This is a genomic window from Pseudomonas sp. AM4(2022), assembly GCF_036346515.1.
GTDB lineage: Bacteria > Pseudomonadota > Gammaproteobacteria > Pseudomonadales > Pseudomonadaceae > Aquipseudomonas > Aquipseudomonas paracarnis.
Map to the genome: position 1 here is coordinate 335,480 of NZ_JAOTNW010000003.1, position 57,264 is coordinate 392,743.

A 57,264-nucleotide genomic window follows, 5' to 3' on the forward strand; every position below is an offset into this window, starting at 1 on the left:
GCGATGGCTTGAGAAGGGTGAGCGCCAATTAAGGTCGCACGAGACGGTTATTTACCTCAGGCGCAAGGCCCAGCGCAAATGCCGTCCAACACCATCATGCCGCAGAACTTACTGAATCAGCTTCCAGTTTTTGTAGAAAACCCGACGCAGGGTAAAGACCAGGCCGGCAAACCCTGCGATCACGGCGTTGAGCACCGAGGGCAGCAGGGTCGGGCGCACAATATCAATGAACAGGCAGTAGCGTTTGGCGTCGTTTTTGTTGAAGGACGCGTGCATTAGCGTGTCATCGAAGATAAACAGCGGGTCGTCGTGCCAGTAGTGCTTGTGCTTGCCTACCTGGATATACACGCCCTCATGGTGCGGTGCTGGCGCCATGTTGTAGAGCACACGGAACATCATGCGCAGGGGGCCAAAGTGAAAGGAGGTCGAGCGGTTCTCGTTGAATACCGAGACGCCGATGGTCTTCACGAATGGCAGTTTCTTGCGCAGTTGCGGGATATCCAGCGTGGTCTCGATGGGGCGACCGTACCACTGGAAAAACAACATGCCGCGTTTCTTCTCGGCCATGCGCTCGTCCAGGTAGCTGATGATGTCATCCTTGCGGGCCATGGCGTCGTCGATCACCTGTTGCAGGTCTTCGCGCCAGGCCGGCGGCAGGTCTTGCATGGTATAGACATGCCGGTTGCGGCTGCTCAGCAGGTCGAGCAGGGTGTTGAACGGTGCCAGCACCCAGGTATTACGACCGTTGCCGATAAAATACTTCTTGATGGTGTCGCGGTCGTACAGGCCGTTACGCAGGAAGTCATAAACGCCGCAGCACACCACCAACAGCAGAAACACCAGGCAACTGCGCGGGAAACAATAGATCAACAGCAGAACGCCGAGCACCCACGCCAGGGACACCAGCTTTTTGCCGACAGCATTTTTGCTCATGAAACGAGGCTCCAAAGCCGAAACATATTGAAACAATATCGTCATCATAGGGGTTTCTGCCGGCGGCAGGCGTTTTTAAATAGGGTGAAATTGTGAAGCCGCTGCACAATTTGTAACCGTTGCCGTGCAGGCTCCGGCGTTTTATGGATTGAATTTTGAGAACAGAAGATTTGCGACTATCGTGACGCTTCGGTTTTTCAGGCGTCATAGACCGGTACGATTGAAGTTGAATGGCCACTATTGGCCTTCGGCACCTTGGAAGAGGCAGAAATTTTTATGATCATCAAACCGCGGGTTCGTGGCTTTATCTGTGTGACCGCTCACCCTGTTGGCTGTGAAGCGAACGTCAAAGAGCAGATCGACTACGTAACCAAAAACGGCGTCATCGAAGGCGGCCCTAAAAAGGTACTGGTCCTCGGTGCCTCCACCGGCTACGGCCTGGCCGCGCGCATCAGTGCTGCGTTTGGCTGCGGCGCCGACACCCTGGGCGTGTTTTTTGAGAAAGAAGGCGAAGAAGGCAAGCTGAGCTCCGCCGGCTGGTACAACAGCGCGGCGTTCGAGAAGTTTGCTGTGGAAAAAGGCCTGTACGCCAAGAGCATCAACGGCGACGCGTTCTCCGACGAGATCAAGCGCCTGACCATCGAGACCATCAAGAAAGACCTGGGCAAGATCGACCTGGTTGTCTACAGCCTGGCCGCCCCACGCCGTACCGACCCGCAAGGCGTGGTGCACACCTCCACCCTCAAGCCAATCGGCAAGGCCGTGACCCTGCGCGGGATCAACACCGACAAGGGCGTGGTGGTCGACACCACGCTTGAGCCTGCGACCCAGGAAGAAATCGACGGTACCGTGAAGGTCATGGGCGGCGAAGACTGGCAGCTGTGGATCGACGCCCTGCGTGACGCCGATGTATTGGCCGAAGGCGCCAAGACCACCGCGTTCACCTACCTGGGTGAGAAGCTGACCCAGGACATCTACTGGAACGGCTCCATCGGCGAAGCCAAGAAAGACCTGGACAAGAAAGTCCTGACCCTGCGCGAAAACCTCGCTGCACTCAAGGGCGACGCCCGCGTGTCGGTGCTCAAGGCCGTGGTTACCCAGGCCAGCTCGGCAATCCCAATCATGCCGCTGTACCTGTCGCTGCTGTTCAAGGTGATGAAAGAGCAGGGCACCCACGAAGGCTGCATCGAGCAGGTCTACGGCCTGTTCAAGGACAGCCTGTACGGCAGCCAGCCGAAACTCGACGCCGATGGCCGCCTGCGTGCCGACCTGGCCGAGCTGGAGCCCAAGGTCCAGGACGCCGTGGCCGCGCTGTGGAACCAGGTGACCGACGACAACGTCAACGAGATCAGCGATTTTGCCGGTTACAAGGCTGAGTTCCTGCGCTTGTTTGGCTTTGAGATTGACGGCGTGGATTACGATGCGGATGTGAACCCGACCGTCAAAATCAACGGCCTGATCCAGGCTTAAAACCCGGTCAATAAGATGGGAGCTGGCTTGCCCTGATGTCAGTCAGTTAACGCAAATCCCCTGTGGGAGCGGGCTTGCCCGCGAAGGCGGCCCAGTCGCGGCATCTGTGACTGCACTACCGCTTTCGCAGGCAAGCCAGCTCCCACATTTGATCTTCGTTGCTTTGAGCATTGCGTTCGCTCAATTTGGCCGTGCCTACTCCCCTCTGTCTTTTCAGACCCTTCTTACGCCTCGGCGCGCGCCTCCCTCTTTCAGATCTGTCAGACTCCAGCAGCTATCAAGCCACGCTAACGGAGGATCTGATGACGATTCGTGCAGTAGTTTTTGATTTCGGCGGTGTCCTGTTCGACTGGAGCCCCCAGCATCTGTACCGCAAGCTGATTGCCGACGACGTCGAGCGCCAGTGGTTCCTCGACACCATCTGCACCCAGGACTGGAACACCGAGCAAGATGCCGGTCGCTCCCTGGCTGAAGCCACCCGCACCCTGATTGCCCAATACCCCGAGCACAAGACCCTGATCCAGGCTTACTACGAGCGCTGGCCCGAAATGCTGCGTGCTGAATTACCCGAGGGCGTGGCGATTCTCGAAGCGTTGCACCAGGTTGATATGCCGCTGTTCGGGCTCACCAACTGGTCGGCTGAAACCTTCCCTTACGCCCGGGCCAACTACCCATTTCTGAAGCGTTTTCGCAATATTCTGGTGTCCGGCGAGGTGAAGTTGATCAAGCCTGATCCGGCGATCTACCACGCCAGCCTCAGTCAGGTGCGCGCGCACCTGCCGGATATCCAGGCCAGTGAAGTGGTGTTTATCGACGACGTCGCCGGCAATATCGAGGCCGCCATCGCGTTGGGCTGGCAGGGCATTCACCACGTATCGGCCGAGCGCACCGCCTCGCGTTTGCATGAGTTGGGCGTGGCGTTTTAGCGCGCCCATTTCTCCATCACAAAGTCGACGAACGCCCGCAGCTTGGGCAGGCGATAGCGGTCTTGGCGATACATCAGGTGCATGGGGCGGCTGGGCAGTTTATAGGTGGTCAGCAAGGCCACCAGCTTGCCGCTCTCCAGGTCCGGTTGCACCAGGGCATCGGCCAACATGCTGATGCCCATGCCGTTGATGGCGGCCTGGCGCAAGCCTTGCGAGCTGTTGATGGTCAATGAGCCAGACACCGGCACCTCCACCTCACCCTCATCGCCTGTCATGCGCCAGAGTTTATCGGTGTCGCGCCAGTTGTCGTTTGCGGGGTAGGCGAACGCCAGGCAGTCATGCTGCTGCAGGTCATCCGGGGTTTGCGGTGTGCCGCGTCGCGCCAGGTAAGCAGGGGAGGCGCAAAGGGTGAGGGTGTAGGCCTGCAGAGGCCGGGCTATCAGGCTGGAGCTTGCCAGTTCGCCGAGACGGATCGCCACGTCAAAACCGCTGTCGACCAGGTCCATGCGCTCATTGTTCATCACCACGTACAGGTCGATAAGTGGGTAGCGCTGGGAAAACTCGCTCAAGGCCGGCACCAGGCGTTCGGTGCCGAAAACGGGAGGCGCGGTGATGCGCAGGCTGCCTTTAGGGGCTTCGCTGTGGACCTGCTCGGCCAGTAGCTCGGAGTCGGCCACCAGCCCCAGCACTTCCAGGCAGCGCTGATAATACTGCCCGCCAAATTCGGTGAGGTTCTGTTTGCGCGTGGTGCGTTTGAGCAAGCTGACGCCAAGCCGTTGTTCCAGCGCCCGCAGATGGTTGCCCACCATGGTGGTCGAGATCCCGCATTCCTGCGCGGCGCCGGTCATGCTGCCGGTCTCGACGACTTTCACGTACACCGACATTGCCTGGAACAGATCCATTATCAAGCCCTGGTTTAAAGTTATTGCAGTAATTGTGCGTTTATCCAGCGAGGGTGGTTAACGATACTTGATCCACCCCAACGATGCACTGGAGTCGCCACTATGACCGCCGCCTGCCTGATGAGCACTTATCAACCTCTGGCCCTGAGCTTCACCCGCGGCCTGGGCACGCGCCTGTGGGACCAACAAGGCCGCGAATACCTGGACGCCGTGGCCGGCGTGGCGGTGACCAATGTTGGCCATTCCCACCCCAGGTTAGTGGCCGCCATCAGCGAGCAGGCCGGCTTGCTGCTGCATACCTCCAACCTCTACAGCATCGACTGGCAACAACAATTGGCCCGGCGCCTGGCCCAACTGTCCGGGCTGGACCGCGCGTTCTTCAACAATTCCGGCGCCGAAGCCAACGAGACGGCGCTGAAGCTGGCGCGTTTGCATGGCTGGAAAAAAGGCATCGAACGGCCGTTGGTGGTCGTGATGGAGAACGCCTTCCACGGCCGCACGCTAGGCACCATGGCCGCCAGCGACGGGCCCTCGGTGCGCCTGGGGTTCCAGCGCCTGCCCGGCGATTTCATCAAGGTTGGGTTTGGCGACATGGCGGCCCTGGAGGCGGTCACCGCACAGTTCGGCACGCGTATCGCGGCGGTGCTGCTTGAACCGGTCCAGGGTGAAAGTGGTGTGTTGGTGGCGCCGTCAGGCTACCTCAAAGCCCTGCGCGAGCACTGCACGCGCCACGGCTGGCTGATGATGCTCGACGAAATCCAGACTGGCATCGGGCGCACCGGCGCCTGGTTTGCCTTCCAGCACGAAGGCATCGTGCCAGACGTGATGACCCTGGCCAAAGGCCTTGGTAATGGCGTGCCCATCGGCGCCTGCCTGGCCCGTGCTGCCGTCGCTGAGCTGTTCACCCCAGGCAGCCATGGCAGCACCTTTGGCGGCAACCCGCTGGCGTGTCGCGTCGGGTGTACGGTGCTGGAGATTATTCAGGAGCAAGGCTTACTCGAAAATGCCACACGCCAGGGCGAACACTTGCTGGCGCGTTTACGCATGGAGTTGGAGGACCATCCGCAGGTGCGGGCGATTCGTGGCAAGGGCTTGATGATCGGCATTGAACTGGCAAGCCCTTACCGCGACCTGGCCCAACGGGCGGCGCAGGAGCATGGGCTATTGATCAACGTCACGCGGGGCAAGATCATTCGCCTGTTGCCGCCGCTGACGCTGGAGCGTAAGGAAGTGGAGATGATCGTGCGAGCCATCACCCGCCTACTGGACTGAAAAGGTGCGGAAGGGGGCGATGCTCGTTCCCACGCTCTGCGTGGTAACGCCTCCTGTGACGCTCTGCGTCACGCCTTAAGAGCGGACGCGGAGCGTCCAGGGCAGCATTCCCACGCGGAGCGTGGGAACGATCAGAGGGAGGGGCCATTCAGCCATTCCTGGTTCATGGTTTCGGTATCCCCCAAGTACTCCAACAACCACGCCATGGCCGGCGACAGCTTGTTCTGCGCCCACGCCACACACGACGGGCTGGCCGGAAATGGCCGGCTCAACTGCAGCGCCACCAAGTCCCCGCGTTCGATCCATGGCAATACCTGATGGGCCGGCGCCATCCCTACACACAGGCCATCGCGCAGGCAATCCAGGGCCGACGCCCAGTTGGGCACCACCAGGCGGCGCTGGTTATCCAGGGTCCAGGTGTCGCGCTTGGGCAGGTGGCGGGAGGTGTCGGTCATGCACAGCGAGGCAAAGGGGCGCAGTTGGTCATCACTGAGCAAACCTTCCACCTCCGCCAGCGGGTGCCGGGCGCTGACCACGCACAGCCAGTTCAACAGGCCCATGTCGCGGAAGCTGAAGTGGCTGGCCACCGGCACTGCGCTGGTGGCGCCGATCACGATGTCGGTGCGTTCATCCGCCAGCGCATCCCACACGCCGTTGTACACCTCGTATTCGAGCAGCAATTCCACTTCGGGAAACTGCCGATAAAAGTCGAGCACCAACTGCCGGCAGCGCTGGGGTTTGACGATGGAGTCCACGGCCACCTTCAACTGGCCGCTCCAGCCATTGGCCACCTGTTGGCATAGGCGCCGGGTGCCGAGCATTTTTTTCATTACGCCGCGGGCTTCGTCGATAAACAAACGGCCGGCGGGGGTCAGTTCTACGTCGCGATGCCTGCGCACAAACAAGGGCACGGCCAACCATTCTTCGAGCTGGCGCACCGTGTAGCTGATGGCCGACGGTACGCGGTGCAGTTCCTGGGCGGCGGCGCTGAAGCTACCGTGACGGGCAACGGCGTCGACCACATCCAGGGAATATTCCGACCACATGCGAGTTGCCTTCAAAATTATTGATGAGAGTTTCCAATTATTATCGCTTCACACAGATATTGTCAGCTTCATAATGGGCGCCAGTCAGCAAATAGTTTGATGGCAGTATCTACAAGGCTTCGATGAAAAATTCTTTTGGTTTTACCTGGTATCTGGCGGGGCTGAGCATGCTCGGTTATCTCGCCATGGACATGTACTTGCCGGCGTTTGGCGCCATGGGCGAGCAGTTGAACATTGGTGCTGGCGCGGTGGGCGCCAGCTTGAGTATTTTCCTTGCCGGCTTTGCGGTCGGGCAGTTGCTGTGGGGGCCGCTCTCGGACCGCCTGGGGCGCAAGCCCATCCTGCTTGCTGGCCTGAGCCTGTTTGTGCTCGGTTGCCTGGGCATGTTCTGGGTCGAGACCGCGCCGCAGCTGCTGGCTCTGCGCTTTATGCAGGCGATTGGCGTGTGTGCCGCGGCCGTAAGCTGGCAGGCTTTGGTGATTGATCGCTACCCGGCCGACAAGGCTCATCGCGTCTTCGCCAGCATCATGCCGTTGATGTCGCTGTCTCCGGCCCTTGCACCGCTGTTGGGCGCCATGGTGTTGAATCACTTTGGCTGGCAGGCGATCTTCGGCGTATTGCTGGTGGTGTCGTTGTTGCTACTGTTGCCGACCTTGTTCCTGCGCAATGTGCCCAAGCGTTCGGAGCACAAGGGCAGCCCGGTGCGCCTGGGGTATGGGCAATTGCTCACCTCGCGGGTGTTTACCGGCAATGTGATGATCTTCGCCGCCTGCTCGGCCAGCTTCTTCGCATGGCTGACCGCCTCGCCGTTCATCCTCGGTGGCATGGGCTACAGCCCCAATGACATCGGCCTCAGCTACGTACTGCCGACCCTGGCGTTTCTCGTCGGCGGCTACAGTTGCCGCAGTGCCTTGCAGCGCCTGCCAGGTAAAACCCTGCTGCCGTGGTTGCTGGTCGCCTATTGCTTGAGCATGGTGGCGTTGTACCTGGTGGCCACCTTGAGTGTGCCGACCCTGATCACCTTGTTGATCCCGTTCTGCCTGATGGCGCTGTGCAACGGCGCCAGCTACCCGATTGTGGTGGCGAATGCGCTGATGCCCTTTGCGCAAAACTCCGGCAAGGCGGCGGCCCTGCAAAACACCCTGCAGTTGGGTCTGTGCTTCCTGGCCAGCCTGTTGGTGTCCTCGATGATCGAGCAACCGCTGTTGATTACGGTAATTGTGATGTTGGCGACGGCGCCGCTGGCGGTGTTGGGGTATTGGCTGGCACGGCCGAAGGGCAACTCTTCCGAACTGGCCAGCGCCTGAGCTGACAATACGAGCAAAATGTAGGAGCGAGCTTGCTCGCGAAAAACGTCAACGATAACGCGGGCTTCCTGAATAAGCGCGGCGTCCGTGAGTTTTTCGCGAGCAAGCTCGCTCCTACAAAAAGCCTGCTTCTTCAGTTAGAACGTCACTTCCATGTTCAGCGTCGGTGTTGAGGTGCGGCTGCCACGGCCACCGTCCACGCCGAACTTGTTATGCCAGTATTCATAACCCACCCCTAGGTACAGGTTCGGCTTCACGCTTTTACCCGGTCGCACCGCCACCATCAGCGCCGTACGCATCAAGGCCTCCGCTGCCGTATCGCGGCCATGGTAATCCTCGCCTTTCTCCCCGACGTAATTGATAAATCCCTGGAATTTCGCCGCATGGTTGCCGACTTCGAACGGGCGCATCCACGTCAGGTTAAGCATGTAGGTGTCGTCGAAGGTGTGGTTCGACTCTTGCGCGCCAGGGATGCCAGTGTGGTTCTTTTCCTTGTAGTACATCAGGCTCAGGTCCAGCACGCCGACGGTGCCCCACTTCAACGTGGGGCCGATCACCAGGGCGCGCTTCTTGGCGGAAGCGAAGTTGTTGTTGCGGTTGGCGTCGAAGCCCAGGGTCAGCGCGTAATCCTTGATCAGCCCCGTGCCCTGCGGCAAGTCGAACACGCGTGAGGCATACAGCTGATGCCGGTACACGGCGTACACCTCGCTGCCACCGTGGTCGGTGCCCTTGCGCGGGTCGCTGCTGTCGGACAGGAACACATCGAGGTTTAGGAAATTGCTGCCGTAACGGTAGCCGCTGGCGTGGGTAAAACTGTAGATGCGCTTGCTGAAGTCGTCGGGGTTGTTCGGGTTGGTGAAGTGTTGCCCGTAGCGAAACCCGACGCTGTTGTTCATCCATTCCACCGCGACAGCCTCCCCGCCGCCGAGAAGGGTCAATGCGACGGTGGCGCCCTGTAGTGCCTTTTTCATTATTTTTGGTCCTTTGGCGTTCTGGCTCGTGACGGCCGGATTGTTTTTGTAACGCCGTTGGAGGGTATCTTGTTCGATTGATTGTATACAACTCTATGGACATACAGTCTTAACATTGCATACAGTGAGCGCACAACAAAAACAGAGAACCCCTCACCATGACTATCCCGAAGGCGTCACCGCAGCGGCCCGAAGATGAAAATCTGGGCGTCGCCGCCAACATGGCTTACGGCCTGCAGCACGTGCTCACCATGTACGGCGGCATCGTCGCCGTGCCGTTGATCGTCGGTCAGGCAGCCGGGTTGTCGCCGGCGGATATCGGCCTGCTGATCGCTGCATCGCTGTTTGCCGGTGGCCTGGCCACGCTGCTGCAAACCCTGGGCCTGCCGTTTTTCGGCTGTCAGTTGCCGCTGGTGCAGGGCGTGTCGTTCGCGGGTGTGGCGACCATGGTGGCGATTGTCGGCAGCGACGGTGCCGGTGGCGTGCCAGCGATCCTCGGGGCGGTGATGGCCGCGTCCTTTATCGGCTTGTTGATCACCCCGGTGTTCTCAAGGATCACCAAGTTTTTTCCGCCGCTGGTGACGGGCATTGTGATTACCACCATCGGCCTGACCCTGATGCCCGTAGCGGCGCGCTGGGCCATGGGTGGCAACAGCCGGGCGGCGGATTTTGGCAGCATGTCCAACATCGGCCTGGCCGCGCTGACTCTGGTGCTGGTGCTGCTACTGAGCAAGATCGGCAGCGCAACCATCTCTCGCTTGTCGATCCTGCTGGCCATGGTGATCGGCACCGTGATTGCGGTGCTGCTCGGCATGGCGGACTTCTCCGGTGTCATGCAGGGGCCGATGTTCGGTTTCCCCACGCCATTTCACTTCGGCATGCCCACCTTCCATGTGGCGGCGATCATTTCCATGTGCATCGTGGTGATGGTGACGTTGGTGGAAACCTCGGCGGATATCCTGGCGGTGGGTGAGATCATCGACACCAAGGTGGACTCCAAGCGCCTGGGCAACGGCCTGCGTGCCGACATGTTGTCGAGCATGTTCGCGCCGATCTTCGGTTCGTTCACCCAGAGCGCATTCGCCCAGAACGTCGGCCTGGTGGCGGTGACCGGGGTCAAGAGTCGGTTCGTGGTGGCCACTGGCGGGGTGTTCCTGGTGGTGCTCGGCCTGCTGCCATTCATGGGCCGGGTGATTGCGGCCGTGCCGACTTCCGTATTGGGCGGCGCCGGGATTGTGTTGTTCGGCACGGTGGCGGCCAGCGGGATTCGCACGCTGTCGAAGGTGGATTACCGCAACAACATGAACCTGATCATCGTCGCCACGTCCATCGGCTTCGGCATGATCCCCATCGCCGCGCCGAGCTTCTACGATCAGTTTCCAAGCTGGTTCGCGACCATCTTCCACTCGGGCATCAGCTCGTCGGCAATCATGGCGATATTGCTGAACCTGGCATTCAACCACTTCACCGCCGGCAACTCGGACCAGCAGTCAGTGTTTGTGGCGGGGACTGAGCGCAGCTTGTGCTTTCGCGACGTGGCCGCGTTGCGCGACGGCGATTACTACCGGGGAGGGAAGCTGTTTGATGCCGAAGGTAAGGAGATTCCGTTGGTGGCCGATGCCCTGAGGAAAATATCCAAGCCTGAGACCAGCGAGGTTTAACGAGCGACCCGTGTACCCTGTGGGAGCTGGCTTGCCTGCGATAGCGATGGTGAATTCACCGGTGCTATCGCAGGCAAGTCAGCTCCCACAGAGATTCAACCCGCTTTGAGTTCTTTGCAGGGCAACGAACACGCCTCATCCAGAAACTTCACCACCGTTCCCATGCACGCCTGGCGTTCTTCCACATGGGGCATGTGGCTGGAGTCTTCAAACAGTGCCCAGCGCACGTCCGCTATCTCATCCAGGAACGGTTTGACCACCAACGGTGTGGCTTCGTCATGTCGACCGGAAATCACCAGGGTTGGCACCTTGATGGCTGACAGGCGGCCGATCACGTTCCAGTCTTTCAAGCTGCCGATCACGTGGAATTCGGTCGGGCCGCTCATGGCGTGGTACACCGTCGGGTCGGCATCCACCTGGGCGAAGGTGCGTGCCACTTCTTCGGGCCACGGGTTGACCCGGCACACATGCTGGTCATAGAAAACCCGTGAGGCCGCCAGGTATTCCGGGTCTTGGTAGGTGCCGGCCTGCTCGTGCTTGAGCAGGGTTTCGTGCACGCCTTCAGGCAACAGCTTGCGCAGGCGGTTGGCTTCGCTGACCCAGGTGCGCATGCAGGTGGGGGAGTTGGCAGGGATAAACGCGCGCAGGCCCTTGGGTTGCAAGATCGCGTGTTCGCTGCCCAGCATGCCGCCCCAGGATTGCCCGAGGATCGCGTAGTTCTCACTGATTTGCAGGTGGTCCAGCAGGTTGTTCAACTCGTCGAGGAACAGGCCGATGGTCCAGAACGACGGGTCTTTTTCCGGCAAATGCGTGGAGCGGCCGTTGCCCAACTGGTCGTAGTGGATCACCGCATGACCGCTGGCGGCGACGTCCTTGAAGGCGTCGACGTAATCGTAGGTGCAGCCAGGGCCGCCATGGATGATCACCAAGGGCGTGCGGCCTGTGGTCAGGTCGCCCGTGACGCGATACCAGGTCTGGTAGGCGCCAAAGGGCGCGTAGCCTTCGCGAACTTTTTCGATGAATTCCATTTCGTACCCTGCTCTGAAAAAAAGGATCAGGGTTACGATAGTCTGAACAAAAAGTTTAGGTAACTAGCAAAACAGATAGGTTTTTCCCAGCGCTCAACCTTCCAGCAAGCGGTAATGGGTGGCGCGAACCACCGCCTGAACACGGTTCTTGGCCCCCAGTTTGTGCATGGCCGAGGCCAGGTGCAGGGTGACCACCGCCAGGGAACGGCTCAATTGGGTGGCGATTTCGGCGGCGGTCAGGCCCTCGGCCGCCCACTTCAGGCATTCACGCTCGCGCTTGGTCAGGCGGATGTGCGGATAAGCCCGCACTTCCTTGCTGAACAGCGGGTACGCCGCTTCCTGGAGGGCATGGGTAATCAGGCTGAAATCGGCCAGCGTATGTTGGGCGTCCTTCAATACCGTGCGCGCCTTGCCGGTGCGCAACCCGGTCAGCGAGGCGAAGCCGCCCCGGGGCAGATGAATCGGCACGCTGACGCCGCAGGTCAGTTGGCGTTCATGCAGGTAGGACGAAACGGGGGCGTGGCACGGGTCGATGATCTTTTGCAGGGCAGTCTCGGTCTTCGCCTCATAGGACCAGACAAATGGTGATACCGAACTCAACGCCAGGTGTTGCACCGGGTCGATCTGGTAAAACCCTTCGCTGCACCATAAGGCGTGCCAGTCGGCCGGTGTGTTGCGCAATTGCAACAGCGAGGGCGTGATCAGTGCGCCGTTGAGGTCGATGGGCACCGGGCTGTAGTCATACACCAGGGCATCGAAGCCCAGTTGTTGGGCAAGGATAAACGCATTGTCCATCTGTTCATCCAGGCTCCTGCCCGGTATGAGGCGATTATTGAAGGCGGTCAGCTTGGCCAGCATCCGTTCTGCTCCCGAATTCATTTGAATCTCGACTTGCTGCAAGTAGAATGCCACGCCCCGGCGAAGGACTGCCAGGCCAAACCTATAAGAAATACTAGGTTATGGACGCACGGCATCCTCGGTAGTGTTGACCTGATAAACGGCCGCTACCCGCCAGGCCGATACAACACAAGGAATGTATGCATGTGGCGTGAAATTGCCCCCGACCAGCAGTACAACGTGCAAGTCGACGGCCATAACCTCGCGGTCTACAGCTTTGGCGAAGGCGATGAGGTGCTGCTGTGTCTCAACGGCGGGCCGGGCCTGCCGTGTGACTATCTGCGCGACGCCCATGGCTGGCTCAAAGCACATAACCTGCGAGTGGTTGCATTCGACCAGCTTGGCACGGGCGCATCAGCCAGACCGACCGATGCCGCACTGTGGGAAATCCGCCGTTATGTCGAAGAAGTCGAGACCGTGCGCCAGGCGCTGGGCCTGGGCCGCGTGCATTTGCTCGGGCACTCCTGGGGCGGTTGGCTGGGGATCGAATATGCCCTGCATTATTCCGGTGCGCTCAAAAGCCTGATCCTGGAAAACACCGTCGGCGACATTCCCCACCTGTCCCAGGAACTGGAGCGCCTGCGCGGCGCCCTAGGCAGCGAAACCGTGGCCATGATGCAACGCCACGAAGCCATGGGCACTCTCGACCACCCGCAGTACCAGGCCGCCATCACCTTGCTCAACTACCGCCACGTGTGCCGGCTCGACGAATGGCCAGAGCCGGTCAAGCGGTCCCTGGGCGACTGGAACATGGGGCCGTACGAAACCATGCAAGGCCCCAACGAGTTCCTCTATATCGGCAACCTCAAGGATTGGAACCGCCTCAAGGAAATGGCCGAGTTCAAGATGCCGATCCTGATCACCACCGGCCAGCACGACGAACTCACCCCCGCCTGCGCAATGCGCATGAAACTAGCAGCACCCCACGCCGAGTTGCATGTGTTCCCCAACAGCAGTCATATGCCGTTTTACGAGGAGCCGCAGGCGTACTTCCCGGTGCTGCTGGACTTTCTCGCTCGCCACCGAGGCTGACGCATGAACCTGGCGCGCTACCGCTTCGTGTTGTCCCGGCCCCTGCAATTGCTGCCGGTGCTGCTGGGCATCAGCCTGATCACCTTCGTGTTGGTGCGCTCGATTCCTGGCGACCCGGCGCGCGCCTTGCTGGGTTCGCGCAGCACGCCGGATGCGCTGTTGAAGATCCGCGCCCAGTTCGGCCTCGACCAACCCTTGTGGCTGCAATACTTTTACTTCCTGAAAAACCTGCTCAAGGGCGACCTCGGCCAATCGCTGCTGTACAAGGTCGACGCCCTGAAACTGATCGTCACCCGCATCGAGCCGACTCTGGTGCTGGTGCTGGGCAGCGTGGTGCTGGCTTTGTTGATAGCGGTGCCATTGGCGACGATTGCGGCACGCCAGCAAGGCCGTTGGGCGGACAAGCTGATCCGCGTGTTCACCACGGTCGGCCTGGGCATGCCGGCGTTCTGGCTGGGGTTGATGCTGATCCTGCTGCTCAGCGTGAAATGGGGCCTGTTCCCGGTGTCCGGTTACGGGCGCACCTGGCTGGACAAGGCGCACCATATGCTCTTGCCATGCCTGACCATCGCCCTGGCGCTGTCGGCGGTGCTGGTGCGCAACCTGCGGGCGAGCATGTTGATGGAGTTGCAGGCAGACCATGTCACCGCAGCCCGCGCACGCGGGCTGCCTGAAGGCGCGGTGTTTCGTCGGCATGTGCTGCCCAATGCCCTGGTGCCCGCGGTCAACCTGCTGGCGGTCAACATCGGTTGGCTGATCAGCGGCACGGTGGTCATCGAAAGCCTGTTCGCGATTCCAGGCATCGGCCAATTGCTGGTGCGCGGCATTTTTACCCGTGACTACATGGTGGTGCAGGGCGTGGCGATGGTGCTGGCCTGTGCCACGGTGGTGGTCAACTTCATGGCCGACCTGGTGACAGTGGCCCTCGACCCACGGGTGAAGATGCAATGAGCAGTCGCCCCCTGATCGCCCCATGGCGCTTGCGCCTGCGCTTTGGTTTTCGCAATGGCCGACTGACTGCCGCATGGGGGTTGTTGATCCTGTTCGCGTGGTTGGCCCTGGCGCTGTTTGCGCCGTGGATCGCGCCCTATGACCCCATCGCGCAGGACACCGGCATGAGTTTGCTGGCCCCCAGCCTTGCCCATCCGTTGGGTACGGACAATTACGGCAGGGATATCCTGTCGAGGGTGATCTGGGGGGCGCGCATCGACCTGCAGCTGGCGGTTGTCGGGGTGATCTTCCCGTTCATCATTGGCACCTTTATCGGTGCGGTCTCGGGTTATATCGGCGGGCGCTTCGACAGTGTCTGCATGCGTGTGATCGACGTGGTGCTGGCATTCCCGTTCCTGGTGCTGATGCTGGCGATCATGGCCATCCTCGGGCCGGGCTTGCAGAGTTTTTATATCGCCATGGCACTGGTGGGTTGGGTGTCGTACGCGCGCCTGATTCGCTCGCAGATCCTGGTGCTCAAGGAAAGCGAGTTCGCCCTGGCCGCCAAGAGCCTGGGCTTTGGCCATGGGCGCATTCTGTTCCGGCATTTGCTGCCCAATGCGCTGTTTGGCTCCATTGTGTTTTCCATGTCTGACGCGGTGCTGGTGCTGCTCAACGGCGCCGCCGTCAGTTACCTGGGCCTGGGGGTGCAACCGCCGACCGCCGAATGGGGGACGATGGTGGCCGAGGGGCAAGCCTTCATCACCACCGCCTGGTGGATCTGCACCTTTCCGGGCCTGGCCATCGTGACTTTGGCCATGGGCTTCAGCCTGTTGGCCGATGGTGTTGCGCAGGTATTGGGGGAGCGCTCATGAGCCTGTTGCAGGTGCGCGACCTCAGTGTGATCGCCAACAACGCCGGGCGTGAGGTCACCTTGGTGGATCGGGTGTCCTTCGACCTGGCCGAAGGTGAAATCCTTGGCTTGGTGGGTGAGAGCGGTTCCGGCAAGACCATGGCCTGTCGTGGCCTGATGCGTCTGTTGCCATCGCCCAATCTGCGCGTGCAGGGCGGCGCGGTGCAGTTGGCCGGCCAGAACCTGTTGGCGCTGGATGATGCCGGTATGCGCGCCGTGCGCGGCGGGCAGTTGGGCATGATCTTCCAGAACCCCAGCAGCCATCTGGACCCGTTGATGCGCATCGGTGAGCAGATCGCCGAGGGCATCCGCCTGCATCAAGGTGCGTCGAAAAAAGACGCGCGCTTGCAGGCGATCGAGGTATTGCGTCAGGTCGGGATTCCCGACCCCCAGGCGCGGGTCGACAACTACCCCCATGAGTTTTCCGGCGGCATGCGCCAGCGCGCAATGATCGCCGTAGCCCTGGGCTGCAACCCGAAGGTGCTGATCGCCGACGAACCGACCACGGCCCTGGATGTGACGGTGCAGGCGCAAATCCTGCGGCTGTTGCTCGACCTGCGCGACCAGCGTGGCCTGTCGATCATCATGATCACCCATGACCTGGGCGTGGTGGCGCAAACCTGCGATGCCATCGCCGTAATGTACGCCGGGCGCCTGTGCGAGCACGGCAGCAAATACGAACTGCTGGCCCAACCGCAACATCCGTATACCGCAGGCCTGATCGACTGCCAGCCGGCCCACAGCAGCGGGCATGCGTTGTTGCGCACCCTTGCTGGCCAGCCGCCGTTGCTCGATGCATTGCCCGACGGCTGCCGCTTCCACCCGCGCTGCCCGCAGGCCGGCGCCTTGTGCACCGAGTTGCTGCCCCAAGGCGCACGCGTGGCCTGTCACTACCCGTTGGGAGCGCGCCCATGAGCTTGTTACAGGTCAAGGATTTGGAAGTGCGCTTTGCCGCGTCCGGCAGCGGCCTGTTTGGCCTCAACCGCCAGTGGGTGAGGGCGGTGAACGGGGTGTCCCTGAACCTCGCCGCCGGTGAAACCCTGGGTTTGGTGGGCGAGTCCGGCAGTGGCAAGAGCACCCTGGGCCGGGCAATTCTGCACCTCAACCCGATCAGCGCCGGGCAGGTGTTGTTCGACGGTGTCGACATGGCCCATGGCAGTGCCATCGACATTGCCCGGCTGCGGCATGAAACTGCGATGATTTTTCAGGACCCCTACGCCGCGCTCAATCCACGGCACAGCATTGGCGAAACCATCGCCGAGGTACTGCGTGTGCAGCGTAAGGTGGTGGCGCAGCAGATTCCTGATCGTGTGAATGAATTGCTCGAACTGGTCGGCTTGCGTCCTGAGCTGGCTTCACGCAAGCCCGGCTCCCTCAGCGGCGGCCAGTGCCAGCGCGTGGGTATCGCCCGGGCGCTGGCGGTGGAGCCGCGCCTGATCATTGCCGATGAATGCGTGGCGGCGCTGGATGTGTCGATCCAGGGCCAGATCATCAACCTGCTGCTGGAACTGCAACAACGCATGAACCTGGCGATCCTGTTTATCGCCCATGACCTGGCCATCGTAAGGCGCCTATGCGACCGCGTGGCCGTGATGTACCTGGGCAAGATCGTCGAGGAAGGGCCGGTGGAAGCGGTGTTCACCGCGCCGCGTCACCCGTATACGGCGGCGCTGATCCAGGCCATCCCGGAGATCGATCCGCACCGGCCATTGCCTGCGCAACCATTGCCCGGCGAACCGCCGAGCCCGCTGAATCTGCCGACAGGCTGTGCCTTTCACCCGCGTTGCAGGTATGCGCAAGCCATGTGTTCCACGGTATTGCCCCCCACCCATTTCCTGCACGAGCATCGGTACAGTTGCGTGCTTGAAGCCCCTTTGCTTTGACCCTCTGCCATTCATTAACAAGGAGTTGTGATATGCACTCGCGCCACTTGAAATTGCTCGCCGCCGCTACCCTCACGGCCTGGTCGCTGACCGCCGGCCTGGCCCAGGCCGCCGGTGTGCTCACCATCGGCTGCCGTGAAGACAGCACCACCTTTGACCCGATCAAAAGCGCGCAAAACCGCGACACCTGGGTGTTTGCCAACGTCTACGACACCCTGGTGCGCGTGGATAACCTGGGCACCAAGATGGAACCGGGCCTGGCCCAAAGCTGGGACATTTCCAAGGATGGCCTGACCTACACCTTCAAGCTGCGCGAGGCGAAGTTCTCTGACGGCTCGCCGATCACTGCCGCCGACGCCGCGTTCAGCCTGCTGCGCATCCGCGACAACAAGGCCTCCTTGTGGAGCGACCCGTTCAGCCTGATCAACACCGCCACGGCCAGCGATGCCAAGACCCTGGTGGTCACCCTGAAAACTCCGGCGGTGGCCTTCCTTTCGCAACTGGCGTCGCCAACGGTGTCGATCCTGTCTGAAAAAGCCATGACCAAGATGGGCGAAGACGCCTACTCGGAAAACCCGGTGACTTCCGGCGCGTTTACCGTGGACGAGTGGCGCAAGGGCGACCGCGTGATCCTGAAGAAAAACCCGAATTTCTGGCAGGCCAGCAGCGTGAGCCTGGACGGCGTGGAATGGGTGTCGGTGACCGATGACAACACGCGCATGCGCATGGTGCAGAACAACGAACTCGACACGGCGATCTTCGTGCCGTTCTCCCGGGTCGAAGAACTGAAAAAGGACCAGAACGTGGTGATCCACGCCGACCCGTCCACCCGTGAAGATCACCTGTTGATCAACCACGAGCACGGCTTGCTGGCCAAGCCGCAAGTGCGCCAGGCCCTGGACATGGCCATCGATAAGCAATCGCTGGTCAAAGCCGTCACATACGGTCAAGGCACCGTGGCTTATTCCTACATTCCAAAGGGCTCGCTGTACCACTACGCCAACAACCTGCAACGCCCGTACGACCCGGCCGAAGCCAAGAAGCTGCTGGCCGCTGCGGGTGCCCAGGATTTGAAGCTCAACTACGTGGTCAACGCCGGCAACGAGGCCGACGAGCAGATCGCGGTGATCATCAAGGACCAGCTAGCCAAGGTCGGCGTGACCGCCAACCTGCAAAAAGTCGACCCGACCCAAAGCTGGCAGATGCTGGTGGACGGTGAGTACGATATTTCGGTGATGTACTGGACCAACGACATCCTCGACCCCGACCAGAAAACCACCTTCGTGCTGGGCCACGACACCAACCAGAACTACATGACCCGCTACAAGAACGACCAGGTCAAGGCGTTGGTGGCGGCCGCGCGGATCGAGGCAGACCCGGCCAAGCGTGAGCAAATGTATGTGGAGTTGCAGAAGCTGGCCAAACAGGATGTGAACTGGATTGACCTGTACTACAGCCCGTACATCAACATCTCACGCAAGAACGTCAGCAACTTCCTGCAGAACCCGTTGGGGCGCTTCACCTTGGAGGAAGTGGTCAAAAACTGAGTTTTTAACTACACCACAAAGCAATGTGGGAGCTGGCTTGCCTGCGATGGCGATGGAACATTCACCACCGCTATCGCAGGCAAGCCAGCTCCCACCTTTGTTTTGCGGTGTGTCAGGGCTTATTGCGCATCGAAGGCCTGGCCATTGATGCCCGCACTGTCCGGCCCCATCAGGTACAGGTACACCGGCATGATCTCTTCCGGCGCCGGCCTTTCCATCGGGTTTTCCCCTGGGTACGCCTGGGCGCGCATGCTGGTGCGGGTGCCCCCCGGGTTGATGCTGTTGGCGCGCACTGCGGCCACATCTTCCAATTCATCGGCCAGGGTTTGCATCAGCCCCTCGGTGGCGAACTTGGACACGCCATAGGCACCCCAATAAGCACGGCCCTTGCGCCCGACGCTGCTGGAGGTGAACACCACCGACGCATCCTGGGACAGCTTGAGCAACGGCAGTAAAGTGCTGGTCAGCATGAACATCGCGTTGACGTTGACGTGCATCACCCGCATGAAGTTCTCGCCGGACAACTGCTCGATGGGCGTGCGCGGGCCGATGATCGAGGCGTTGTGCAACAGGCCGTCGAGGTGGCCGAATGCCTTTTCGATCATTGCTGCCAGCTCATCGTATTGGTGGGGCAGGGCGGTCTCCAGGTTGAACGGGATCACCACCGGCTGCGGGTGGCCCGCGGCTTCGATCTCGTCATACACCTGGGCCAGGTTGGCTTCGGTCTTGCCCAGCAAGAGCACGGTGGCACCATGGGCGGCATAGGTCTTCGCCGCTGCCGCGCCAATCCCGCGACCGGCGCCGGTTACCAGGATGATCCGGCCTTTGAGCAGTTCTGGAGGGGCAGAATAATCAAACATAAATAGCCTCGACAAATTTCAAGGTGATACAGCTCTCGAAGTGGAATCCATTTCCTGTGGGAGCTGGCTTGCCTGCGATGGCGGACGACCTGTCGCCAAATGTGCTGGCTGGCAGACCGCTATCGCAGGCAAGCCAGCTCCCACATTGATCTCAGCGTTGTTGAGATCTTCGAACAATCAGCAACTGCACAGCGCGTTATCCAGCACCTTGCGCAATTCCAGCGGGTGATCCACCACCACATCCGCGCCCCAGTGGCGTGGGTTGTCGTCCGGGTGGATATAGCCATAGGTGACCGCCGCCGTGCGCGTACCGGCATCGCGGCCGGACTCGATGTCACGCAGGTCATCGCCCACGAACAGCACGCTGGCCGGGTCCAGGTCGAGCATCTTGCACGCCAGGATCATCGGCTCCGGGTCCGGCTTGCTGTTCTTTACATGGTCCGGGCAGATCAGCACGGCCGAGCGCTCGGCCAGGCCCAGGCGCTGCATGATCGGTTCGGCAAAGCGCACCGGCTTGTTGGTGACCACGCCCCAGATCAGCTTGGCTTTCTCGATGTCTTCCAGCAGCTCGGCCATGCCGTCGAACAGTTTGCTGTGCACCGCGCAATCCTTGAGGTAACGCTCCAGGAACTCCTGACGTAGTTCTTCAAAGCCCGGCGACTCCGGGTCCATCGAGAAGGTTACGGCGACCATCGCCCGCGCACCGCCGGAGATTTCATCACGGATGTGCTGCGGGTTGATCGGCGCCAGGCCACGGTCGGCGCGCATGGCCTGGCAGATGGCGATAAAGTCCGGCGCGGTGTCCAGCAGGGTACCGTCCATGTCGAAGAGAACCGCTCGCAACTTCACAGGCTTACTCCTCGCGCAGGGTCTGGATCATGTAGTTGACGTCAACGTCGTTGGCCAGCTTGTAGTGCTTGGTCAGCGGGTTGTAGGTCAGGCCGATGATGTCCTTGACGGTCAGCCCGGCCTGGCGGCTCCACGCACCCAGCTCGGAAGGGCGGATGAATTTCTTGAAATCATGGGTGCCGCGCGGCAGCAGCTTCATGATGTATTCAGCACCGATGATCGCGAACAGGTAGGCCTTGGGGTTGCGGTTGATGGTGGAGAAGAACACCTGGCCGCCGGGCTTGACCATACGGAAGCACGCACGGATCACCGAGGATGGGTCCGGCACGTGTTCGAGCATTTCCAGGCAGGTGACCACGTCGAACTGCTCAGGCATTTCCTCGGCCAGGGCTTCGGCAGTGATCTGGCGGTATTCCACGCTCACGCCGGATTCGAGCTGGTGCAACTGGGCTACGGCCAGCGGCGCTTCGCCCATGTCGATGCCCATGACGGTGGCGCCGCGCTGGGCCATGGCTTCGCTGAGGATGCCGCCGCCGCAACCGACGTCCAGCACCTTCTTGCCGGCCAGGTTGACGCGCTCGTCAATCCAGTTGACCCGCAGTGGGTTGATGTCGTGCAAGGGTTTGAATTCGCTCTCGCGGTCCCACCAGCGGTGGGCCAGGGCTTCAAACTTGGCGATTTCGGCGTGGTCGACGTTGCTCATGGTGAATCCTCTGAATCTGATAAGTCGGTGTGTCGCGGCTGAACCCAAGGCTTCAGCCGCGTCGTTATTCGCTGTGCCCGCTGATGCGTTGGCCCCAGGCAATGGCCGTGGCGGTCAACTGTTGTTCATCCATGCGGGTCAATTGCCGGTCGTCGAGCAATGGTTTGCCAGCGACCCAAAGGTGTTTCACGCAATCGCGCCCGGTGGCATATATAAGCTGTGAGACCGGATCGTAGATCGGTTGTTGCGCCAGCCCGGAAAGGTCAAAGGCGACGATGTCTGCCGCCTTGCCGACTTCCAGCGAGCCAATCTGGCTGTCCAGGCCCATCGCCCTGGCACCGTTGAGCGTGGCCATGCGCAAGGCGCGGTGGGCATCCAGCGCAGTGGCCGAACCGGCCACTGCCTTGGCCAGCATCGCCGCCGTGCGGGTTTCGCCGAGCAAATCCAGGTCATTGTTGCTGGCGGCGCCGTCGGTGCCGATGGCCACGTTGACGCCAGCCTGCCACAAGCGCTCCACCGGGCAAAAGCCGCTGGCCAGTTTCAGGTTCGATTCCGGGCAGTGAATGACGCTGGTGTTGCTTTCTACCAGTAAAGCCAGGTCGTCTTCGCTGATTTGGGTCATGTGCACGGCCTGGAAGCGTGGGCCCAGCAGGCCAAGGCGAGCCAGGCGCGCCAATGGCCGCTCGCCGGTCTGCTCGACGGCTTGCTGCACTTCAAAGGCGGTTTCGTGAACGTGCATATGGATCGCGGCGTCCAGCTCTTCGGCGATCACCCGGATTTTTTCCAGATTGGCATCGCACACGGTATAGGGCGCGTGGGGGCCGAAAGTGATTTTGATGCGCGGGTGGTGCTTGAGGTCGCCGAACAACTCGATACCCTGGCGAATCGCCTCGTCGGCACTGCTGGCGCCGGGGATCGGGAAGTCGAGGATCGGCAGCGCGATCTGCGCACGCATACCGCTGTTGTGCACGCAGTCACTGGCGACCTTGGGGTAGAAATACATGTCCGAAAAGCAGGTGATGCCGCCCTTGATCTGCTCGGCAATGGCCAGGTTGGTGCCGTCGCGCACGAACGCTTCATCGACCCACTTGGCTTCGGCGGGCCAGATGTGTTTTTCCAGCCAGGTCATCAGTGGCAAATCGTCGGCCAGGCCGCGGAACAGGGTCATGGCTGCATGGCCGTGGGCATTGACCAGGCCGGGGCTGAGCAGCATGCCGGGCAGTTCACGCACTTCTCGCGCCGCCAGCTTCAACGCCGCGTCCCGTGGCCCGATAAAGGCAATGCAGCCATCGCGGATGCCCAGGCCATGCTCCTTGAGCACCACGCCGGCAGGTTCGACGGGTACCAGCCAGGTCGGCAGCAGCAACAAGTCGAGCGGGGCGGCAGTGGAGGTCATCGCAGGCTTCTTCCCAGGCAGCTATAAAAGAAGGGCGAAGTATACCCGAGCGTCTTGGCTGGCGGATCGCTATAATCGGCGGCTTTTGTTCATGAGTGCGGGGTAAGGGATGCGCGACCGACTGTTGGCTGCAGACAAAGTGAAGGCCATCGAATGGCGTGATGGCGCGCTGCACCTGCTCGATCAGCGCGTTTTGCCGTCCCGCAAGCACTGGGTGGCCTGCAGTACCGTTGAGTCGGTGGCTGACGCCATTCGCACCATGGTGGTGCGGGGCGCACCGGCTATCGGCATCTGCGCCGCCTATGGCTTGGTACTGGCCGCCCGCGAGCGTATCGCCGAGGGTGGTGACTGGCAGGCTGCATGGGAAGAAGACTACGCCTTGCTGGCCCATACCCGACCGACCGCATCGAACCTGTTCTGGGCCTTGCAGCGCATGCGCGACCGCCTCGACCGCCTCAAGAAGCACGCCGACCCGTTGGTGGCGCTGGAAGCCGAAGCCGTCGCGATCCATGAGAGCGACCGGGAGGCCAATGTGGTCATGGCTCAGTTGGGCATGGAGCGGATTCGCAAGCACCAGGGCAATGCCCAGGCGATCCTCACCCATGGCAACGCCGGCGCGTTGGCCTCCGGCGGCGTTGGCACAGCCCTCGGGGTGATTCATGCCGCGTATCTGGAGGGGCTGGTCGAGCAGGTCTATGTCAATGAAACCCGCCCCTGGCTGCAAGGCTCGCGCCTGACGGCGTGGGAGTTGGCGGGTCGGGGCATCCCGGTGGCAGTGAATGCCGACTCCGCCGGGGCGCATATCCTCAAGACCAAAGGCGTGACCTGGGTGGTGGTCGGTGCTGACTGTATTGCGGCCAATGGCGATGTGATCAGTAAGATCGGCACTTATCAGTTGGCCGTGTGTGCCATGCACCATGGCGTGCGCTTTATGGTGGTGGCGTCGAGTTCGACCCTCGATTTGATGATGGCTACGGGGGAGGATGTTGCGCTGGAGCAGCGCGATATTGGTGAGTTGCTTGAGGTGGATGGGCAGCGGTTGGATATCGCGGCGTTTAACCCTGTGTTTGATGTGACGCCTGCGGACCTGATTGACGTGATCGTCACCGAAAAAGGCATTGTCGAGCGGCCAGACACCGCCAAACTGGCCAAGTTGATGTGCCGTAAGCGCCTGCATTGAGGGTGTCGGTGTCTGTGGGGGCGCTATCGCAGGCAAGCCAGCTCCCACCTTTAACTGTGTTCACAAATCAAAGGTGGGAGCTGGCTTGCCTGCGATTGGCCCTTGAAGTCAATAAAACGTCTGGATTCCACCCTCAAAAAAAAGCACCACCGCGCCTCTGAGCCCCTCTCGTCCCCTTCAAGCCTGTCATCCGTCAAATTACTAGCCTCCATGCGCATCAGGGGGATAGGTGCGTGGCGGCGATTGTGATAACATCCGGCGGTTTCCAGGGCTGCCCCGAGGGGTGGCCTATAACGTGCAGATCCGTGTCATAACTCGTTGATTTGTCGTAAGTCGTTGTCAGGCACCGTGCCGGCAGCGGCGAGCTTCGTTCGTCCCGAATGGATGTGACGAGGTTTCACCCGAAAAAGGAATCAGGCTTCTCATGGGCGAACTGGCCAAAGAAATCCTCCCGGTCAATATCGAAGACGAGCTGAAACAGTCCTACCTCGACTACGCGATGAGCGTAATTGTCGGTCGGGCACTGCCTGATGCGCGCGATGGCTTGAAGCCCGTGCACCGGCGTGTGCTGTTCGCGATGAGCGAGCTGGGTAACGACTGGAACAAGCCGTACAAGAAATCTGCCCGTGTTGTCGGTGACGTGATCGGTAAGTATCACCCTCACGGCGACACTGCGGTGTACGACACCATCGTTCGGATGGCCCAGCCGTTTTCCCTGCGCTACCTGCTGGTAGACGGCCAGGGCAACTTCGGTTCGGTGGACGGCGACAACGCCGCGGCCATGCGATACACCGAAGTGCGCATGACCAAGCTGGCGCACGAGCTGCTGGCCGACCTGCACAAAGAAACCGTGGACTGGGTGCCGAACTACGACGGCACCGAAATGATCCCGGCTGTCATGCCCACCAGGATCCCCAACCTGCTGGTCAACGGTTCCAGCGGTATCGCCGTGGGCATGGCCACCAACATCCCGCCGCACAACCTCGGTGAAGTCATCGACGGTTGCCTGGCCCTTATCGACAACCCTGAGCTGACCGTCGATGAGCTGATGCAATACATTCCCGGCCCGGACTTCCCGACCGCCGCGATCATCAACGGTCGCGCCGGCATCATCGAAGCCTACCGCACCGGTCGCGGGCGCATTTACATGCGCGCCCGCTCGATCATCGAAGACATCGACAAGGTCGGTGGCCGCCAGCAGATCGTCATCACCGAACTCCCTTACCAGCTGAACAAGGCACGCCTGATCGAGAAGATCGCCGAGCTGGTTAAAGAGAAGAAGCTGGAAGGCATCACCGAGCTGCGCGACGAGTCCGACAAAGACGGTATGCGCGTGGTGATCGAGCTGCGCCGCGGCGAAGTGCCTGAGGTGATCCTCAACAACCTCTACGCCCAGACCCAGCTGCAAAGCGTGTTTGGTATCAACGTGGTTGCCCTGATCGACGGCCGCCCGCGCATCCTGAACCTCAAGGACCTGCTGGAAGCCTTCGTACGTCACCGCCGCGAAGTGGTTACCCGCCGCACCGTGTTCGAACTGCGCAAGGCCCGCGAGCGCGGCCATATCCTGGAAGGCCAGGCGGTTGCGTTGTCGAACATCGACCCGGTGATCGCCCTGATCAAGGCCTCGCCAACCCCGTCGGAAGCCAAGGAAGCGTTGATCAGCACGCCTTGGGAATCCAGCGCCGTGGTGGCCATGGTTGAGCGCGCAGGCGCCGATTCTTGCCGTCCGGAAACCCTGGACCCGCAATACGGCCTGCGCGAAGGCAAGTACTTCCTGTCCCCAGAGCAGGCCCAGGCCATTCTGGAACTGCGCCTGCACCGCCTGACTGGCCTTGAGCACGAGAAACTGCTGGCCGAGTACCAGGAGATCCTCAACCAGATCGGCGAGTTGATCCGCATCCTCAGCAGCGCCGTGCGCCTGATGGAAGTGATCCGCGAAGAACTGGAAGTGATCCGCGCCGAATACGGCGACGTGCGCCGCACCGAAATCCTCGATGCGCGCCTGGACCTGACCCTGGGTGACATGATCCCGGAAGAAGAGCGCGTGGTGACCATCTCCCACGGTGGCTATGCCAAGACCCAGCCGTTGGCTGCGTACCAGGCCCAGCGTCGTGGCGGTAAAGGTAAATCGGCTACCGGCGTGAAGGATGAGGACTACATCGCTCACCTGCTGGTTGCCAACAGCCACACCACGCTGCTGCTGTTCTCCAGCAAGGGCAAGGTGTACTGGCTCAAGACCTACGAGATCCCGGAAGCCTCCCGCGCTGCCCGTGGCCGTCCGTTGGTCAACCTGCTGCCGCTGGACAGTGACGAATACATCACCACCATGCTGCCGGTCGAGGAATACACCGAAGGTCACTTCATCTTCATGGCCACCGCCAAAGGCACCGTGAAGAAGACCCCGCTGGAATCCTTCAGCCGTCAACGCAGCGTGGGCCTGATCGCCCTGGAGCTGGATGAAGGCGACGTGCTGATTTCCGCAGCCATCACTGATGGTGAGCGCGAAGTCATGCTGTTCTCCGATGGCGGCAAGGTCACGCGCTTCAAGGAATCCGACGTGCGTGCCATGGGCCGTACCGCCCGCGGTGTACGCGGCATGCGCCTGCCGGAAGGGCAGAAGCTGATTTCGATGCTGATCCCGGAAGAAGGCAGCCAGATCCTCACCGCTTCCGAGCGTGGTTATGGCAAGCGCACCGCCATCAGCGAGTTCCCGGAGTACAAGCGTGGCGGCCAGGGCGTGATCGCCATGGTCAGCAACGACCGCAACGGCCGTCTGGTCGGCGCGGTGCAGGTGCTCGATGGCGAAGAAATCATGCTGATTTCCGATCAGGGCACCCTGGTGCGTACCCGTGTGGCTGAAGTGTCGAGCCTGGGCCGTAACACCCAGGGCGTGACCCTGATCAAGCTGGCCAAGGACGAAAAACTGGTCGGCCTGGAGCGTGTGCAGGAGCCTTCGGAAGTCGAAGGTGAAGAGCTCGAAGGTGAGGAATTTGAAGGCGAGGTGATCGCAGCTGGCGATGACAACGTTGACGAGCCAACCCTCGACGCTGCCGCAGACGAAGAAGAACCGCAGGAATAAGCGGACACACAGGGGGCGGATGAAGATTCGCCCCCTTGTTGTTTGTCCCGTATGAAACACAGCGCCCTTTGCCTGGACGCGGTCCATGTGGGAGCTGGCTTGCCTGCGATGCAGGCGCCTCGGTCATTCAGTGATACCGCGGCGCTGCTATCGCAGGCAAGCCAGCTCCCACAGGCGTCCGCTCCAGAATGAGGGCGTTGCTGACATGATTGCAGCCCCACCAGATCAGAGTGAGATTGGATGTGAGCAAGAGAGCCTATAACTTCTGTGCCGGTCCCGCGGCGCTTCCTGAAGCAGTCCTGCAGCGTGCGCAGGGTGAACTCCTCGACTGGCATGGAAAAGGCCTCTCCGTGATGGAAATGAGCCATCGCAGCGATGAGTTCGTGTCCATCGCCAACAAGGCCGAGCAGGACCTGCGCGACTTGCTTGGCATCCCATCCAACTACAAAGTGCTGTTCCTGCAAGGTGGTGCGAGCCAGCAGTTCGCCCAGTTACCGCTGAACCTGCTGCCCGAAGGCGGCACTGCCGACTATATCGACACCGGTATCTGGGGTCAGAAGGCCATTGAAGAGGCCTCGCGCTACGGCCATGTCAACGTGGCAGGCACCGCCAAGCCCTACGACTACTTCGCCATTCCCGGTCAGAACGAGTGGAAGCTGTCCAAGGATGCGGCCTACGTTCACTACGTCGCGAACGAAACCATCGGTGGCCTGGAATTTGATTGGGTGCCGCAAGTCGGTGACGTGCCACTGGTATGCGACATGTCCTCGGACATCCTCTCGCGCCCGATCGACGTGTCCAAATACGGCATGATCTACGCCGGTGCGCAAAAGAACATCGGTCCAAGCGGTATCCTGGTCAATATCATCCGCGAAGACCTGCTGGGCCGCGCCCGCTCGCTGTGCCCGACCATGCTCAACTACAAGGTCGCGGCCGATAACGGCTCGATGTACAACACTCCGCCGGCATTTGCCTGGTACTTGTCGGGCCTGGTGTTCGAATGGCTCAAGGAGCAGGGTGGTGTGGCGGCCATGGGCAAGCTCAACGAAGAGAAAAAGCGCGTCCTGTACGACTTTATCGACGCCAGCGGCCTGTACAGCAACCCGATCAACCTCAGCGACCGCTCGTGGATGAACGTGCCGTTCCGCCTGGCTGATGATCGTCTGGACAAGCCGTTCCTGGCTGGCGCCGACGCGCGCGGCCTGCTGAACCTCAAGGGCCACCGCTCGGTGGGTGGCATGCGCGCCTCCATTTATAACGCCGTCGACATCCACGCCATCAATGCGCTGGTTGCCTACATGGCAGAGTTCGAGAAGGAACACGGCTAATGTCTGAGCAAGAACTCAAGGCCCTGCGCGTACGCATTGACAGCCTGGACGAGAAAGTCCTGGAGCTGATCAGTGAGCGTGCGCGCTGCGCCCAGGAAGTGGCCCGGGTGAAAATGGCGTCGCTGGCGGAAGGCGAAGTGCCGGTGTTCTACCGCCCCGAGCGTGAAGCGCAGGTGCTCAAGCGTGTGATGGAGCGCAACAAGGGGCCGTTGGGCAACGAAGAGATGGCGCGGTTGTTCCGTGAAATCATGTCCTCGTGCCTGGCGCTGGAGCAGCCGCTGAAAGTGGCTTACCTTGGCCCTGAAGGCACCTTCACCCAGGCGGCGGCCATGAAGCACTTCGGCCATGCGGTAATCAGCAAGCCGATGGCGGCTATCGACGAAGTCTTCCGTGAAGTCGCCGCCGGTGCGGTGAATTTTGGCGTGGTGCCGGTGGAAAACTCCACCGAAGGTGCGGTCAACCACACGCTGGACAGCTTCCTCGAACACGACATGGTGATCTGCGGTGAGGTGGAGTTGCGTATCCACCACCACCTGCTGGTGGGTGAAAACACCAAGACCGACAGCATCAGCCGTATCTATTCCCACGCCCAGTCCCTGGCCCAGTGCCGCAAGTGGCTAGACGCCCATTACCCGAATGTCGAGCGCGTGGCGGTGTCCAGCAACGCCGAAGCGGCCAAGCGGGTCAAGGGTGAGTGGAACTCGGCGGCGATTGCCGGCGATATGGCCGCGGGCCTGTACGGCCTGACGCGCCTGGCTGAGAAGATCGAAGACCGCCCGGATAACTCCACGCGCTTTTTGATGATCGGCAGCCAGGAAGTGCCGCCCACCGGCGACGACAAAACCTCGATCATCGTTTCCATGAGCAACAAGCCCGGTGCGCTGCATGAGCTGCTGGTGCCGTTCCACGACAACGGGATTGACCTGACGCGCATCGAGACTCGTCCTTCGCGCAGCGGTAAGTGGACCTACGTGTTCTTTATCGACTTCATGGGCCATCACCGCGACCCGCTGGTCAAGGGCGTGCTGGAGAAGATCAGTCAGGAAGCCGTGGCACTCAAGGTGCTGGGCTCTTACCCGAAAGCGGTTTTGTGAGGCTTTGACATGAGTGGCAACTTCCTCGCCCTGGCGCAGCCGGGCGTGCAACAACTCTCGCCTTACGTTCCAGGCAAGCCTGTGGACGAGTTGGCCCGCGAGTTGAATCTGGACCCGTCCAAAATCGTCAAGCTGGCGAGTAACGAAAACCCGCTGGGCCCGAGCCCCAAAGTGTTGGCGGCGATTCGTGAAGAGCTGGCCGAGCTGACCCGTTATCCCGATGGCAACGGTTTTGCGCTCAAGTCGCTGCTGGCGGACAAGTGCCGGGTCGAGCTGAACCAAGTGACCTTGGGCAACGGCTCCAACGACATCCTTGAACTGGTCGGCCGTGCCTACCTGGCGCCAGGTTTGAATGCGGTGTTCAGCGAGCATGCGTTTGCGGTCTACCCGATCGTGACCCAGGCGGTGGGGGCAGATGCTCGCGTGATTCCTGCCAAGGAGTGGGGTCATGACCTGCCGGCGATGCTGGCGGCCATCGATGCCCAGACTCGCGTGGTGTTTATCGCCAACCCGAACAACCCGACCGGCACCTGGTTTGACGAGCAGGCACTGAACGAATTCCTGCAGGACGTGCCGGCGCATGTGCTGGTCGTGCTGGACGAAGCCTACATCGAGTACGCCGAAGGCAGCGACCTGCCCGACGGCCTGGATTTCCTCGCGGCCTACCCGAACCTGCTGGTGTCGCGTACGTTCTCCAAGGCTTATGGCCTGGCGTCGTTGCGGGTCGGTTATGGCTTGTCCACCCCCGTGGTCGCCGATGTGCTGAACCGCGTGCGCCAACCGTTCAACGTCAACAGCCTGGCCCTGGCGGCCGCCTGTGCGGCGGTGAAGGATGCCGAATACCTGGAAGAAGGTCGTCGCCTCAACGAAAGCGGCATGCTGCAATTGCAGGAAGGCTTTCGTGAGCTGGGCCTGGGCTGGATTCCGTCCAAGGGCAACTTCATCTGCGTCGACCTCGGCCAAGTGGCCGCGCCGGTGTTCCAGGGCTTGCTGCGCGAGGGTGTGATCGTGCGCCCGGTGGCCAACTACGGCATGCCGAACCATCTGCGTATCACCATCGGTTTGCCGGCTGAGAACAGCCGCTTCCTTGAGGCGCTGGCCAAGGTTCTGGCCCGTGGTTGATGTCACTGCATTGCAACCTGCTGTACCTATGATCGGTCGCCTGGTGGTGGTCGGCCTGGGGTTGATCGGTGGCTCCTTCGCCAAGGGCCTGCGTGAAAGCGGGCTGTGTGGCGAAGTCGTAGGCGTAGACCTCGACCCGCAATCGCGCAGGTTGGCAGTGGAGTTGGGCGTGGTGGACCGCTGTGAGGCGGACTTGGCCGTTGCGTGCCAGGGCGCGGATGTGATCCAGCTCGCCGTGCCGATCTTGGCCATGGAGAAACTGCTGGCGGTACTGGCTGGCATGGACCTCGGGCAAGCGATCCTTACCGATGTGGGCAGTGCCAAAGGCAACGTGGTGCGCGCAGCACGATTGGCGTTTGGTGGCATGCCGCCGCGCTTTGTGCCGGGCCATCCTATTGCTGGCTCCGAGCAGAGCGGGGTGGAGGCGTCGAATGCGCAGTTGTTCCGTCGGCATAAGGTCATCCTGACGCCGCTTGCGCAAACCGATCCCACGGCGTTGGCGGTGGTGGATCGTCTCTGGCGCGAGCTGGGCGCAGATGTGGAACATATGCAGGTCGAGCGTCACGACGAAGTGTTGGCAGCGACCAGTCACTTGCCGCATCTACTGGCATTTGGCTTGGTGGATTCTTTGGCCAAGCGCAACGAGAACCTCGAGATTTTCCGTTACGCCGCCGGTGGCTTCCGCGATTTTACGCGGATTGCCGGCAGCGATCCGGTGATGTGGCACGACATCTTCCTCGCCAATCGCGAAGCGGTGTTGCGCACCCTGGACACCTTCCGCAGTGACCTCGACGCCTTGCGCGACGCCGTGGATGCGGGAGACGGCCATCAACTGCTGGGCGTGTTCACCCGGGCACGGGTGGCGCGTGAACATTTCAGCAAGATCCTCGCACGCCGGGCCTATATGGAAACCGCAGTGAACACCGATGATCTGACCTTCATCGCCAGCCCGGGTGGCCGCTTGAGCGGGCGCATCCGCGTGCCGGGTGACAAGTCGATCTCCCATCGCTCGATCATGCTGGGTTCGTTGGCCGAGGGTGTGACCGAGGTGGAGGGCTTCCTTGAGGGTGAGGACGCCCTGGCGACCTTGCAGGCCTTTCGCGACATGGGCGTGGTGATCGAGGGCCCACACCATGGGCGCGTGACTATTCACGGTGTCGGCCTGCAGGGCCTGAAGGCTGCGCCGGGGCCGATCTATGTGGGTAATTCCGGCACGTCGATGCGCCTGTTGGCAGGTGTATTGGCGGCGCAGAGCTTCGACAGCGTGCTGACCGGCGATGCCTCGCTGTCCAAGCGCCCGATGAACCGCGTGGCCAAGCCACTGCGTGAAATGGGCGCGATCATCGAGACCGGGCCGGACGGGCGTCCGCCACTGACCATTCGTGGCGGGCAATCGCTCAAAGGCTTGAACTATGTACTGCCCATGGCCAGTGCCCAGGTGAAATCCTGCCTGTTGTTGGCGGGGTTGTACGCTGAGGGTAAAACCTCGGTGACCGAGCCCGCACCGACCCGCGACCACACCGAGCGCATGCTGCGCGGCTTTGGTTACCCAGTGGCGGTGCAGGGCGCGACGGCGTCGCTGGCGTCGGGGCACGGGTTGGTCGCTACGCGTATTGAAGTGCCGGGGGATATTTCGTCTTCGGCGTTTTTCCTGGTGGCGGCCTCGATTGCCGAAGGCTCCGAGTTGCTGCTGGAGCATGTCGGTATCAACCCGACCCGCACCGGGGTGATCGACATCCTGCGGCTGATGGGGGCTGATATCGCCCTCGAAAACCAGCGCGAGGTGGGTGGCGAGCCGGTTGCGGATTTACGTGTGCGCGCTGCCGTGCTCAAGGGCATCGAGATTCCAGAGGCCCTGGTGCCGTTGGCGATTGATGAGTTCCCTGTGCTGTTTATTGCCGCAGCCTGTGCCCAAGGCCGCACCGTTTTGCGCGGTGCCGAAGAGCTGCGCCTCAAGGAGTCCGATCGCATCCAGGTGATGGCCGACGGTCTGTTGGCCTTGGGCGTGAAGTGTGAACCCACCCCCGATGGGATTATCATTGACGGTGGCCCGATGGGCGGCGGTGAAGTGCATGCTCATGGCGATCATCGGATTGCCATGGCGTTCAGTGTGGCTTCCCTGCGGGCGAAGGCGCCTATTCGTATTCTTGACTGCGCCAATGTTGCTACGTCTTTTCCGAACTTTCTGACACTGTGTGCCCAAGTCGGCATCCGTGTTGCCCAAGAGGCTCAATTGTGAATATCAAAGCACCGGTGATTACCATCGACGGGCCTAGCGGCTCGGGCAAAGGCACAATCGCTGGCATTCTGGCCAAGCGCCTGGGTTGGTGCCTGCTGGATTCTGGCGCGCTGTACCGCCTGCTGGCGTTCGCTGCGCACAACCATGGTGTGGACCTGACCAACGAAGAGTTGCTGACCAAACTTGCCGCCCATCTGGATGTGCAGTTCATTGCGGCGACCGAGGGTCAGTTGCAGCGCATCATTCTGGAAGGTGATGAAGTCAGCGATGTGATTCGCACCGAGAGTATCGGCGCGGGTGCCTCCCAAGTGGCCGCGCTGCCCGCCGTGCGCGAGGCGCTGCTGCAGCGCCAGCGCGCATTTCAGGAGGCGCCGGGCCTGGTGGCCGATGGCCGCGACATGGGCACGGTGGTGTTTCCCGCGGCGCCGCTGAAGATTTTCCTGACCGCCAGCGCCGAGGAACGGGCACGCCGCCGATACTTGCAGTTGAAGGGCAAAGTCGATGGTGTTAGTCTGTCGAGTCTGCTAGATGAGATCCGTGCACGCGATGAGCGTGATACCCAGCGTGCGGTAGCCCCGCTCAAGCCGGCGGCTGACGCCATACAGCTGGATTCCACGGAGTTGTCCATCGAGCAGGTGCTGGAACGCATCATGAGTGAAATCGCAATTCGCGATATCGCCGGGTGATCAAGAAGGCCGCAGGGGACCAGTCATAGTCCTGCGGTGGCTTCTTTTAACTGAAACTGACCCACACCGTCTGGGGTGTGGAGATGGGCGTATTCTTCGCCCTTATCAACAGGAATTAAAATGAGCGAAAGCTTTGCGGAACTCTTTGAAGAAAGCCTAAAAACCCTGAACCTTCAGGCAGGCTCCATCATCACCGGTGTTATCGTTGATATCGATTACCAAGCTCGCTGGGTAACCGTTCACGCTGGTCTGAAGTCTGAAGCTCTGATCCCGCTGGAACAGTTCTACAACGATGCTGGTGACCTGACTATCAATGTCGGTGACGAAGTTCACGTTGCTCTGGACTCGGTTGAAGACGGTTTCGGTGAAACCAAGCTGTCCCGTGAAAAAGCCAAGCGCGCTGAATGCTGGATTGTTCTCGAAGCAGCCTTCGCAGCTGAAGAAGTGGTCAAGGGCGTTATCAACGGTAAGGTTAAAGGCGGCTTCACTGTCGACGTTAACGGCATCCGTGCGTTCCTGCCAGGTTCTTTGGTCGACGTTCGTCCAGTGCGCGACACCACGCACCTGGAAGGCAAAGAACTCGAATTCAAAGTCATCAAGCTCGACCAGAAGCGCAACAACGTTGTCGTTTCCCGTCGCAGCGTGCTGGAAGCAGAGAACTCCGCCGAGCGTGAAGCTCTGCTGGAATCCCTGCAGGAAGGCCAACAAGTCAAAGGTATCGTCAAGAACCTCACCGATTACGGCGCATTCGTCGATCTGGGTGGCGTCGATGGCCTGCTGCACATTACCGACATGGCTTGGAAGCGTATCAAGCATCCTTCCGAAATCGTCAACGTTGGCGACGAGATCGATGTCAAGGTTCTGAAGTACGATCGTGAGCGTAACCGCGTTTCCCTGGGCTTGAAGCAGCTGGGCGAAGATCCATGGGTTGCTATCAAAGCTCGTTACCCAGAAAGCACCCGCGTGACCGCGCGTGTTACCAACCTGACCGACTACGGCTGCTTCGCAGAGCTGGAAGAAGGCGTGGAAGGCCTGGTACACGTTTCCGAAATGGACTGGACCAACAAGAACATCCACCCTTCGAAAGTCGTACAAGTCGGCGACGAAGTGGAAGTTATGGTTCTGGACATCGACGAAGAGCGTCGTCGTATCTCCTTGGGCATCAAGCAGTGCAAATCTAACCCATGGGAAGATTTCTCTGGCCAGTTCAACAAGGGCGATAAAATCTCCGGCACCATCAAGTCGATCACCGATTTCGGTATCTTCATTGGTCTGGACGGCGGCATCGACGGCCTGGTTCACCTGTCCGACATCTCCTGGAACGAAGTTGGCGAAGAAGCTGTTCGTCGTTTCAAGAAGGGCGACGAGCTGGACACCGTTATCCTGTCGGTTGACCCAGAGCGCGAGCGCATCTCCCTGGGCATCAAGCAACTGGAAAGCGATCCGTTCTCCGAGTACGTTCAAGAGAACGACAAAGGCGCCATCGTTAAAGGCACTGTGAAAGAAGTTGACGCCAAAGGCGCCATCATCGTTCTGGCCGACGATATCGAAGCGACTCTGAAAGCCTCCGAAATCAGCCGTGACCGCGTTGAAGACGCGCGCAACGTTCTGAAAGAAGGCCAGGAAGTAGAAGCCAAGATCATCAGCGTTGACCGCAAGAGCCGCGTGATTCAGCTCTCCATCAAGTCGAAAGACGAAGTGGAAGAGAAAGAAGCTATCCAGAGCCTGAAAGAGACTTCGGAAACTGCTCCTGCTGACACCACCATGGCGGCACTGCTGCGCCAGGCAATGGCTAAGCAGAACTAAGTTCTGTAAAGCTGTAGAAAAAGGGCGACTTCGGTCGCCCTTTTTTGTGCCTGAAATTTGATGAAGCACCTGCACCGAACGAAGGCGTTCAGCCCACTGTCAGAACTGACTATAGTTTTAAGAACGGCTATTTCGCGCTGCTGACTCAATAAGGGTTTGAATGAACAGAATTATCGTAATACTCGCCCTGCTGATGCTTGCAGGCTGCTCCTCCACCAGCGCCAAGACCCACGCCAAGCGTGGCGTCAGCGGTATAGAGGTCGACTGCTCTGGCCTGGGCAACAAGTGGGAAAAGTGCGAGAAGCGCGCCGCCCGTGAGTGCAAGATGCAGGGCTACAAGGTCATTACCCGCTCCAGCGATGCAGAGGACGAAGAGGGCGACTACCTGTTCGGCTGGAACCCTGCTGGCGCGGTGACGCGGACCATGTTGGTGATCTGTAAGTAAGGCGTTGGCTGCTCGCTGAGCGTGTTTATTCAGCCTCAGATAAGTTGACACATGGGCTGTTCAAATTCATCAACTCATGCTAAAACCTTCGGAGCGCTTTTCCTAGCTGCTTGAAAAAGAAGGGAAAAATATGACGAAGTCGGAGTTGATCGAACGAATTGTCACCCATCAAGGGCTGCTCTCATCCAAGGATGTGGAGCTGGCTATCAAGACCATGCTTGAGCAAATGTCCCAATGCCTGGCCACCGGAGATCGCATCGAAATCCGCGGCTTCGGCAGTTTCTCCCTGCACTACCGCGCACCGCGCGTAGGCCGCAACCCAAAAACCGGCCAATCCGTCAGCCTCGACGGCAAATTCGTTCCCCACTTCAAACCGGGCAAGGAATTGCGCGATCGGGTGAACGAAGAAGAGGAAGAAGGCGTCTGAGTGTTTTTGGGGAAGGAGAAGGGTATGCGTGGGGTTAAGCGCGTTGTTGCGGTATTGATTGCAGTGCTGGCGGCGTTGGTGGTTTTGGCGTTTGTGCTGGAGAACCAGCAGGGCGTGGCACTGTCGTTCCTGGGGTGGAGTACTGCGCAGATGCCGGTGGCGGTGTTTATCGTAATAGCATTGATTGTTGGAATGTTGATAGGGCCACTATTGGGTGCTTTGATAGGTAGTCGTCGCCGTAAATCGGGGCCCGCAGGGCATGGCTAAAGGCGATCTTTCTTTGCGTTTTTGGGCCGTTAGATAGGGCGGTGTAGAACCGTTTGTCAGAAAGTTTTAAGGATGCGTTTAGCTCTTCGCAGGTGCTGGTAATGCCATCGGTATGGCGGGTCGCTAGGCAGGGCTGAGGCTTTGTGCGCTACGTCGCTCTCATCGATCTCGTGGGGGGAGGTATGGGCGATATCGTTAGCGATGTAAGAGTTATCCTACAGATCTGTCAAGACTTGTAATATGGTATAGAGATGGCAAAATGGAATCTGTTCTCGATAACGGACATATTTTGTGCTCAAATTTTGGCAGAGACGCCGTTTTTTGAGATCCATATAACTAAAATAAAAAACACATGAAATGGTCTGCATAACGAGCCCGCAGTTTCTCTTGAAGGCAGGTTTTTGTTGTGAGTAGCAGCGTTCGTATCCCCCCGGTTTCCCCGTCTGACGAAATTGATCTCCTTGCCCTTTTTCACGCTATTTGGCGGCAGAAACGTCTGATTTTGCTCGTTACCGTCCTTGTAGGGGTGGCTGCGGCAGCATACGCTTTTTTAGCGACGCCGATCTATCAAGTAAGTAGTGTGTTGCGCCCTGCAGCAATTAACGAGTTAGATGCTCTTAATCGCTCAGAAATTTATCTGCTTCCTCCTCGAGATGCTCTTATAAAGGTTGGCGCCACGTTAGAATCATATGACACGCGTTTGGGCTTTTTTCGGGCAAATCAAAACTTATTCAAGGCGTTTGTGCGTCCTGGCAGAACGTTGGAGCAAAGTTTTGAAGAGTTTGATCGTAACTCTATAAAGCTAGTGCTTCCAGATCCGAAAAAAACAGACAATTTAAGTGCTTATATTGGGCTTGAGTTGGACTATCCGAAAGGTATCGATGGTGTTTCTATACTCAATAAATTTGTAGATTATGCAGTTTCTGTTGAGCGTGAACGGATAGCTGCAGACATGGATGTAATTATTAAAAATCGTTTAAACGAATTGAGTGGAAAGCTAAAAGCTGCTCGTTCAAATTATGATACTGATAAGGAAGCAAAAATTGCTCTTCTGCTCGAAGGGGATAATTTAAAGCGTGCCCAGCTGCAGGACGAGTTAAAAGCGTTGCGTATTCAGCTTAAATCAGCGCGCTCCAATAGGATGTCGCAACTGACCGAAGCAATCGCTATTGCGCAGTCTCTTGGGATACAGAAACCGACTACACCAACTGCCTTGGGTGAGTCCGGTCGTTCTGGTGCAAACAGCGTCATGCGTACAGAGATCAATAATCAGCAGATACCTTTGTATTTTATGGGTGTTGAGGCGTTAGTAGCAGAACGGACGGCTCTGGAAAAACGTAAAACAGATGATTTCACAGAAGGGCGGATAGCCCAAATTGCCAGAGAGCTTCAGCTGCTCCAATCGAACCGTGAAATTGAAATGCTGAACCGGCGCGAAAATGAGGATCTGTTTTTAAGTGGTGTGCAGCCATTACGGGCAGAGATTGTAAGGTTGCAGAACCTGAAGATTGATATGAGTCGCTTGAAGTTAGTAACGGTTGACAGGCAGGCACTAGAGCCACTCTCGCCTGTTAAACCAAGAAAAGCGCTCATCATTATGGTCGGTTTGTTCTTGGGGTTAGTGATTGGAGGGGTGATTGCACTGGTCCGGCATTTGGTGGCAAATCATCGCGTTAAGGAGCACAGCCAGCTTTTTGAAATGCTCGAAACAACGCCAAAGGTAGCGCACTCAAAACTCACTACACTGGGTGATCGCGTAGAGAAATGAATTTTCTTCGAATCGGGCGTCGAAAATTCTTCGCGCCCGGATTTGTGCCTTTCATTCCTCAGAGCACGGTTCACTCCTTGGAGTCTAGCAGGCCAGCGTGATTGGAAGGCATGCTCGCTAGGTCTGGCTTTGGTAAGGCGTAGGGCGCCTATCCCAGACTCTATTTTCGTCATTTTGGATACACCATCACCTTCGGTGGTCGTATACTCTGCGCATTGGTGTCGGGCGAGGTGCTTCCCGCACACTGCTCTATCGCTGGTTGCCTCAAGCAATGGTTTGGCTGATGAGTGTATCGGTCAAGGAGTCAAAAAAATTGAAGTCATCGGTATGCGGGCCAAGTGTTAATCAACCTATGGGTAGTGATGTGAGCCTGATTAGATTTGTAGACTTTCAGATACTTGGAGACGAACGCGGAAGTCTCGTTGCAATTGAACAAGGTGATGGGAATGTTGTCCCTTTTGAAATTAAGCGTGTTTATTACATCTATAAGACATCATTAGGAGTGAGTCGTGGTTTTCATGCTCACCGAAACTTGCAACAGGTTGCGATCTGTGTGGCCGGTTCATGTCGAATGGTTCTTGATGATGGGATTAAAAGGGAAGAAGTGATTCTGGATTGTCCAACCAAAGGCCTGCTGATTCAAGGTTTGCTTTGGCGCGAAATGCACGATTTCAGTGATAATTGTGTTCTGCTTGTGCTTGCGAGCGAGCATTACGACGAATCTGACTACATTCGCGATTATAGTTGCTTTAAAGATGAAGCAACTAAAAAAGATTAAAAAACTATATTGATGGTAAAAACTATGATCTGCCTTGCTCTGCGTAAGTGGTTGCGTGGATCCTGTTGCCATCAAGGCCCCGAGACCCGTCTGCTCTCTGTGAGCAGGAGGAGCGGCGACCATCAAAAATATTTTTATCGGAAATCAAAATGACTAATATTCCTTTTTTAGATCTGCAACATATCAATGCTCCCATGCGCGATGAGTTGCTAGCGGCTTGTGCTCGCGTGATAGATTCGGGTTGGTATATTGCAGGCAGCGAATTGTCAAATTTTGAGCGGGCATTTGCCGAGTATTGTGGGTCTAAACATTGTATTGGCGTCGCTAATGGGCTTGATGCTTTGACACTGACTTTGCGCGCCTGGAAAGAAATGGGCAAGTTGCAGGCCGGTGACGAGGTTATCGTACCGTCTAATACATATATTGCTAGTATCCTTGCCATTACTGAAAATGATCTAAAGCCAGTTCTAGTTGAGCCCAATATAGCGACTTACAATCTCTGCCCTGACAATGTTCGAAAGGCGATCACTCCTAAGACGAAGGTGCTTCTGCCTGTTCACTTGTATGGTCAACTGGCCAATATGCGTGACCTTATAGGTATTGCCCGCGAGTATTCCCTGTTAGTACTCGAAGATTCCGCACAAGCTCATGGAGCCGTTGTTGAAGGTAAAAAGGCTGGAAGTTGGGGAGACGCTTCAGGGTTTAGCTTCTACCCAGGAAAGAATCTGGGAGCGCTCGGTGACGGTGGCGCGATTACGACTGACGATGACGAGCTAGCGGCAATCTTGCGAGCACTGAGAAATTATGGATCGCACGAGCGCTACAAGAATCTGTACCAGGGAGTAAACAGCCGACTGGACGAAATTCAGGCCGCTATTCTTCACGTTAAGCTTGGTTACTTGGATCAGGACACGATGCGTCGTCGTGCAATCGCCAATGTGTACGCGCAGGGAATTAGCAATAAGCTAATAACACTACCCGTTTCTGTGGACGCGTCAGTTCTTGAACTTTCAAGTCATGTATGGCATTTGTTCGTCATTGCTAGTGAAGCCCGTGATGCGCTAAAAGAACATCTAGCAAAAAATGGGATTCAGACACTCATTCACTACCCTATTCCTCCGCACAAACAAGGCGCCTATCCCGAGCTATACGATCTTAGTCTGCCAGTATCAGAGAGAATTCATTCGCAAGTTCTGAGCTTGCCCATTGGCCCTACTATGTCATTAGCTGATGCTGGAAAAGTAGTGGACGCTTGCAATAGTTTTGCTCTGTAACGGCTAGAATAATGACGCTCATTAAAACCAGCTTGTTAAACGGTATTGCCGTTCTGATAAAAATGCTGACATTGCTAGGCATCAATAAAGTGTTGGCAGTTTATGTCGGGCCAGCTGGTTACGCAGCGGTTGGTCAGTTTCAGAATGCTGTCCAGATGATTACGACCTTCGCTAGTGGTGCTATCAGCACAGGGGTCACAAAGTATACTGCTGAATATGAGAGGGACGCCGAAAAGCAACATCAGGTTTGGCGCACCGCGGGCACTATTGCTGCTGCCGGTTCTTTGGTGGCAGGCGCAATAGTTGCTTTATATAATCAGGAGTTGGCATCGTTTTTCTTAAAAGACAAAGCATACGGTAGCGTTTTCAACTGGTTTTCCGTTGCGTTGGTATTTTTCTCGCTGAATGCTGTGCTAGTGGCCATTTTGAACGGACAGCGGGAGGTCGTGCTGTATGTGATAGCCAATATTGCGGGCAGTGTATTTGCATTGTTAGCAACCGCCATATTGTCGATTCAATTTGGGTTGTATGGAGCATTAGTCGCGTTGGCGACTTACCAATCTGTTAGCTTCGTTGTAACGTTGAGTCTATGCTATAGACGGCCATGGTTTGCAATACGACACGTGATAGGGCGTGTCGATAGGGCAGTATCATTGAACCTCGCAAAATATACGTTGATGGCGTTGACATCGGCCGCGTGTGTGCCCATTAGCCATATTTTTATCCGTAATTATCTGGTTGAAAATCTTAGTGTTATTGATGCGGGTTATTGGGAAGCAATGTGGCGTCTAAGCGCTGCCTACTTGCTACTAATTACGACAACATTGAGTGTTTATTTTCTGCCAAAACTATCGGGAAGCCAAGATCCGATATTTCTTAAGCTGGAAATAAACAAGGGGTTGCGGCTGATTATACCGCTATCAATAGTTGCAGGGGGGGTGATATTCGTCCTACGAGATTTTATTATTTTCTTGTTGTTTACCAAAGAGTTCTCGCCCATGCGAACTATGTTCTTTTGGCAGTTGGTAGGTGACTGTTTTAAAGTTTCAGGTTGGATGCTGGCGTATATAATGCTCAGTCGTCCGATGGTTAAATTATATGTTGCTACGGAAATAATGTTTTCTCTGGGGTTTTGTGTGTTAAGCGTAGTGTTCGTGAGGCTGTATGGGCTTGAAGGGGCAGCAATAGCTCATGCGGTAAATTACTTTGTTTATCTGCTGGCCATGTACTATTTTATTTTTCATAAGCATTTGAAGGTGCAGCAATGAAGCTCGTTGATGATGGGGCTATGCCGTTAGTGAGTATGTGTATTCCGGTTTATAATCATGAGCGATTTGTGCGCGCGAGTATAAAAAGCGTTATTGAGCAACGTTACAAGAATATTGAGCTTATAGTTATAGATGATGGGTCATCTGATTCGTCTGTCGATGTTATTACTGAACTGCTCGAGGAATGCCGCGAGCGATTCGTACGGTTCGCATTTTTCACCCGCCCTAACGCGGGTGTTTCCGCAACGTTGAATGAGGGGCTCGAGTGGTCAAGAGGGAAGTACTTTTCCGGATTGGCGTCCGACGACGCAATCTGTCCCGACAAAACAAATATTCTGGTTGATCACCTGGAAAAGAATCCTCAGTGCATTGGTGTCTTTGGATCCATTCATCTTATTGATGATAATGGTGTTAGATTAGGGTTTCGCAGAAAGCCAGGAGTTTATAATTTTCGCGACGTTTTCTTACTCCGGGCTGAAGTGCCAGCGCCCGCAAGTATGCTTAGGCGAGAAGAGTTACTTAAAGTTGAAGGCTTTGATGTCTCTACACGCATCGAAGATTGGGAAATGTGGTTGAAATTGACGCATACCAATAATACTTATCTCGAAGTACTACCCGATTTATTGGCTGAGTACAGACAGCATCCGACTAATACTTGGAAACAAATAGATCTTATGCACCAAGAACAGGTCAAGATCCTTCATCGATACGCGGGTGAATCTTTATTTCCAAGAGCAGCCATTGTGTTGGCTTGCATGAAATTCAGAAATCTTTCTATTGCACGTAAGCGTGAGGCGTTCAAGGCACTAATGAAGTTATTGGTGTGTTTTGATGCGTACAGGGAAATGAGATTTTATCAAGGTCTTGTTTTTCTTGTGTTCAGGTGGTAGGTATGTTGGTTGTCCGTAAGTCTCAAATAATTAAGGTAGGCGCGCTTCTGCTTATTTTGATTGTTGCTGCATTGTGCGCTGGATTGTTGTCGGTGATTGTAGATGATAACGACACCATTACGGATGCGAGGAACTATTATTATTTTTATAACATGTTCTTGTCTGATGATCTTTCAGGGTTTTCTTCTGCCTTGACGCAGGAAACCGGAAAGTTAGAGCCGGCAATATATATGCTGGTGTACTCTTTTTTTGGATGGTTTATAACGGGATTTCAATCATTTGCTTTTGCGTGTATGTTCTTGGTGCTTGCAGGGCTGGCGATGTTCACATATGCAACTCTTAAACGACTACCGATAAGCTCAGCTAAGATTTACCTGCTCGTTATTTTTTCTGTATTTATTTATACGGTTTGGTATCCCTCCTACTCATCAGTGCTTTGGGTGTGGCGCTCGCATCTTGCATTTACGCTGGTGTTCTTCGCAATTATAAATACGCGTATGCTTTGGTGTGTCTGTTTAATTTGTTTTTCAGTGTTTTTACATTACTCCAGTGTCGCGTTGGCGATGGTAGTGTGTTTCTTTTTTATGTGGGTTAGATTTTTTCCTAAAGTTTCTCTTGGCGTAAAGTTCTTCATTTCTTTATCTATAGGGCTGGTAGCTTCGATGCTGGTTGGCATCATGAAGAGTGCCGTTGTTTCGGGGGATGGTGTGTGGGTAAGTGATACTGATGCCGGTGCATTTGTCTATGCCTATTTTTTTGGGTTTATAATTGTATTGATTGCGATGCTTTCTCAAGCAGGCATGCTAAGGATAGATCTATCGGAGCATGAGCGAAAACTGTTGGCAAAGTTGTTTTGCGTGATTTTGTTTTTCTTGGGGTTGTCGATTACAAGCGTCAAATCTCATCAGGATCTGATGAGAATAATGCAACCTGCTTTTATTATTGCGCCATTAGCTTATATTATTATTTTTATCAGATCTAAAATGTGGGTTAGGTTCGCTCTGATCGGTTTGCTTTTGCCCGGGATTGTCATGGGTGTGAGGTCGGGCTACATCTATTTGGGGGGCGTGTAATGAAGTTCGGTGTCACTGGGGCGGCGGGATTTATCGGGCGTAGGCTATGCGAGGCGCTTATTGACAAAGGCGAGGCCGTCAACGCCTTGACTAGACGTGTCGGACTTGATCTGACGGGTGTCGATACTTATCTGGCTGATTTGTCCGTTGATGACGACTTCGCCCTCGATGCATTTCTGGACGATGTCGATGTGGTATTCCACTGTGCGGGTGAGCTAAAAAGGGACGAGTTAATGTACTCGTTACATGTGGAAGGCACTAAGCGCCTTCTTGCCGCGGTCGGCCGGCAGTGCACTCAGAAAAAACGCAATATTCACTGGGTTCAATTAAGTAGCGTTGGCGCTTATGGGCCGCCCCCCGGGAGGGCCGGTGAATGTCGTGTTGTGTCGGAAGAAAGCGTGCCAGCGCCCCGTGGAATGTATGAGGTTACGAAAACTATCTCTGACGAATTGGTTCTGTCGTATTCTAGAATTGAGCATCGATTTACGTGTTCGGTGATAAGGCCCTCAAACGTAATTGGCGCGGGGATGCCCAACCAATCTTTTTTTCAGATGGCGAATATTGTTCGTCGGGGAATGTTTTTTTATATTGGCTCAGGCGAAAGCATATCGACCTATGTACATGTAGATGATCTGGTTGCGGCATTGATTGCCTGTTCAACAGACAAGCGGGCTTTCAACAAAGTGTACCTACTTTCTAATGATTGTTTGCTTCATGAAGTCATAGGTGCAATTGCGCAAGCATCTGGCGTCAAGGCACCGTTCGTAAGGGTGCCGGAGTTTTTGATGCGTATGCTGGTGGGCCTATTTTCCCGTATCGCGAAATTACCACTGACTCATGAAAGAATTAACGCACTTGTGATTCAAACGCGGTACGCGTCTGATGCCATTGAGCGAGAGTTGGGGTTCAGATTTTCTAAAAGTATCCCTGATGCAATACCTGAGATACTTTCCAAACCTGTGGCGGCTTTGCACGAGGTGAGACCGTAATGAGTAGTCGTAAGAAAGTATGCATTGTCGCCACCGTTCCTATGGTTTTGCATTTCTTTATGAGAAAACACATAGAAAAGTTGTCGGAGGTGTATGACGTCACACTTTTAGTACCCGCCACGCAAGAGGATGTAACAGAGCTTTTGAACGAACATGTTTCTTTTATCCCCTTCGTAATTGAAAGAAAAATATCCCTGGTCAGTGATCTGCGCTCATTACTTTTTATTTGTAAAGTATTCAAGTCTAATAAATTCGATTGTGTTTTGTCGATTATGCCAAAGTCGGGCCTGATCTCGATGCTGGGAAGTTTTTTTACGAGAGTTCCTACGCGTATTCATATATTCACTGGACAAGTTTGGTCAACAAGGACAGGGTTTTCACGGTGGCTTTTGAAGTCGTTGGATAAAGTACTGAGTTTTTGTGCTACTCATCTGCTGGCTGATAGCTTTTCCCAGCGCGACTTCTTAATTGAGTCTGGAGTCGTAAAGCGCCAGAAAATCGGCGTTTTAGGTAAAGGTTCGATCAGTGGCGTTGATTTATCCCGCTTCAGGCCTAACGCGGAGATAAGGAGTGATATCCGGAGACAGTTGGGCATACCTGAGACTGATTTTGTATTTCTATTTCTCGGGCGTGTGGCGCGCGCCAAAGGTGTATTGGATTTGGTTCGGGCATTTACCGAGGTGGGCAAAGTTAGACCGGGTGCCCATTTATTAGTCGTTGGTCCCGATGATGATGGTACTGATGCATCGATGTTGAGCGCTTTGGAAGAAAACTCCAAGAGCTACCATCGTGTGGGTTTTACCAAGCGCCCACAGGATTATATGGCCGCCTCCGATGTTTTTTGCATGCCGAGCTATAGAGAGGGCTTTGGGTTGGCCGTCATTGAAGCTTCTGCAGCTGGCCTTCCTGCGCTGGCATCTAGGATATACGGTTTGACTGATGCGGTCGAAGAAGGCACTACCGGTATTTTTCACGCTCCCGGCAACTCAGATGAAATCGCAGCGGGTATGTTAGAGTTGTTTGATAATGACGAGCTTCGGCAGGCGATGTCGTTAGCGGGAATCGCTCGAGTAAAGAGCGACTTTTCTGAAGAGTATGTCGTGGGTGAGATGCTGGACTTTTTTAAAAAAATTCATAATTGAATTTTTTAAGCCTGATTAGGGTAAAGATATGAAGATATTGTTGACCGGTGCTTCAGGGTTCGTAGGTGGTGGACTCCTTGAGACGTTATCGCGCAGGCAAGACGTTGATTTGCTGGTGCCTGTACGTAGAGAGTTACCGGGCCTTCCAGTTCGTGCACAGTCAGTGGTAATAACAGGCATTAATTCGAAAAACGATTGGTCTGAGTTATTACAGTCGATAGACTTAATTATTCACTGCGCTTCGCGTGTTCATGTGATGGCCGAGGCAGCGGAAGATCCTCTTGCCGAATACCGTGAAACCAATGTTGAGGGTACGCTGAACCTAGCAAGGCAGGCTATCGCAGCGGGCTGCAAGCGTTTTGTCTTTATTAGTTCTATAAAGGTCAATGGCGAGAAGACCCTTGAAGGCGTGCCTTTTTCGGCAGCTGATGTGCCAGCTCCAACTGATCCATATGGCGTCTCGAAAATGGAAGCTGAGGAGGGCCTTCGTGCTTTGGCGTTAGGTTCGTCAATGGAGGTGGTGATCGTTAGACCCGTACTGGTTTATGGCCCAGGTGTAAAAGCTAATTTTCTGAATATGATGCGATGGTTGAAAAAAGGCATCCCACTCCCCTTTGGTGCGATAGATAATAAGAGAAGCTTGGTAGCGCTCGATAACTTGGTGGATTTCATCATTGCCTGTAGTGAGCATCCGAATGCAGCCAATCAAACTTTTCTAATCAGTGATGACGAAGATCTTTCGACAACCCAATTGCTTCGTAGAGTAGCAGTTGCTCTTGGGGTGCGCGCGCTACTTTTGCCTGTACCCGCTAATCTGTTAGTTTTTGGTGCGCGACTTCTGGGTCGTGAGTCGCTGTCTCAACGACTATGTGGGAATTTGCAGGTTGATATCGAAAAGAGCAAAAGGCTACTCGACTGGCGTCCTTTAATAAGCGTAGATGATGCACTAAGGAAAACAGCATTGAGTTTCAAAGGGACTCGCCATCATGATTAATATTCTAGTAAGTATAGGAGTTGTTTTTTTTGCATTCCTGCTGACCTGGCAATTGCGCCTTTATGCGTTGTCCCGTAGCGTTATGGATATCCCAAATGCTCGTAGTTCACACACCGTAGCGACCCCTCGTGGCGGTGGTGTGGCAATTGTACTGGTGTTTTTACTAAGCATTTTAATAATGTGGTTCAAGCAGGACATCACATTAAATGTGATGTACGCGTTGCTAGGTGGTGGAGGCCTTATCGCGGTAATCGGTTTTATCGACGATCACGGGCATATCGCTGCCCGTTGGCGACTTCTGGGGCATTTTAGTGCCGCTGCCTGGGGTATTTTCTGGTTGGGGGGAATGGCGCCGATCGTTTTGTTTGGTCTGCGTCTAGATGCGCAATGGATAGTTGTAATTTTGGGGGCATTGTATCTGGTCTGGATGCTTAACCTCTACAATTTCATGGATGGTATTGACGGTATCGCGAGCGTTGAAGCGATCACGGTGTGTTTGGGGGCGTGTGCTATTTATTGGTACATAGGCTATTCCGCTCTTATCCTTCCGCCAATGATGTTAGCACTTGCCACTGTGGGATTTCTTTTTTGGAATTTCCCGCCAGCGCGTATTTTCATGGGCGACGCGGGGAGTGGATTCATCGGATTCATGCTTGGCTTGCTTTCCTTGATGGCTGCTTGGGCGGCGCCGGAACTACTGTGGGTGTGGATTATTCTGCTCGGTGTTTTCATTGTAGATGCGACGTTTACATTGGGTAGAAGGCTCTCGCGCGGTGAGAAGGTATATGAGGCTCACAGGAGCCATGCTTATCAATTTGCATCTAGGAAAGCAGGAAAACATCTGCCTGTTACTATAGCAGTTGGACTTGTTAATATCTTTTGGCTGTTACCAATTGCTGCCTGTGTAGCGGTTTTCAATATTGATGGGGGGGTAGGAGTGATCGTGGCATATGTTCCTCTTATTGCTTTGGCCCTTCGATTTCAAGCAGGAGCGCAAGAAAACTGAAATGGCGGTTTTTGAGGTGGCAGCGATTTTTCCTTTGTTACTTCTGTATTTTTTCATGTAATTGTACAATGCGTGCTTGAATTTCTGGGTGGGAGAGGGCTGGTGGCTGAGGGTGCTATGGATAGGTTGCGATCAATATTGCTGGGGCTGCCCCGTCGTCAGAAACGTCTGCTTCAGGTGGCCGCCGATGTGGTTCTGGTGGAGGCTGCGCTTTGGCTGGCGTTCGTCGTACGTTTGGGGATTGAGGATATGGTGAATCCTTTCAGGGTTCACGTTTGGCTCTTTCTTAGCGCGCCATTGGTAGCTATTCCGCTGTTTGTCCGCTTCGGTATGTACAGGGCGGTGATGCGTTATTTTGGCAATGATGCACTCATTGCTATTATCAAGGCTGTCAGCTTGTCGGCTTTGATTTTGGGGTTCATAGTCTATTGGTACAGCAATCATCAAAATGTGGTACCTCGCTCTATCATGTTCAACTATTGGTGGTTGAGCTTGGTCATGGTCGGTGGTTTACGTCTTGCGATGCGTCAGTACTTTTTGGGCGACTGGTTTGCGGCAACGAAACATGTGCCTTTCAGCAACCACGATGATGGGTTGCCGAAGGTTGCTATTTATGGTGCAGGCGCTGCGGGGAACCAACTAGTAGCGGCGTTGCGGATGGGCCGCGTCATGCGCCCAGTTGCTTTTATTGATGATGATGAAAGTATCTCTAACCGTATTATTTCTGGCTTACAAGTTTACAAACCCAAGCATATTCAGCGCATGATTGACGCTACCGGTGCGCAGGAAATACTACTCGCGATACCCTCATCCAATCGCGGGCGTCGGCGTGAAATTCTGGGTTTCTTGGAAGGGTTCCCATTACATGTACGCAGTGTCCCGGGGTTTATGGACTTGGCGAGCGGCCGTGTAAAGGTCGACGATATTCAAGAGGTTGATATTGCAGACTTACTAGGTCGCGATGCGGTTCCTGCTCAAGGTGAATTGCTCGAGCATTGTATTAAGGGGCAAAGCGTTTTAGTAACCGGAGCTGGAGGCTCTATCGGTTCCGAACTGTGCCGGCAAATTTTGGAATTGCGCCCCACTATCCTATTGCTGTTCGAACACAGTGAATTCAATCTTTATAGTATTTTGTCTGAGCTTGAACAGCGCGTTATCCGTGAGTCGCTACCTGTGCGAGTTTTGCCGATTTTAGGTTCTGTGCGCAATCAGGAAAAGCTGTTAGATGTGATGAAAACCTGGCATGTAGGAACGGTTTATCATGCGGCTGCGTATAAGCATGTGCCGATGGTGGAACATAATATCGCAGAAGGTTTTCTGAATAATGTAATAGGTACGTTGAGTACCGCTCAAGCGGCACTCCAAGCGGGAGTCGAAAACTTTGTTTTGATCTCCACTGACAAGGCGGTTCGTCCTACCAATGTTATGGGCAGTACGAAGCGATTGGCCGAGTTGACATTACAAGCACTAAGCCGTGAGCTGGCACCGGTCATGTTTGGAGATACGCTTAACGTCGCCCGTGTTAATAAAACGCGTTTTACGATGGTTCGTTTTGGCAATGTTTTGGGCTCGTCCGGGTCCGTAATTCCATTATTCCATAAGCAGATAAAATCCGGTGGGCCACTGACGGTGACTCATCCAAAAATTACCCGATATTTCATGACAATACCTGAGGCCGCACAGCTGGTGATCCAGGCTGGGTCCATGGGGTTGGGGGGCGACGTATTCGTATTGGACATGGGAGAGCCAGTAAAAATTGTCGAGCTTGCCGAAAAAATGATTCACCTCTCTGGATTGAGTGTGCGTTCCGAGAAAAACCCGCACGGTGATATTGCTATTGAGTTTAGCGGGCTTCGTCCGGGTGAAAAGTTATATGAAGAGCTGTTGATAGGCGATAACGTAGTCGCTACGCCGCACCCTATGATTATGAGTGCTAATGAAGATTGCATTCCTTGGGAAGTACTTAAAGCTAAGTTAATTCTCATGCTTGCAGCTATAGAAGAGGATGATTATACGAGGGTTCGTCAACTATTACGTGACACGGTAAGCGGTTACTCACCCGATGGTGAAATAGTTGATTGGATTTATCAACAGCGTCGTATGGAGCCTTGAGCTGAAAGTATGCGGTATGCTGCACGCGACTATTTGCTTATGCTTGGAACAGGCAATTAGTCTCGTGCGGCTCTTTCAATCTGTAGGGTGGTCTATTAGACTTGAAGTCTGGGACGGCTACCGGCACAGCAGTAACTCGAGTGTTTAAAGTTTGCACGTATCGGTGCCACAAAGCTAGGGCATAAGATTCATATGTCTAATCCTGATGCCCAGCCCAAGCCTTGAGTTTGACGAGACTTATGCAGGTTACTGTTCGTCTTAGACTATTTTGCTCATCAATCTTTCCTTTGTACGCGATACTGCCTCTTTGGTGATTTCAAAAAGCAGGTCCAATTCGGTTTCCCCCGTCCTGACCGCACCCATCTTTTCATGGAAAGAAATGACGCGGTCATTACCTTTTCTAACATCAAAATGTGATTTTTTGAATTTTAAGTTTTCAAATGCAAACTTGTAAACCAAGAAGGCACTCTCTAAAGCGGCGTACCTTGTTTTGTCTTCATTCAAAATCCAGCTTCCCCAGCAAAAAGAGTCGTCTTTTAAATCATAAATTCTGACAGTGCCGCATGGTATTCCATCGTGACGTTCTATAATGAAGTAGTACTGAATACCTTCGCTTTCGTCACTTTTATATTTTTTGATCCACTCTTTTTGCGCTTCAACACTCGGGTTTACTGAGGAAAGGAACTGATTGTATCTATCATCGAGGCGAAGTTTCAGAACGAACTCAGCATCCTGCTCCTCAATCAGTCGCAGTTTTACAGTCTTCGATTGCAAATCCATGGGCTCTCTCGTTTACTGGGTGTCGTCCTAGCATGATACAGATTTTCCGACGCTCGCTGAAAGTCGCCAGTCATCTGCCGATAGGGTGTGGTGTTTACTGATCTGACATAGGCGCGGAAATGCTGCGCCGGCGTGTGTTCATACCTTGTAATACCCTCTTTTTTGACACCCTCCACCCATCGCCTAACGTAGAAAAGCAGCTTCGGAAAAGCTGCTTTTTCCTCACCGATGTCATGGAGCGTCACCAATGCAAAACCTCTACATCTCATCCCTCATCTTCGCCTTCCTCACCAGCCTCTCCGTCGCCACCACCGCTGCGCCGTCCATCAAGCCGGAGCTCCCAACCCCTATCTCCACCCAGATGACCAAGACCGAGCAATCCACCAAAGTCAACCTCAACGCCGCCGACGCCGAAACCCTGCGTCGCGATCTCTTCGGTATCGGCGCTTCCAAGGCGAAAGCAATCATCGCCTATCGCGAAAGCAACGGCCCGTTCACTGCGGTGGATGAGTTGCTTGAAGTAAAAGGCATCGGCAAGGCGCTGCTGGAGAAAAATCGCGAGAGGTTGGTGATTAATTGAGGATCTGAAAACAGCGCGGAGGGCCGGTTAATGACCGGCCTTTCCTTTATCCGGCCTTGCGATTTCCCTTCGCAGGCAGCATTGGCACGAAACGTGGTTACCTCTTCCTCAGCGATTGTTCAACAATCTCGAGGTAACGATGCCACTCACTTTATCTTTAGCCGACCACATCGCCCTGGAACTGCGCGCCGACATCATCGGCGGCCGGCTGTTACCAGGTATGCCGCTGATCGAGGTGGACCTGGTCAAGGCCTACAACGCATCACGCAATACGATTCGCGAGGCGCTGCATCGTTTGGGCCAGGAGGGCCTGACTCGCTATGTCCGCAATAAGGGCGTCATGGTTCGGCGCTTGGCGCGAGCAGAGGTGCGCGACCTCTTCGTCGTCCGCCGCACCCTGGAATTACAGGCGATTGCCCAGAGTGGGTCGCTGACGGACGCTCAATCAGGCCGTATGCAAAACGCCATCGACGCCACCACCCTGGCCCGGGAGCGCGAAGATTGGCGAGCGGTGGCCACCCACAGTCTTATGTTTCACCAACAGATCGTCGCGTTGATGGGCAGCCCGTTGTTCGACGAGTTCTTCGCCCAGGTGATTGCCCAATTGCGCCTGGCGTTCTGCGCCGCGCCGGATGAGCAACGATTTCAATCACCCTGGCTGGAGCGTGACCATGAGATATACACACTGCTAACCCGCAACCAAACCCAGGCCGCCAGCGAGGCGATGAGCCTGTACCTGGACGATTCTGAACACCTTTCCCTCGCCTTGTTTGATCACCCTTGATGGAGGATTGCCCCATGTACAAAGACTATCCCGCCGCGTACCAGGTCAGCAAAGGTTCGGCGTTGCAGGTGGATACGGCGTTCTATGAGCGTATTCGTGATCAGAAAACCCAGCGCACGTTGATCGAACAGTTCGAGGTGCCGATCCGCACGGGGAGGGCGTGGAAGGTGCCGGCCGGTCATGTGTTTCGTGTGACCACGCCGGTGGGCCCGCAGGTGGGGGATTTCAATGTCTGGAACGCCAACGACCCACGCGAACGTTTGTGGGCCGCGCGCACCCGGCAGCTTCAAGGCGCCCATGTCAGCACCCATGATCGGTTGTGGTCGAACCTGCCTTTTCTAAGGCCCCTGGTCACGATCACCGATGACAGCCTGGCCAGCTACGGCATTGATGAGCACGGTGGGCGTTTGCACGATTTGTTGGGCACGCGGTGCGACCCCTATGTGAACCGTATGCTGACCGGGGAGGATTTTCACCACCATTGCCACTCGAACCTGACGCGTGCGGTATTGCCCCATGGGCTGACGGAATTCGATGTGCATGACGTGTTGAATATTTTCCAGTGCACCGGCCTGAATCACGATGACATGTACTTTATGAAAGCCTGTCCGGCGAAGAAGGGCGATCACCTGGAGTTTTTTGCCGAGATTGATTTGCTGTGTGCGTTGTCGACGTGCCCAGGTGGGGATTTGTCGCTACCGATGTGGGGGCCGGATGCGCAGGATCCACTGACGGTGTGTCGTCCGTTGGGGGTGGAGATCTACCGGTTGGCGGATGAGTTGCTCAGTGGTTGGAGCCAGCCGGAACGTGCGGCCTATAAGGGGCAACATGGGTTGCATATTGCCAAGGCGGCATGGGAGTAGGGGGGCTGCTTCGCAGCCCAGCGGGAGCAAGCTCCCTCGCCACGGGGGAATCAGCGTTTATCGGTCTTGTGCGTCCTTGGCATCCGCCTGCGCATTGCGCTCGGCTACGCGTTTGCGTTGCTCGTCGGTGAGTTCCACCTTGTTGGCGCTGTCACGCAGCATCATCAGGCCACCGACGATCGACCCGATCGCTACTACCATAATCAACCATGCATACCACGGCATAAGACGCTCCTTGAGGCAGAGGTTCGTGGGAGAATTTTCCCACGGTAATCACTGCTTTGAGTGATGGGCTTTCTGAGTAGTTCAGTGTAGGCCCGTTCTGCCTCATAGGCGCTATTGTCCGGTCAACATTGCATCCGCCGGCGCATCGATGCGGTCTTGTGCGGTCATCTGGAAGTAGATGCAGCCCACCGCCATAAAGCCCAGGAAGATCAGCCCGATCAAGGCATTGAACCAGGCCATCGCCACCAGGCACACCACCGCCAGTACCAGCGCGATACCCGGCACGATGGGGTAGCCCGGCGCGCGGAAGGTGCGTTCCAGCAGCGGCTCGGTCTTACGCAGTTTGAACAGGCTGAGCATGCTCATGATGTACATGACAATGGCGCCAAACACCGCCATGGTGATCATCGCGGCGGTCAGGGTCATCCCGCCCAGGTTGATCAGGCCGTCGCTGTAGATGGCGGCGATACCCACCACGCCGCCGGCGAGGATGGCGCGGTGCGGCGTCTGGAAACGCGAGAGTTTGGCCAGGAAAGACGGCAGGTAACCGGCGCGGGCCAGGGCGAAGAACTGGCGCGAGTAGCCGAGGATGATGCCGTGGAAGCTTGCCACCAGGCCGAACAGGCCAATCCATACCAGCATGTGCAACCAGCCGGAGCTTTCGCCGACTACGGTTTTCATCGCCTGGGGCAATGGGTCGTTGATGTTCGACAAGGTGCGCCAGTCGCCTACGCCGCCAGCGAAGAACATCACGCCCATGGCCAGGATCACCAGGGTGAGGATGCCGCTGATGTAGGCTTTTGGAATCGTGCGCTTGGGGTCCTTGGCTTCTTCGGCGGCCATGGCGGCGCCTTCGATGGCGAGGAAGAACCAGATGGCGAAGGGGATTGCCGCGAACATCCCGGCAATCGCCGGGGCGCCGAAGGTGTCGGAACCGGCCCAGCCATTGAGGGCAAAATTGCTGAAGCTGAACGCCGGGGCGACTACGCCCATGAACACCAACAGCTCGGCGACGGCGAGTACGCAGACCACCAACTCGAAGGTAGCGGCAAGTTTGACCCCGAGGATGTTCAGGCCCATGAACACGATATAGGCACCAACGGCCGCGTGTTTCGGGTCCAGGGCCGGGAACTGCACATTCAGATAGGCGCCAATGGCTAAGGCGATGGCAGGCGGTGCGAACACGAATTCGATCAGGGTCGCCAGTCCGGCAATCAAGCCACCTTTCTCGCCAAAGGCGCGACGACTGTAGGCAAACGGTCCGCCAGCATGGGGAATCGCGGTGGTCAGCTCGGTGAAACTGAAGATAAAGCAGGTGTACATGGCGGCGACCATCAACGAGGTCACCAGGAAACCCAAGGTGCCAGCCACGCCCCAGCCATAGCTCCAGCCGAAGTACTCGCCGGAAATCACCAGCCCGACGGCGATGCCCCACAGATGCAGGGTGCCTAAGGTGGGTTTGAGTTGTGTGTTCATTGTGGGGTGCTCCCTGAAGGGGTTGGAATGATTCAGGGTGTTGCAGCGGTTGTGCCAGGCTGTGGAACTGTGTCGTAAAGCTGTAGCTGTGTCGCCTGGGGAACGGTTTGGCGTTTGAATGTGGCTTGAGTTGCACCACATAAGTGCGGTGGTGAATGAGCCGGCGCTTTCGCGAGCAAGCCCGCTCCCACACTTGACCGAGTTTTAACTGAAAGAACGCAGTCGAATGTGGGAGCCGGGCTTGCCCGCGAAGAGGCCCTCCCAGCCACTGCAAATCTCGCTGTAAACCCCGCATAAACCCACTCTTTACGCCATCTTTACGCCCCACCCAACACCTCGCCCTCGTTCCTTTACGCCCCTCCTGCGGACAATGCCCCCACACGCGGCAATCGCCGCAAGACGGGGAGATTTCCATGAGCGTTCTGGACGGAGTGTCACTGCTATTGGCCGTGGCGCTGTTCATTTATCTGCTGGTTGCGCTGTTACGCGCGGATCGGAACTAGGAGCGGGCTATGCACAGTTATGACTATTGGCTGATCATCGCCTTCTTTGCCGTGGTACTGGTGCCGGCACCGTTTCTGGGGCGGTTCTACTACAAGGTGATGGAAGGCCAGCGCACTTGGCTCACGCCCGTATTGGGGCCTGTCGAAAAAGCCTGTTATCGCCTCTCGGGCGTGGATGCGCAGCAGGAACAGAGCTGGCAGAAATACATGCTGGCCTTGCTCGCATTCAACCTGGCGGGCTTCTTGTTGTTGTTCTCGATCCTGTTATTCCAGGGCTCCCTGCCACTGAACCCGCAAAAACTGCCGGGCCAGGAATGGACCCTGGCGTTCAACACCGCCGTCAGTTTCATGACCAACACCAACTGGCAGAACTACAGCGGCGAGGCATCCTTGAGTTACCTCAGCCAGATGGCCGGCCTCACGGTGCAGAACTTCGTCAGTGCGGCGACCGGTCTCGCCGTCTTGGTCGCCTTGTGCCGTGGGATCGGGCGCAAATCTGCCCAGACCCTGGGCAACTTCTGGGTCGACATGACCCGCGCCACCCTCTACGGCCTGCTGCCGTTGTGCCTGGTGCTCGCACTGTTCCTGGTGTGGCAGGGCGTGCCGCAAACCTTCGCTCACTATGTGGATGCCGTCACCCTGCAGGGCGTGGATCAGGTGATTCCCCTGGGGCCGGCCGCCAGCCAGATTGCGATCAAGCAATTGGGCACCAACGGCGGTGGCTTCTTCGGCGTGAACTCGGCGCATCCGTTCGAAGACCCGACGGCCTGGGCCAACCTGTTTGAAGTGGCCTCGATCATTCTGATCCCGGTGGCGTTGGTGTTTACCTTTGGCCATTACGTCAAGGACCTGCGCCAGAGCCGGGCGATCCTGGCGTGCATGCTGGCGTTGTTCTTGATCGGCGGCGCGACGTCGCTGTGGTCCGAGTACCAGCCCAATCCAACCCTGAACAACCCGACGGTTGAGCAAACCGCGCCGTTGGAAGGCAAGGAAACACGCTTCGGCACCACCGGTACCGTGCTGTGGTCGGTGACCACCACCGCAGCCTCCAACGGGTCGGTCAACGGCATGCAGGACAGCCTCAGCCCCCTGAGTGGGATGGTGGCGCTGGTCAACATGATGGTTGGCGAAGTGATCTTTGGTGGTGTCGGTGCCGGCATGTACGGCATGTTGCTTAACGTACTCATCGCGGTATTCCTTGCCGGCTTGATGATCGGCCGCACCCCGGAATACCTGGGCAAGAAACTCCAGGCCAAGGAAGTACAATTGCTGGTGGTGACCCTGCTGGTGATGCCGGTCGGCGTATTGGTCTTGAGTGCTATCGCCGCCAGCCTGCCGGGCCCGGCAGGCGCTATCAGTAACCCTGGCCCCCATGGCTTCAGCCAGTTGCTCTACGCGTACACCTCGGCCAGTGCCAACAACGGTTCGGCGTTTGCTGGCCTCGGCGCCAACACCCCGTTCCATAACCTGATGCTGGGCCTGGGCATGCTGATCGGCCGCTTTGGCTACATTCTCCCGGTACTGGCCCTGGCCGGTAGCCTGGCGATGAAGAAGACCGCGCCGATTGGCCAGAACAGCTTCCCCACCCATGGTGCGCTGTTTGTGACCCTGTTGACCGTGACCATTTTGCTGGTGGGCGGCCTGACTTTCCTGCCGACGCTGGCGCTTGGGCCTATCGCTGAACATCTGAGCATGGGCTTCTAAGGGGATATGAAAATGAACATGCCTGCAAAAAACGCGGCCCCGGTCAAACCCCAGGAGCCTGCCAAAACCGCCATCTCGGCCCTCTGGCGCCCGGCCCTGGTCCAAGCGTTCGTCAAGCTCGACCCACGCCAACTGCAACGCTCGCCAGTGATGCTGGTGGTGGAGCTGACCGCCATCCTCACCACCGTATTGTGCTTCGTGCCTGATACCACCGTGCCCACCTTTGTTGCGGTGCAAATCGCCGTGTGGCTGTGGTTCACCGTGCTGTTCGCCAACTTCGCCGAGGCCCTCGCCGAAGGCCGTGGCAAAGCCCGTGCCGACAGCCTCAAGGCTGGCAGCGAAGGCTTGAGCGCACGTCGCCAGGAAGCCGATGGCAGCTTCAAGGTGGTACCGGCCACCAGCCTGCGCAAAGGCGATGTTGTGCGTGTTGCCGCCGGGGAAATGATCCCCGGTGATGGCGAGGTCGTCGAAGGGATTGCGGCGGTCAATGAAGCAGCAATCACTGGCGAATCCGCCCCGGTCATCCGCGAGTCCGGCGGCGACCGCTCGGCCGTCACCGGCAACACGCGGCTGGTGTCAGACTGGCTGCTGATCCGCATCACCGCCAACCCGGGCGAGTCCACCCTCGACCGCATGATCGCGCTGGTGGAGGGCGCCAAACGCCAGAAAACCCCCAACGAAGTCGCGCTGGATATTCTGCTGATCGGCCTGACCCTGATCTTTCTGCTGGTGGTCGTGACCCTGCAGCCGTTCGCCCACTTCGCCAATGGCAGCTTGCCTTTGGTGTTCCTGGTCGCACTGCTGGTGACGCTGATTCCTACCACCATTGGCGGCTTGTTGTCGGCCATCGGGATTG

52 protein-coding genes (1 of these 52 running past the window's edge) are annotated in these 57,264 nt (G+C 57.0%); 39 read left to right on the forward strand and 13 right to left on the reverse strand.

Features of this window, described 5'->3' with window-relative positions; all coding sequences use genetic code 11:
- Positions 1-108 precede the first annotated feature (108 nt).
- Positions 109-933: an aspartyl/asparaginyl beta-hydroxylase domain-containing protein gene (locus ODQ19_RS06340; protein WP_330209588.1), complete on the reverse strand. Its 825-nt coding sequence runs from the start codon at positions 931-933 to the stop codon at positions 109-111.
- 276 nt (positions 934-1,209) lie between these two features.
- Between ODQ19_RS06340 and fabV the strand changes: the two genes are divergently transcribed.
- Together fabV and ODQ19_RS06350 are read left to right on the forward strand one after the other, a co-directional pair.
- Positions 1,210-2,403, forward strand: a complete 1,194-nt coding sequence (gene fabV / locus ODQ19_RS06345) for an enoyl-ACP reductase FabV (RefSeq protein WP_116665163.1) — start codon at positions 1,210-1,212, stop codon at positions 2,401-2,403.
- A 302-nt stretch (positions 2,404-2,705) separates the two neighbouring features.
- Positions 2,706-3,329, forward strand: coding sequence for an HAD family hydrolase (locus ODQ19_RS06350; RefSeq protein ID WP_330209589.1), 624 nt, complete (start codon positions 2,706-2,708; stop codon positions 3,327-3,329).
- Here the strand turns inward: ODQ19_RS06350 and ODQ19_RS06355 are convergent.
- A complete protein-coding gene (locus ODQ19_RS06355) occupies positions 3,326-4,231 on the reverse strand; it encodes a LysR family transcriptional regulator (protein WP_330209590.1) in 906 nt (301 codons plus the stop codon). The genes ODQ19_RS06350 and ODQ19_RS06355 overlap by 4 nt on opposite strands.
- A gap of 102 nt (positions 4,232-4,333) precedes the next feature.
- On the opposite strand from ODQ19_RS06355, the gene ODQ19_RS06360 reads away from it, so the two are divergent.
- The gene (locus tag ODQ19_RS06360; protein WP_330209591.1) at positions 4,334-5,503 is read left to right on the forward strand and encodes an aspartate aminotransferase family protein; all 1,170 of its coding nucleotides are present in this window, start codon (positions 4,334-4,336) and stop codon (positions 5,501-5,503) included.
- Between the two features lie 131 nt (positions 5,504-5,634).
- Here ODQ19_RS06360 and punR read toward each other — a convergent pair whose 3' ends face one another.
- A complete protein-coding gene (gene punR / locus ODQ19_RS06365; RefSeq protein WP_330209592.1) occupies positions 5,635-6,549 on the reverse strand; it encodes a DNA-binding transcriptional activator PunR in 915 nt (304 codons plus the stop codon).
- 122 nt (positions 6,550-6,671) lie between these two features.
- Between punR and punC the strand changes: the two genes are divergently transcribed.
- Entirely contained in the window at positions 6,672-7,856 is a 1,185-nt protein-coding gene (gene punC / locus ODQ19_RS06370) for a purine nucleoside transporter PunC (protein WP_330209593.1), read from the forward strand.
- Between the two features lie 137 nt (positions 7,857-7,993).
- On the opposite strand, the gene ODQ19_RS06375 is transcribed toward punC, so the two are convergent.
- Positions 7,994-8,827, reverse strand: a complete 834-nt coding sequence (locus ODQ19_RS06375; protein WP_116665080.1) for a nucleoside-binding protein — start codon at positions 8,825-8,827, stop codon at positions 7,994-7,996.
- A 158-nt stretch (positions 8,828-8,985) separates the two neighbouring features.
- Between ODQ19_RS06375 and ODQ19_RS06380 the strand changes: the two genes are divergently transcribed.
- Positions 8,986-10,488 carry a nucleobase:cation symporter-2 family protein gene (locus ODQ19_RS06380; protein ID WP_330209594.1) on the forward strand — a complete coding sequence of 501 codons (1,503 nt, stop codon included), beginning with the start codon at positions 8,986-8,988 and terminating at the stop codon, positions 10,486-10,488.
- Between the two features lie 95 nt (positions 10,489-10,583).
- Here ODQ19_RS06380 and ODQ19_RS06385 read toward each other — a convergent pair whose 3' ends face one another.
- Positions 10,584-11,516 carry a proline iminopeptidase-family hydrolase gene (locus ODQ19_RS06385; RefSeq protein WP_330209595.1) on the reverse strand — a complete coding sequence of 311 codons (933 nt, stop codon included), beginning with the start codon at positions 11,514-11,516 and terminating at the stop codon, positions 10,584-10,586.
- 93 nt (positions 11,517-11,609) lie between these two features.
- A complete protein-coding gene (locus tag ODQ19_RS06390) occupies positions 11,610-12,374 on the reverse strand; it encodes a LuxR family transcriptional regulator (RefSeq protein ID WP_116665078.1) in 765 nt (254 codons plus the stop codon).
- A 183-nt stretch (positions 12,375-12,557) separates the two neighbouring features.
- Between ODQ19_RS06390 and ODQ19_RS06395 the strand changes: the two genes are divergently transcribed.
- The 6 genes from ODQ19_RS06395 to ODQ19_RS06420 are packed head-to-tail and all read left to right on the forward strand — an operon-like array spanning position 12,558 to position 18,718.
- Entirely contained in the window at positions 12,558-13,445 is an 888-nt protein-coding gene (locus tag ODQ19_RS06395) for a proline iminopeptidase-family hydrolase (RefSeq protein WP_330209596.1), read from the forward strand.
- 3 nt (positions 13,446-13,448) lie between these two features.
- Complete coding sequence (locus ODQ19_RS06400; RefSeq protein WP_330209597.1) at positions 13,449-14,396, forward strand: ABC transporter permease; 948 nt, start codon at positions 13,449-13,451, stop codon at positions 14,394-14,396.
- On the forward strand, positions 14,393-15,250 hold the full coding sequence (locus tag ODQ19_RS06405; RefSeq protein WP_058410160.1) for an ABC transporter permease: 858 nt from the start codon (positions 14,393-14,395) through the stop codon (positions 15,248-15,250). The genes ODQ19_RS06400 and ODQ19_RS06405 overlap by 4 nt, the downstream gene beginning before the upstream one ends.
- Positions 15,247-16,203, forward strand: coding sequence for an ABC transporter ATP-binding protein (locus tag ODQ19_RS06410; protein WP_330209598.1), 957 nt, complete (start codon positions 15,247-15,249; stop codon positions 16,201-16,203). The genes ODQ19_RS06405 and ODQ19_RS06410 overlap by 4 nt, the downstream gene beginning before the upstream one ends.
- Positions 16,200-17,171 (forward strand): ABC transporter ATP-binding protein, encoded by a 972-nt coding sequence (locus ODQ19_RS06415; RefSeq protein WP_330209599.1) that lies wholly within the window; start codon positions 16,200-16,202, stop codon positions 17,169-17,171. Before ODQ19_RS06410 ends, ODQ19_RS06415 begins: the two co-directional genes overlap by 4 nt.
- 32 nt (positions 17,172-17,203) lie before the next feature.
- Positions 17,204-18,718, forward strand: a complete 1,515-nt coding sequence (locus ODQ19_RS06420) for an ABC transporter substrate-binding protein (RefSeq protein WP_330209600.1) — start codon at positions 17,204-17,206, stop codon at positions 18,716-18,718.
- 119 nt (positions 18,719-18,837) lie between these two features.
- Here the strand turns inward: ODQ19_RS06420 and ODQ19_RS06425 are convergent, their stop codons facing one another.
- The 4 genes from ODQ19_RS06425 to ODQ19_RS06440 all read right to left on the reverse strand — a co-directional run bounded on the left by ODQ19_RS06425 (position 18,838) and on the right by ODQ19_RS06440 (position 22,526).
- The gene (locus tag ODQ19_RS06425; protein ID WP_014717613.1) at positions 18,838-19,578 is read right to left on the reverse strand and encodes a YciK family oxidoreductase; all 741 of its coding nucleotides are present in this window, start codon (positions 19,576-19,578) and stop codon (positions 18,838-18,840) included.
- Positions 19,579-19,755: 177 nt separating this feature from the next.
- On the reverse strand, positions 19,756-20,427 hold the full coding sequence (mupP, locus tag ODQ19_RS06430; RefSeq protein ID WP_003189759.1) for an N-acetylmuramic acid 6-phosphate phosphatase MupP: 672 nt from the start codon (positions 20,425-20,427) through the stop codon (positions 19,756-19,758).
- 4 nt (positions 20,428-20,431) lie between these two features.
- Positions 20,432-21,130: a bifunctional 2-polyprenyl-6-hydroxyphenol methylase/3-demethylubiquinol 3-O-methyltransferase UbiG gene (gene ubiG / locus ODQ19_RS06435; RefSeq protein WP_003189760.1), complete on the reverse strand. Its 699-nt coding sequence runs from the start codon at positions 21,128-21,130 to the stop codon at positions 20,432-20,434.
- 64 nt (positions 21,131-21,194) lie between these two features.
- Positions 21,195-22,526 (reverse strand): TRZ/ATZ family hydrolase, encoded by a 1,332-nt coding sequence (locus tag ODQ19_RS06440; protein WP_032892794.1) that lies wholly within the window; start codon positions 22,524-22,526, stop codon positions 21,195-21,197.
- 109 nt (positions 22,527-22,635) lie between these two features.
- Here ODQ19_RS06440 and mtnA point away from each other — a divergent pair, with 109 nt between their 5' ends.
- From mtnA to ODQ19_RS06550, 22 genes are all read left to right on the forward strand, one after another.
- The gene (gene mtnA / locus ODQ19_RS06445) at positions 22,636-23,706 is read left to right on the forward strand and encodes an S-methyl-5-thioribose-1-phosphate isomerase (RefSeq protein WP_330209601.1); all 1,071 of its coding nucleotides are present in this window, start codon (positions 22,636-22,638) and stop codon (positions 23,704-23,706) included.
- 424 nt (positions 23,707-24,130) lie between these two features.
- A complete protein-coding gene (gyrA, locus tag ODQ19_RS06450) occupies positions 24,131-26,785 on the forward strand; it encodes a DNA gyrase subunit A (RefSeq protein WP_014717617.1) in 2,655 nt (884 codons plus the stop codon).
- Between the two features lie 242 nt (positions 26,786-27,027).
- The gene (serC, locus tag ODQ19_RS06455) at positions 27,028-28,113 is read left to right on the forward strand and encodes a 3-phosphoserine/phosphohydroxythreonine transaminase (RefSeq protein ID WP_330209602.1); all 1,086 of its coding nucleotides are present in this window, start codon (positions 27,028-27,030) and stop codon (positions 28,111-28,113) included.
- Positions 28,113-29,207 (forward strand): prephenate dehydratase, encoded by a 1,095-nt coding sequence (pheA, locus tag ODQ19_RS06460; RefSeq protein WP_032902668.1) that lies wholly within the window; start codon positions 28,113-28,115, stop codon positions 29,205-29,207. The genes serC and pheA overlap by 1 nt, the downstream gene beginning before the upstream one ends.
- A 9-nt stretch (positions 29,208-29,216) precedes the next feature.
- Positions 29,217-30,329, forward strand: a complete 1,113-nt coding sequence (gene hisC, locus ODQ19_RS06465) for a histidinol-phosphate transaminase (RefSeq protein ID WP_330209603.1) — start codon at positions 29,217-29,219, stop codon at positions 30,327-30,329.
- A gap of 28 nt (positions 30,330-30,357) precedes the next feature.
- Positions 30,358-32,568, forward strand: a complete 2,211-nt coding sequence (locus ODQ19_RS06470; RefSeq protein WP_330209633.1) for a bifunctional prephenate dehydrogenase/3-phosphoshikimate 1-carboxyvinyltransferase — start codon at positions 30,358-30,360, stop codon at positions 32,566-32,568.
- Positions 32,565-33,254: a (d)CMP kinase gene (gene cmk / locus ODQ19_RS06475; RefSeq protein ID WP_330209604.1), complete on the forward strand. Its 690-nt coding sequence runs from the start codon at positions 32,565-32,567 to the stop codon at positions 33,252-33,254. The genes ODQ19_RS06470 and cmk overlap by 4 nt, the downstream gene beginning before the upstream one ends.
- A 120-nt stretch (positions 33,255-33,374) precedes the next feature.
- Positions 33,375-35,060 (forward strand): 30S ribosomal protein S1, encoded by a 1,686-nt coding sequence (rpsA, locus tag ODQ19_RS06480; RefSeq protein WP_330209605.1) that lies wholly within the window; start codon positions 33,375-33,377, stop codon positions 35,058-35,060.
- 160 nt (positions 35,061-35,220) lie between these two features.
- Complete coding sequence (locus ODQ19_RS06485) at positions 35,221-35,505, forward strand: hypothetical protein (protein ID WP_116665066.1); 285 nt, start codon at positions 35,221-35,223, stop codon at positions 35,503-35,505.
- Between the two features lie 130 nt (positions 35,506-35,635).
- Entirely contained in the window at positions 35,636-35,932 is a 297-nt protein-coding gene (gene ihfB, locus ODQ19_RS06490) for an integration host factor subunit beta (protein WP_003189779.1), read from the forward strand.
- 24 nt (positions 35,933-35,956) lie between these two features.
- Positions 35,957-36,199, forward strand: a complete 243-nt coding sequence (locus tag ODQ19_RS06495) for a LapA family protein (RefSeq protein WP_330209606.1) — start codon at positions 35,957-35,959, stop codon at positions 36,197-36,199.
- A gap of 406 nt (positions 36,200-36,605) precedes the next feature.
- Positions 36,606-37,967 carry a Wzz/FepE/Etk N-terminal domain-containing protein gene (locus tag ODQ19_RS06500; RefSeq protein ID WP_330209607.1) on the forward strand — a complete coding sequence of 454 codons (1,362 nt, stop codon included), beginning with the start codon at positions 36,606-36,608 and terminating at the stop codon, positions 37,965-37,967.
- 283 nt (positions 37,968-38,250) lie between these two features.
- Positions 38,251-38,745, forward strand: coding sequence for a sugar 3,4-ketoisomerase (locus ODQ19_RS06505; RefSeq protein WP_330209608.1), 495 nt, complete (start codon positions 38,251-38,253; stop codon positions 38,743-38,745).
- Between the two features lie 149 nt (positions 38,746-38,894).
- A complete protein-coding gene (locus tag ODQ19_RS06510) occupies positions 38,895-40,019 on the forward strand; it encodes a DegT/DnrJ/EryC1/StrS family aminotransferase (protein ID WP_330209609.1) in 1,125 nt (374 codons plus the stop codon).
- 11 nt (positions 40,020-40,030) lie between these two features.
- Positions 40,031-41,287 carry an O-antigen translocase gene (locus ODQ19_RS06515; RefSeq protein WP_330209610.1) on the forward strand — a complete coding sequence of 419 codons (1,257 nt, stop codon included), beginning with the start codon at positions 40,031-40,033 and terminating at the stop codon, positions 41,285-41,287.
- Positions 41,284-42,177, forward strand: coding sequence for a glycosyltransferase (locus ODQ19_RS06520; RefSeq protein WP_330209611.1), 894 nt, complete (start codon positions 41,284-41,286; stop codon positions 42,175-42,177). The genes ODQ19_RS06515 and ODQ19_RS06520 overlap by 4 nt, the downstream gene beginning before the upstream one ends.
- Positions 42,178-42,179: 2 nt before the next feature.
- A complete protein-coding gene (locus ODQ19_RS06525) occupies positions 42,180-43,250 on the forward strand; it encodes an EpsG family protein (protein ID WP_330209612.1) in 1,071 nt (356 codons plus the stop codon).
- A complete protein-coding gene (locus ODQ19_RS06530) occupies positions 43,250-44,239 on the forward strand; it encodes an NAD-dependent epimerase/dehydratase family protein (protein WP_330209613.1) in 990 nt (329 codons plus the stop codon). The genes ODQ19_RS06525 and ODQ19_RS06530 overlap by 1 nt, the downstream gene beginning before the upstream one ends.
- Positions 44,239-45,381 carry a glycosyltransferase family 4 protein gene (locus tag ODQ19_RS06535; protein ID WP_330209614.1) on the forward strand — a complete coding sequence of 381 codons (1,143 nt, stop codon included), beginning with the start codon at positions 44,239-44,241 and terminating at the stop codon, positions 45,379-45,381. Before ODQ19_RS06530 ends, ODQ19_RS06535 begins: the two co-directional genes overlap by 1 nt.
- 28 nt (positions 45,382-45,409) lie before the next feature.
- A complete protein-coding gene (locus ODQ19_RS06540) occupies positions 45,410-46,375 on the forward strand; it encodes a UDP-glucose 4-epimerase family protein (protein WP_330209615.1) in 966 nt (321 codons plus the stop codon).
- On the forward strand, positions 46,368-47,381 hold the full coding sequence (locus ODQ19_RS06545) for an MraY family glycosyltransferase (protein ID WP_330209616.1): 1,014 nt from the start codon (positions 46,368-46,370) through the stop codon (positions 47,379-47,381). Before ODQ19_RS06540 ends, ODQ19_RS06545 begins: the two co-directional genes overlap by 8 nt.
- A gap of 117 nt (positions 47,382-47,498) precedes the next feature.
- On the forward strand, positions 47,499-49,493 hold the full coding sequence (locus ODQ19_RS06550) for a polysaccharide biosynthesis protein (protein WP_330209617.1): 1,995 nt from the start codon (positions 47,499-47,501) through the stop codon (positions 49,491-49,493).
- Between the two features lie 258 nt (positions 49,494-49,751).
- Here ODQ19_RS06550 and ODQ19_RS06555 read toward each other — a convergent pair whose 3' ends face one another.
- Entirely contained in the window at positions 49,752-50,273 is a 522-nt protein-coding gene (locus tag ODQ19_RS06555; protein ID WP_330209618.1) for a GNAT family N-acetyltransferase, read from the reverse strand.
- 247 nt (positions 50,274-50,520) lie between these two features.
- Here ODQ19_RS06555 and ODQ19_RS06560 point away from each other — a divergent pair, with 247 nt between their 5' ends.
- From ODQ19_RS06560 to ODQ19_RS06570, 3 genes are all read left to right on the forward strand, one after another.
- Entirely contained in the window at positions 50,521-50,853 is a 333-nt protein-coding gene (locus tag ODQ19_RS06560) for a ComEA family DNA-binding protein (RefSeq protein ID WP_330209619.1), read from the forward strand.
- Positions 50,854-50,992: 139 nt separating this feature from the next.
- Positions 50,993-51,637 (forward strand): GntR family transcriptional regulator, encoded by a 645-nt coding sequence (locus ODQ19_RS06565; RefSeq protein WP_330209620.1) that lies wholly within the window; start codon positions 50,993-50,995, stop codon positions 51,635-51,637.
- A gap of 14 nt (positions 51,638-51,651) precedes the next feature.
- Positions 51,652-52,500 (forward strand): urea carboxylase-associated family protein, encoded by an 849-nt coding sequence (locus ODQ19_RS06570; RefSeq protein ID WP_330209621.1) that lies wholly within the window; start codon positions 51,652-51,654, stop codon positions 52,498-52,500.
- Between the two features lie 57 nt (positions 52,501-52,557).
- Here the strand turns inward: ODQ19_RS06570 and ODQ19_RS06575 are convergent, their stop codons facing one another.
- Both ODQ19_RS06575 and eat read right to left on the reverse strand, forming a co-directional pair.
- Positions 52,558-52,725: a DUF2897 family protein gene (locus ODQ19_RS06575; RefSeq protein ID WP_003172675.1), complete on the reverse strand. Its 168-nt coding sequence runs from the start codon at positions 52,723-52,725 to the stop codon at positions 52,558-52,560.
- Positions 52,726-52,836: 111 nt separating this feature from the next.
- Positions 52,837-54,201 (reverse strand): ethanolamine permease, encoded by a 1,365-nt coding sequence (gene eat, locus ODQ19_RS06580; RefSeq protein WP_330209622.1) that lies wholly within the window; start codon positions 54,199-54,201, stop codon positions 52,837-52,839.
- Positions 54,202-54,614: 413 nt separating this feature from the next.
- On the opposite strand from eat, the gene kdpF reads away from it, so the two are divergent.
- The 3 genes in view from kdpF to kdpB are tightly spaced (at most 12 nt apart) and all read left to right on the forward strand, a layout consistent with a single transcriptional unit that may run on beyond the window.
- Positions 54,615-54,704, forward strand: coding sequence for a K(+)-transporting ATPase subunit F (gene kdpF, locus ODQ19_RS06585; RefSeq protein ID WP_003218754.1), 90 nt, complete (start codon positions 54,615-54,617; stop codon positions 54,702-54,704).
- 9 nt (positions 54,705-54,713) lie between these two features.
- Positions 54,714-56,408, forward strand: coding sequence for a potassium-transporting ATPase subunit KdpA (gene kdpA / locus ODQ19_RS06590; RefSeq protein WP_116665042.1), 1,695 nt, complete (start codon positions 54,714-54,716; stop codon positions 56,406-56,408).
- A gap of 12 nt (positions 56,409-56,420) precedes the next feature.
- Positions 56,421-57,264: the 5' portion of a potassium-transporting ATPase subunit KdpB gene (kdpB, locus tag ODQ19_RS06595; protein WP_330209623.1), read on the forward strand. It continues 1,214 nt past the right edge of the window; only the first 844 of its 2,058 coding nucleotides appear in the window; it begins with the start codon at positions 56,421-56,423; the stop codon falls past the right edge of the window.

Excerpts from the sequence above, each read along its gene's own strand:
- ODQ19_RS06570 (WP_330209621.1), top strand. The coding sequence starts at position 51,652 with ATGTACAAAGACTATCCCGCCGCGTACCAGGTCAGCAAAGGTTCGGCG.
- pheA (WP_032902668.1), top strand. The coding sequence starts at position 28,113 with ATGTCTGAGCAAGAACTCAAGGCCCTGCGCGTACGCATTGACAGCCTG.
- ODQ19_RS06535 (WP_330209614.1), top strand. The coding sequence starts at position 44,239 with ATGAGTAGTCGTAAGAAAGTATGCATTGTCGCCACCGTTCCTATGGTT.
- ODQ19_RS06550 (WP_330209617.1), top strand. The coding sequence starts at position 47,499 with ATGGATAGGTTGCGATCAATATTGCTGGGGCTGCCCCGTCGTCAGAAA.
- ODQ19_RS06530 (WP_330209613.1), top strand. The coding sequence starts at position 43,250 with ATGAAGTTCGGTGTCACTGGGGCGGCGGGATTTATCGGGCGTAGGCTA.
- rpsA (WP_330209605.1), top strand. The coding sequence starts at position 33,375 with ATGAGCGAAAGCTTTGCGGAACTCTTTGAAGAAAGCCTAAAAACCCTG.
- ODQ19_RS06540 (WP_330209615.1), top strand. The coding sequence starts at position 45,410 with ATGAAGATATTGTTGACCGGTGCTTCAGGGTTCGTAGGTGGTGGACTC.
- ODQ19_RS06340 (WP_330209588.1), bottom strand. The coding sequence starts at position 933 with ATGAGCAAAAATGCTGTCGGCAAAAAGCTGGTGTCCCTGGCGTGGGTG.
- ODQ19_RS06505 (WP_330209608.1), top strand. The coding sequence starts at position 38,251 with ATGAGTGTATCGGTCAAGGAGTCAAAAAAATTGAAGTCATCGGTATGC.
- ODQ19_RS06420 (WP_330209600.1), top strand. The coding sequence starts at position 17,204 with ATGCACTCGCGCCACTTGAAATTGCTCGCCGCCGCTACCCTCACGGCC.
- mtnA (WP_330209601.1), top strand. The coding sequence starts at position 22,636 with ATGCGCGACCGACTGTTGGCTGCAGACAAAGTGAAGGCCATCGAATGG.
- ihfB (WP_003189779.1), top strand. The coding sequence starts at position 35,636 with ATGACGAAGTCGGAGTTGATCGAACGAATTGTCACCCATCAAGGGCTG.
- ODQ19_RS06390 (WP_116665078.1), bottom strand. The coding sequence starts at position 12,374 with ATGCTGGCCAAGCTGACCGCCTTCAATAATCGCCTCATACCGGGCAGG.
- ODQ19_RS06410 (WP_330209598.1), top strand. The coding sequence starts at position 15,247 with ATGAGCCTGTTGCAGGTGCGCGACCTCAGTGTGATCGCCAACAACGCC.
- ODQ19_RS06415 (WP_330209599.1), top strand. The coding sequence starts at position 16,200 with ATGAGCTTGTTACAGGTCAAGGATTTGGAAGTGCGCTTTGCCGCGTCC.
- punR (WP_330209592.1), bottom strand. The coding sequence starts at position 6,549 with ATGTGGTCGGAATATTCCCTGGATGTGGTCGACGCCGTTGCCCGTCAC.
- ODQ19_RS06355 (WP_330209590.1), bottom strand. The coding sequence starts at position 4,231 with ATGGATCTGTTCCAGGCAATGTCGGTGTACGTGAAAGTCGTCGAGACC.
- fabV (WP_116665163.1), top strand. The coding sequence starts at position 1,210 with ATGATCATCAAACCGCGGGTTCGTGGCTTTATCTGTGTGACCGCTCAC.
- ODQ19_RS06560 (WP_330209619.1), top strand. The coding sequence starts at position 50,521 with ATGCAAAACCTCTACATCTCATCCCTCATCTTCGCCTTCCTCACCAGC.
- ODQ19_RS06385 (WP_330209595.1), bottom strand. The coding sequence starts at position 11,516 with ATGGAATTCATCGAAAAAGTTCGCGAAGGCTACGCGCCCTTTGGCGCC.
- kdpA (WP_116665042.1), top strand. The coding sequence starts at position 54,714 with ATGCACAGTTATGACTATTGGCTGATCATCGCCTTCTTTGCCGTGGTA.
- ODQ19_RS06440 (WP_032892794.1), bottom strand. The coding sequence starts at position 22,526 with ATGACCTCCACTGCCGCCCCGCTCGACTTGTTGCTGCTGCCGACCTGG.
- ODQ19_RS06350 (WP_330209589.1), top strand. The coding sequence starts at position 2,706 with ATGACGATTCGTGCAGTAGTTTTTGATTTCGGCGGTGTCCTGTTCGAC.
- hisC (WP_330209603.1), top strand. The coding sequence starts at position 29,217 with ATGAGTGGCAACTTCCTCGCCCTGGCGCAGCCGGGCGTGCAACAACTC.
- ODQ19_RS06545 (WP_330209616.1), top strand. The coding sequence starts at position 46,368 with ATGATTAATATTCTAGTAAGTATAGGAGTTGTTTTTTTTGCATTCCTG.
- kdpF (WP_003218754.1), top strand. The coding sequence starts at position 54,615 with ATGAGCGTTCTGGACGGAGTGTCACTGCTATTGGCCGTGGCGCTGTTC.
- ODQ19_RS06575 (WP_003172675.1), bottom strand. The coding sequence starts at position 52,725 with ATGCCGTGGTATGCATGGTTGATTATGGTAGTAGCGATCGGGTCGATC.
- ODQ19_RS06470 (WP_330209633.1), top strand. The coding sequence starts at position 30,358 with ATGATCGGTCGCCTGGTGGTGGTCGGCCTGGGGTTGATCGGTGGCTCC.
- ODQ19_RS06405 (WP_058410160.1), top strand. The coding sequence starts at position 14,393 with ATGAGCAGTCGCCCCCTGATCGCCCCATGGCGCTTGCGCCTGCGCTTT.
- ODQ19_RS06360 (WP_330209591.1), top strand. The coding sequence starts at position 4,334 with ATGACCGCCGCCTGCCTGATGAGCACTTATCAACCTCTGGCCCTGAGC.
- ODQ19_RS06485 (WP_116665066.1), top strand. The coding sequence starts at position 35,221 with ATGAACAGAATTATCGTAATACTCGCCCTGCTGATGCTTGCAGGCTGC.
- ODQ19_RS06520 (WP_330209611.1), top strand. The coding sequence starts at position 41,284 with ATGAAGCTCGTTGATGATGGGGCTATGCCGTTAGTGAGTATGTGTATT.
- ODQ19_RS06400 (WP_330209597.1), top strand. The coding sequence starts at position 13,449 with ATGAACCTGGCGCGCTACCGCTTCGTGTTGTCCCGGCCCCTGCAATTG.
- gyrA (WP_014717617.1), top strand. The coding sequence starts at position 24,131 with ATGGGCGAACTGGCCAAAGAAATCCTCCCGGTCAATATCGAAGACGAG.
- ODQ19_RS06425 (WP_014717613.1), bottom strand. The coding sequence starts at position 19,578 with ATGTTTGATTATTCTGCCCCTCCAGAACTGCTCAAAGGCCGGATCATC.
- punC (WP_330209593.1), top strand. The coding sequence starts at position 6,672 with ATGAAAAATTCTTTTGGTTTTACCTGGTATCTGGCGGGGCTGAGCATG.
- ODQ19_RS06495 (WP_330209606.1), top strand. The coding sequence starts at position 35,957 with ATGCGTGGGGTTAAGCGCGTTGTTGCGGTATTGATTGCAGTGCTGGCG.
- ODQ19_RS06510 (WP_330209609.1), top strand. The coding sequence starts at position 38,895 with ATGACTAATATTCCTTTTTTAGATCTGCAACATATCAATGCTCCCATG.
- ODQ19_RS06555 (WP_330209618.1), bottom strand. The coding sequence starts at position 50,273 with ATGGATTTGCAATCGAAGACTGTAAAACTGCGACTGATTGAGGAGCAG.
- ODQ19_RS06395 (WP_330209596.1), top strand. The coding sequence starts at position 12,558 with ATGTGGCGTGAAATTGCCCCCGACCAGCAGTACAACGTGCAAGTCGAC.
- ubiG (WP_003189760.1), bottom strand. The coding sequence starts at position 21,130 with ATGAGCAACGTCGACCACGCCGAAATCGCCAAGTTTGAAGCCCTGGCC.
- ODQ19_RS06380 (WP_330209594.1), top strand. The coding sequence starts at position 8,986 with ATGACTATCCCGAAGGCGTCACCGCAGCGGCCCGAAGATGAAAATCTG.
- ODQ19_RS06375 (WP_116665080.1), bottom strand. The coding sequence starts at position 8,827 with ATGAAAAAGGCACTACAGGGCGCCACCGTCGCATTGACCCTTCTCGGC.
- eat (WP_330209622.1), bottom strand. The coding sequence starts at position 54,201 with ATGAACACACAACTCAAACCCACCTTAGGCACCCTGCATCTGTGGGGC.
- ODQ19_RS06525 (WP_330209612.1), top strand. The coding sequence starts at position 42,180 with ATGTTGGTTGTCCGTAAGTCTCAAATAATTAAGGTAGGCGCGCTTCTG.
- ODQ19_RS06515 (WP_330209610.1), top strand. The coding sequence starts at position 40,031 with ATGACGCTCATTAAAACCAGCTTGTTAAACGGTATTGCCGTTCTGATA.
- ODQ19_RS06565 (WP_330209620.1), top strand. The coding sequence starts at position 50,993 with ATGCCACTCACTTTATCTTTAGCCGACCACATCGCCCTGGAACTGCGC.